The sequence below is a fragment of the Streptomyces sp. NPDC107546 genome, from assembly GCF_055639175.1.
Genome location: NZ_JBVKBA010000030.1, coordinates 1 through 56,269, shown reverse-complemented (window position 1 = coordinate 56,269; position 56,269 = coordinate 1). Strand labels below are relative to the sequence as shown.

Annotated in this window: 52 protein-coding genes and 3 pseudogenes (1 of these 55 cut by a window edge); 33 read left to right on the top strand and 22 right to left on the bottom strand. The window is 70.6% G+C overall.

Annotated elements, in window-relative coordinates; translation table 11 throughout:
• A protein-coding gene (locus ACZ7L1_RS31375; RefSeq protein WP_471441958.1) for a TetR/AcrR family transcriptional regulator crosses the window boundary here: on the bottom strand, positions 1-449 show its 5' portion. Its footprint begins 67 nt before the window's first position; the window shows 449 of its 516 coding nt (coding positions 1-449); the start codon lies at positions 447-449; its stop codon lies beyond the left edge, outside the window.
• A gap of 492 nt (positions 450-941) precedes the next feature.
• On the opposite strand from ACZ7L1_RS31375, the gene ACZ7L1_RS31370 reads away from it, so the two are divergent.
• Positions 942-1,403, top strand: coding sequence for a PPOX class F420-dependent oxidoreductase (locus ACZ7L1_RS31370; RefSeq protein WP_471441922.1), 462 nt, complete (start codon positions 942-944; stop codon positions 1,401-1,403).
• Between the two features lie 93 nt (positions 1,404-1,496).
• On the opposite strand, the gene ACZ7L1_RS31365 is transcribed toward ACZ7L1_RS31370, so the two are convergent.
• Positions 1,497-2,402: a LysR family transcriptional regulator gene (locus tag ACZ7L1_RS31365; protein WP_471441956.1), complete on the bottom strand. Its 906-nt coding sequence runs from the start codon at positions 2,400-2,402 to the stop codon at positions 1,497-1,499.
• A 146-nt stretch (positions 2,403-2,548) separates the two neighbouring features.
• Between ACZ7L1_RS31365 and ACZ7L1_RS31360 the strand changes: the two genes are divergently transcribed.
• Positions 2,549-3,667, top strand: a complete 1,119-nt coding sequence (locus ACZ7L1_RS31360; protein WP_471441920.1) for a PrpF domain-containing protein — start codon at positions 2,549-2,551, stop codon at positions 3,665-3,667.
• A pseudogene (gene dctA, locus ACZ7L1_RS31355) lies at positions 3,664-5,074 on the top strand (C4-dicarboxylate transporter DctA). Before ACZ7L1_RS31360 ends, dctA begins: the two are co-directional and overlap by 4 nt.
• 342 nt (positions 5,075-5,416) lie before the next feature.
• On the opposite strand, the gene ACZ7L1_RS31350 reads toward dctA, so the two are convergent.
• The gene (locus ACZ7L1_RS31350) at positions 5,417-5,587 is read right to left on the bottom strand and encodes a hypothetical protein (RefSeq protein ID WP_471441918.1); all 171 of its coding nucleotides are present in this window, start codon (positions 5,585-5,587) and stop codon (positions 5,417-5,419) included.
• A 223-nt stretch (positions 5,588-5,810) separates the two neighbouring features.
• A complete protein-coding gene (locus ACZ7L1_RS31345; protein WP_471441916.1) occupies positions 5,811-6,458 on the bottom strand; it encodes a class I SAM-dependent methyltransferase in 648 nt (215 codons plus the stop codon).
• Between the two features lie 372 nt (positions 6,459-6,830).
• Here ACZ7L1_RS31345 and ACZ7L1_RS31340 point away from each other — a divergent pair, with 372 nt between their 5' ends.
• Positions 6,831-7,613: a DUF899 family protein gene (locus tag ACZ7L1_RS31340; RefSeq protein WP_471441914.1), complete on the top strand. Its 783-nt coding sequence runs from the start codon at positions 6,831-6,833 to the stop codon at positions 7,611-7,613.
• Positions 7,614-7,742: 129 nt separating this feature from the next.
• On the opposite strand, the gene ACZ7L1_RS31335 is transcribed toward ACZ7L1_RS31340, so the two are convergent.
• From ACZ7L1_RS31335 to ACZ7L1_RS31320, 4 genes are all read right to left on the bottom strand, one after another.
• Positions 7,743-9,356 carry a DEAD/DEAH box helicase gene (locus ACZ7L1_RS31335; protein ID WP_471441912.1) on the bottom strand — a complete coding sequence of 538 codons (1,614 nt, stop codon included), beginning with the start codon at positions 9,354-9,356 and terminating at the stop codon, positions 7,743-7,745.
• Positions 9,357-9,444: 88 nt separating this feature from the next.
• On the bottom strand, positions 9,445-9,648 hold the full coding sequence (locus ACZ7L1_RS31330) for a cold-shock protein (protein WP_028423304.1): 204 nt from the start codon (positions 9,646-9,648) through the stop codon (positions 9,445-9,447).
• 253 nt (positions 9,649-9,901) lie between these two features.
• Positions 9,902-10,813, bottom strand: a complete 912-nt coding sequence (locus ACZ7L1_RS31325; protein WP_471441910.1) for an NAD-dependent protein deacetylase — start codon at positions 10,811-10,813, stop codon at positions 9,902-9,904.
• A gap of 147 nt (positions 10,814-10,960) precedes the next feature.
• Positions 10,961-13,039 carry a SpoIIE family protein phosphatase gene (locus ACZ7L1_RS31320; protein ID WP_471441908.1) on the bottom strand — a complete coding sequence of 693 codons (2,079 nt, stop codon included), beginning with the start codon at positions 13,037-13,039 and terminating at the stop codon, positions 10,961-10,963.
• A 407-nt stretch (positions 13,040-13,446) separates the two neighbouring features.
• On the opposite strand from ACZ7L1_RS31320, the gene ACZ7L1_RS31315 reads away from it, so the two are divergent.
• Positions 13,447-14,370, top strand: a complete 924-nt coding sequence (locus ACZ7L1_RS31315) for an aminoglycoside phosphotransferase family protein (RefSeq protein WP_471441906.1) — start codon at positions 13,447-13,449, stop codon at positions 14,368-14,370.
• 676 nt (positions 14,371-15,046) lie between these two features.
• Positions 15,047-15,964 (top strand): RNA polymerase sigma factor SigJ, encoded by a 918-nt coding sequence (gene sigJ, locus ACZ7L1_RS31310; protein WP_471441904.1) that lies wholly within the window; start codon positions 15,047-15,049, stop codon positions 15,962-15,964.
• 65 nt (positions 15,965-16,029) lie between these two features.
• On the opposite strand, the gene infA is transcribed toward sigJ, so the two are convergent.
• Together infA and ACZ7L1_RS31300 are read right to left on the bottom strand one after the other, a co-directional pair.
• Entirely contained in the window at positions 16,030-16,254 is a 225-nt protein-coding gene (gene infA, locus ACZ7L1_RS31305; protein ID WP_471441902.1) for a translation initiation factor IF-1, read from the bottom strand.
• 68 nt (positions 16,255-16,322) lie between these two features.
• The gene (locus tag ACZ7L1_RS31300; protein ID WP_471441900.1) at positions 16,323-17,087 is read right to left on the bottom strand and encodes a GNAT family N-acetyltransferase; all 765 of its coding nucleotides are present in this window, start codon (positions 17,085-17,087) and stop codon (positions 16,323-16,325) included.
• Between the two features lie 556 nt (positions 17,088-17,643).
• On the opposite strand from ACZ7L1_RS31300, the gene ACZ7L1_RS31295 reads away from it, so the two are divergent.
• From ACZ7L1_RS31295 to ACZ7L1_RS31280, 4 genes are all read left to right on the top strand, one after another.
• A complete protein-coding gene (locus ACZ7L1_RS31295) occupies positions 17,644-18,789 on the top strand; it encodes a molybdopterin-dependent oxidoreductase (protein WP_471441898.1) in 1,146 nt (381 codons plus the stop codon).
• Positions 18,786-19,190 (top strand): hypothetical protein, encoded by a 405-nt coding sequence (locus tag ACZ7L1_RS31290; RefSeq protein ID WP_471441896.1) that lies wholly within the window; start codon positions 18,786-18,788, stop codon positions 19,188-19,190. Before ACZ7L1_RS31295 ends, ACZ7L1_RS31290 begins: the two co-directional genes overlap by 4 nt.
• Before the next feature lie 97 nt (positions 19,191-19,287).
• Positions 19,288-19,908, top strand: a complete 621-nt coding sequence (locus ACZ7L1_RS31285; RefSeq protein WP_471441894.1) for a hypothetical protein — start codon at positions 19,288-19,290, stop codon at positions 19,906-19,908.
• Between the two features lie 53 nt (positions 19,909-19,961).
• Complete coding sequence (locus ACZ7L1_RS31280; protein WP_471441892.1) at positions 19,962-21,005, top strand: NAD-dependent epimerase/dehydratase family protein; 1,044 nt, start codon at positions 19,962-19,964, stop codon at positions 21,003-21,005.
• 78 nt (positions 21,006-21,083) lie between these two features.
• On the opposite strand, the gene ACZ7L1_RS31275 is transcribed toward ACZ7L1_RS31280, so the two are convergent.
• Positions 21,084-22,196 carry a sensor histidine kinase gene (locus ACZ7L1_RS31275; RefSeq protein ID WP_471441890.1) on the bottom strand — a complete coding sequence of 371 codons (1,113 nt, stop codon included), beginning with the start codon at positions 22,194-22,196 and terminating at the stop codon, positions 21,084-21,086.
• On the bottom strand, positions 22,186-22,911 hold the full coding sequence (locus ACZ7L1_RS31270) for a response regulator transcription factor (RefSeq protein WP_471441888.1): 726 nt from the start codon (positions 22,909-22,911) through the stop codon (positions 22,186-22,188). The genes ACZ7L1_RS31275 and ACZ7L1_RS31270 overlap by 11 nt, the downstream gene beginning before the upstream one ends.
• 113 nt (positions 22,912-23,024) lie before the next feature.
• Here ACZ7L1_RS31270 and ACZ7L1_RS31265 point away from each other — a divergent pair, with 113 nt between their 5' ends.
• The 4 genes from ACZ7L1_RS31265 to ACZ7L1_RS31250 all read left to right on the top strand — a co-directional run bounded on the left by ACZ7L1_RS31265 (position 23,025) and on the right by ACZ7L1_RS31250 (position 26,792).
• Positions 23,025-23,744 carry a glycosyltransferase family 2 protein gene (locus ACZ7L1_RS31265; RefSeq protein WP_471441886.1) on the top strand — a complete coding sequence of 240 codons (720 nt, stop codon included), beginning with the start codon at positions 23,025-23,027 and terminating at the stop codon, positions 23,742-23,744.
• 38 nt (positions 23,745-23,782) lie between these two features.
• Positions 23,783-24,448, top strand: a complete 666-nt coding sequence (locus ACZ7L1_RS31260; RefSeq protein ID WP_471441884.1) for a TIGR04282 family arsenosugar biosynthesis glycosyltransferase — start codon at positions 23,783-23,785, stop codon at positions 24,446-24,448.
• A gap of 116 nt (positions 24,449-24,564) precedes the next feature.
• Complete coding sequence (locus tag ACZ7L1_RS31255) at positions 24,565-25,308, top strand: methyltransferase domain-containing protein (RefSeq protein WP_471441954.1); 744 nt, start codon at positions 24,565-24,567, stop codon at positions 25,306-25,308.
• Positions 25,305-26,792: a glycosyltransferase 87 family protein gene (locus ACZ7L1_RS31250; RefSeq protein ID WP_471441882.1), complete on the top strand. Its 1,488-nt coding sequence runs from the start codon at positions 25,305-25,307 to the stop codon at positions 26,790-26,792. The genes ACZ7L1_RS31255 and ACZ7L1_RS31250 overlap by 4 nt, the downstream gene beginning before the upstream one ends.
• 203 nt (positions 26,793-26,995) lie before the next feature.
• Here the strand turns inward: ACZ7L1_RS31250 and ACZ7L1_RS31245 are convergent, their stop codons facing one another.
• The gene (locus ACZ7L1_RS31245) at positions 26,996-27,424 is read right to left on the bottom strand and encodes an ATP-binding protein (protein ID WP_471441880.1); all 429 of its coding nucleotides are present in this window, start codon (positions 27,422-27,424) and stop codon (positions 26,996-26,998) included.
• A 336-nt stretch (positions 27,425-27,760) separates the two neighbouring features.
• Here ACZ7L1_RS31245 and ACZ7L1_RS31240 point away from each other — a divergent pair, with 336 nt between their 5' ends.
• Positions 27,761-28,135, top strand: coding sequence for a VOC family protein (locus ACZ7L1_RS31240; protein WP_471441878.1), 375 nt, complete (start codon positions 27,761-27,763; stop codon positions 28,133-28,135).
• 163 nt (positions 28,136-28,298) lie between these two features.
• On the opposite strand, the pseudogene ACZ7L1_RS31235 reads toward ACZ7L1_RS31240, so the two are convergent.
• Positions 28,299-28,403, bottom strand: a pseudogene (locus ACZ7L1_RS31235) (IS481 family transposase); the annotation flags it as partial.
• A gap of 337 nt (positions 28,404-28,740) precedes the next feature.
• Between ACZ7L1_RS31235 and ACZ7L1_RS31230 the strand changes: the two are divergent.
• Complete coding sequence (locus ACZ7L1_RS31230) at positions 28,741-29,676, top strand: Gfo/Idh/MocA family protein (RefSeq protein ID WP_471441876.1); 936 nt, start codon at positions 28,741-28,743, stop codon at positions 29,674-29,676.
• 262 nt (positions 29,677-29,938) lie between these two features.
• On the opposite strand, the gene ACZ7L1_RS31225 is transcribed toward ACZ7L1_RS31230, so the two are convergent.
• From ACZ7L1_RS31225 to ACZ7L1_RS31215, 3 genes are all read right to left on the bottom strand, one after another.
• The gene (locus ACZ7L1_RS31225) at positions 29,939-30,589 is read right to left on the bottom strand and encodes a phosphotransferase family protein (RefSeq protein ID WP_471441874.1); all 651 of its coding nucleotides are present in this window, start codon (positions 30,587-30,589) and stop codon (positions 29,939-29,941) included.
• A 390-nt stretch (positions 30,590-30,979) separates the two neighbouring features.
• Positions 30,980-32,395, bottom strand: coding sequence for a GH1 family beta-glucosidase (locus ACZ7L1_RS31220; protein WP_471441872.1), 1,416 nt, complete (start codon positions 32,393-32,395; stop codon positions 30,980-30,982).
• Between the two features lie 226 nt (positions 32,396-32,621).
• Entirely contained in the window at positions 32,622-33,176 is a 555-nt protein-coding gene (locus ACZ7L1_RS31215) for an acetylxylan esterase (protein ID WP_471441952.1), read from the bottom strand.
• 673 nt (positions 33,177-33,849) lie between these two features.
• On the opposite strand from ACZ7L1_RS31215, the gene ACZ7L1_RS31210 reads away from it, so the two are divergent.
• Positions 33,850-34,692 carry a phosphotransferase gene (locus ACZ7L1_RS31210; RefSeq protein WP_471441870.1) on the top strand — a complete coding sequence of 281 codons (843 nt, stop codon included), beginning with the start codon at positions 33,850-33,852 and terminating at the stop codon, positions 34,690-34,692.
• A 578-nt stretch (positions 34,693-35,270) separates the two neighbouring features.
• Here ACZ7L1_RS31210 and ACZ7L1_RS31205 read toward each other — a convergent pair.
• Complete coding sequence (locus ACZ7L1_RS31205) at positions 35,271-36,416, bottom strand: RNA polymerase sigma factor (protein WP_471441950.1); 1,146 nt, start codon at positions 36,414-36,416, stop codon at positions 35,271-35,273.
• 8 nt (positions 36,417-36,424) lie between these two features.
• Positions 36,425-36,832: a YciI family protein gene (locus ACZ7L1_RS31200; protein WP_471441868.1), complete on the bottom strand. Its 408-nt coding sequence runs from the start codon at positions 36,830-36,832 to the stop codon at positions 36,425-36,427.
• A gap of 313 nt (positions 36,833-37,145) precedes the next feature.
• Here ACZ7L1_RS31200 and ACZ7L1_RS31195 point away from each other — a divergent pair, with 313 nt between their 5' ends.
• Positions 37,146-37,409, top strand: coding sequence for an SDR family oxidoreductase (locus tag ACZ7L1_RS31195; RefSeq protein WP_471441866.1), 264 nt, complete (start codon positions 37,146-37,148; stop codon positions 37,407-37,409).
• A gap of 219 nt (positions 37,410-37,628) precedes the next feature.
• Here ACZ7L1_RS31195 and ACZ7L1_RS31190 read toward each other — a convergent pair whose 3' ends face one another.
• The gene (locus tag ACZ7L1_RS31190; protein ID WP_471441864.1) at positions 37,629-38,510 is read right to left on the bottom strand and encodes a LysR family transcriptional regulator; all 882 of its coding nucleotides are present in this window, start codon (positions 38,508-38,510) and stop codon (positions 37,629-37,631) included.
• Positions 38,511-38,581: 71 nt separating this feature from the next.
• Between ACZ7L1_RS31190 and ACZ7L1_RS31185 the strand changes: the two genes are divergently transcribed.
• From ACZ7L1_RS31185 to ACZ7L1_RS31175, 3 genes are read left to right on the top strand one after another with little or no spacing between them, the layout of a single operon-like run.
• On the top strand, positions 38,582-39,787 hold the full coding sequence (locus ACZ7L1_RS31185; RefSeq protein ID WP_471441862.1) for a thiolase family protein: 1,206 nt from the start codon (positions 38,582-38,584) through the stop codon (positions 39,785-39,787).
• Positions 39,784-40,479: a 3-oxoacid CoA-transferase subunit A gene (locus ACZ7L1_RS31180; protein ID WP_471441860.1), complete on the top strand. Its 696-nt coding sequence runs from the start codon at positions 39,784-39,786 to the stop codon at positions 40,477-40,479. Before ACZ7L1_RS31185 ends, ACZ7L1_RS31180 begins: the two co-directional genes overlap by 4 nt.
• A complete protein-coding gene (locus ACZ7L1_RS31175) occupies positions 40,476-41,147 on the top strand; it encodes a 3-oxoacid CoA-transferase subunit B (protein ID WP_471441858.1) in 672 nt (223 codons plus the stop codon). The genes ACZ7L1_RS31180 and ACZ7L1_RS31175 overlap by 4 nt, the downstream gene beginning before the upstream one ends.
• Positions 41,148-41,354: 207 nt before the next feature.
• Here the strand turns inward: ACZ7L1_RS31175 and ACZ7L1_RS31170 are convergent, their stop codons facing one another.
• Positions 41,355-42,332, bottom strand: coding sequence for an L-threonylcarbamoyladenylate synthase (locus tag ACZ7L1_RS31170; RefSeq protein ID WP_471441856.1), 978 nt, complete (start codon positions 42,330-42,332; stop codon positions 41,355-41,357).
• Positions 42,333-42,761: 429 nt separating this feature from the next.
• On the opposite strand from ACZ7L1_RS31170, the gene ACZ7L1_RS31165 reads away from it, so the two are divergent.
• The 11 genes and pseudogenes from ACZ7L1_RS31165 (at position 42,762) to ACZ7L1_RS31115 (ending at position 53,361) form a co-directional block, all read left to right on the top strand.
• On the top strand, positions 42,762-46,178 hold the full coding sequence (locus tag ACZ7L1_RS31165) for an NACHT domain-containing protein (RefSeq protein ID WP_471441854.1): 3,417 nt from the start codon (positions 42,762-42,764) through the stop codon (positions 46,176-46,178).
• A gap of 60 nt (positions 46,179-46,238) precedes the next feature.
• Complete coding sequence (locus tag ACZ7L1_RS31160; protein WP_471441852.1) at positions 46,239-46,568, top strand: trypco2 family protein; 330 nt, start codon at positions 46,239-46,241, stop codon at positions 46,566-46,568.
• A 298-nt stretch (positions 46,569-46,866) separates the two neighbouring features.
• A complete protein-coding gene (locus ACZ7L1_RS31155) occupies positions 46,867-47,391 on the top strand; it encodes a PadR family transcriptional regulator (protein WP_471441850.1) in 525 nt (174 codons plus the stop codon).
• Positions 47,388-48,074, top strand: a complete 687-nt coding sequence (locus ACZ7L1_RS31150; RefSeq protein WP_471441848.1) for an ABC transporter ATP-binding protein — start codon at positions 47,388-47,390, stop codon at positions 48,072-48,074. Before ACZ7L1_RS31155 ends, ACZ7L1_RS31150 begins: the two co-directional genes overlap by 4 nt.
• A complete protein-coding gene (locus tag ACZ7L1_RS31145; protein WP_471441846.1) occupies positions 48,071-50,299 on the top strand; it encodes an FtsX-like permease family protein in 2,229 nt (742 codons plus the stop codon). Before ACZ7L1_RS31150 ends, ACZ7L1_RS31145 begins: the two co-directional genes overlap by 4 nt.
• A 376-nt stretch (positions 50,300-50,675) precedes the next feature.
• Positions 50,676-50,858 carry a hypothetical protein gene (locus ACZ7L1_RS31140; protein ID WP_471441948.1) on the top strand — a complete coding sequence of 61 codons (183 nt, stop codon included), beginning with the start codon at positions 50,676-50,678 and terminating at the stop codon, positions 50,856-50,858.
• The gene (locus ACZ7L1_RS31135; RefSeq protein WP_471441844.1) at positions 50,810-51,322 is read left to right on the top strand and encodes an IS5 family transposase; all 513 of its coding nucleotides are present in this window, start codon (positions 50,810-50,812) and stop codon (positions 51,320-51,322) included. The genes ACZ7L1_RS31140 and ACZ7L1_RS31135 overlap by 49 nt, the downstream gene beginning before the upstream one ends.
• 11 nt (positions 51,323-51,333) lie before the next feature.
• On the top strand, positions 51,334-51,885 hold the full coding sequence (locus ACZ7L1_RS31130; RefSeq protein WP_471441842.1) for a hypothetical protein: 552 nt from the start codon (positions 51,334-51,336) through the stop codon (positions 51,883-51,885).
• Positions 51,886-52,184: 299 nt separating this feature from the next.
• Positions 52,185-52,616, top strand: a complete 432-nt coding sequence (locus ACZ7L1_RS31125) for a hypothetical protein (protein ID WP_471441840.1) — start codon at positions 52,185-52,187, stop codon at positions 52,614-52,616.
• A 143-nt stretch (positions 52,617-52,759) separates the two neighbouring features.
• Positions 52,760-53,047: pseudogene (locus tag ACZ7L1_RS31120) on the top strand (transposase); the annotation flags it as partial.
• A gap of 62 nt (positions 53,048-53,109) precedes the next feature.
• Positions 53,110-53,361 (top strand): hypothetical protein, encoded by a 252-nt coding sequence (locus ACZ7L1_RS31115; protein ID WP_471441838.1) that lies wholly within the window; start codon positions 53,110-53,112, stop codon positions 53,359-53,361.
• A 258-nt stretch (positions 53,362-53,619) separates the two neighbouring features.
• On the opposite strand, the gene ACZ7L1_RS31110 is transcribed toward ACZ7L1_RS31115, so the two are convergent.
• Positions 53,620-55,797, bottom strand: a complete 2,178-nt coding sequence (locus tag ACZ7L1_RS31110; protein ID WP_471441836.1) for a SpoIIE family protein phosphatase — start codon at positions 55,795-55,797, stop codon at positions 53,620-53,622.
• Here ACZ7L1_RS31110 and ACZ7L1_RS31105 point away from each other — a divergent pair.
• A partial coding sequence (locus tag ACZ7L1_RS31105; RefSeq protein ID WP_471441834.1) for a hypothetical protein occupies positions 55,796-56,269 on the top strand: 474 nt, incomplete at its 3' end. The genes ACZ7L1_RS31110 and ACZ7L1_RS31105 overlap by 2 nt on opposite strands.

Here is a 56,269-nt window from a genome sequence, read left to right as displayed (position 1 = left end):
TCCGGCTCCGTCGTGAGGAGCGCATGCATGATCAGCCCTTCGAGCAAGGCGTCCAGACGGCCGGCGATCTCCGGCCCGGTGAAGCGGGCCAGCACGGCCCGGCTGTCGCTGGTCCACTCCTGTGTCAGCGCCCGCAAGGCGGGATCGCGCAGAGCCGCCAGGTGCAGCTCGAAGCCCAGGACGGCACTGCGGCGCCGGGACGGTCCCCCTTGCACGAGTTCCACCAGGACCTCGACCAGGTCCTCGCGTGTCTCCACCTCCGTGAAGAGGCCCTCGAACTCCGCGGTCCGTTGTTCCACATACCAGGCGAACGCCTGTGCCTGAAGCTCGGCCAGGCTCGAAAAGTGGTAGGTGACCGACCCCAGCGGCACGTCCGCACGCGCGGCGACCTTTCGGTGCGTCATGCCGGCCGCCCCGTCCGTGACGAGCACGTCGAGAGCGGCGTCCAGGATGCGTGTCCTGCGCTCCGGATCATGCCGGCGAACCCGTCGCCCCTCGCCCGTCCCAGTACCGACTGACCGGTGCTCGGGCTCGCCATCGTCCGCTCCACTTCCTGCGAAGCGGCCGGAGACTCCCCTCCCGGGAGGTTCCACCTTCTCCATAAGAACAAACGTACACTAATTAAGAACAGATGTACGCATCTGCTTGGCGACGTCGATCTCGCGGAGGGCCCGGCGCGGCGGGAACAGGGGCGCAGGGTTCGTCAATCAAGCCGTCGCCCGGCCGACTCGGGCGACGCGCTCGGGATGTGGGGGCGCCGGCAGGCGCGGGCCGGGCCGCTGGACCGTAGGAATCCATGGTCGTGATACGGAAGCACGCGTTCCGTGGGCGGTTCCCGCGGCCGGCTCGGCGCGGGGGATCGGCACGGCCCCTGGCGTCGGAGCGCCACACCGGTCCAGGATGAGGGCACACGTCAACTGGCAACGGGAAGGCGCTATTTGATGACTGAAAGCGGCCGTACGGGCAAGCTGGACGGGCACATTCGTGAGCGACTGCTCGCCCCCAACTTCTGGCACCTGGCGACCGTGGATGCCGACGGGGCGCCCCAGGTGTCGCCGATGTGGGCCGACATCGAAGGGGAGTACGTCATGGTGAACACGTCCGTGGGTCGCGTGAAGGAGGAGAACCTCCGGCGGAATCCGCATGTCTCGTTGTCCCACCATGACGCTGAAAACCCGTACGACCGGGCGGAGATACGGGGACGGGTCGTGCGATTCGTGGAGGGAGAGGCGGCGGAGCGCGCCATGGACCGGCTCGCCAGGAAGTACATCAACGAGGAGCGGTATCCGTGGCTTCTCCCCGGAGAACGGCGCCTGATGATTTTGATCGAACCGACACGGGTGCGCAGGGTGGTGGGGGTGGAGCCGTTCCGGGCGGGAGTGTTGCCGGAGGGGACGTCCTGACGCACGCCGGCTGAGAGGTCTGACACCGAAGTGCGGGCCTGGATCGGCGGCGGTGAGCGCGACGGCTCCCTGACCGGTGGGCGTGGTTCGGTGTCAGAGGGTTCGGGCCGCAGCGGCGTCGCGGAGGAGTCCGGCGAAGGCCAGGGCGGCGGGGGTGAGCGAGTGGTCGGCCATGCGAACCAGGAGGATGCGGCGGATGGGGGCCGGCGGCTGGAGGGGCAGGATGCTGACGCCGGGTCGGATGCCCTCCAGGGCCAGGGTGGGAGCAAGGGCGACGCCGATGCCGGCGGCGACCATGGCCTGGGCTTCCTGGTAGTCGTGGGCCTCGTAGACGATGCGGGGGTCGAAGTTGACGGCGCGGCAGCCGCGGACGAGGGCTTCGGCCACCGGGTGATGGTCGGCGCGGGTGATCCAGGGGTCGTCGGCGAAGTCGGCGAGTGAGGCGGCGTCACGGCCGGCGAGTGGATGGTGGTCGCTGACGAGAAGGGCCGGCGGGTCATCGAGGAGTGGGGTGACGACGATGTCCTCCCGGTCGATTCGGTTCCAGTCGTAGTCCCACATCAGCGACATCTCGATCTCCCGGTTCTCCAGCATGGCCCAGAGTCCGGCGATGCGGGCGCTGCGGACGGTCAGCCGTACGTCGGGGTGGGCGTCCCGGAAGGCGATCACGGCCTGCGGGAGGAGCGAGGCGCCGACGGTGGGGAAGGTGCCGATGCGCAGTGTGCCCGCGCGCAGACCGGCGTAGTCGGCGAGTTCGTTTTCCGCGGCCTGCAGTTCGCGTTCGATCCGGTGCCCTCGTTCGGCCAGCGCCCGTCCGGCGTCGGTGAGGGTGACACCCCGGGCGTGGCGTTCCAGCAGGGGCTGTCCTGCCTCCGTTTCCAGGCGGCTGATCTGCTGCGATACCGCTGACGGGGTGTAGTTGAGGGCGCGGGCGGTCGCTGTCACCGAGCCGCGCCGGGCGACCTCGGTGAACAGCAGGATGCGCCGGACGTCGAGCATGCCGCTACCTCCAGCGTTCACTTCACCTTAATAGCCATGCAGATTTCCGAGATTGTACTTCACGCTGCTGTAACCCACCGTGGAGGACACCACGCGCGGCGAGACCGTCGGTGGGCTTCCCCTTCCATGCCTGTGAGGAGTCAGTTGTGCTGCGTCTGCAGGGTGAGATGATCCGCGGAGGAACCAGCAAGTGCTGGATCTTCGACCACCGCGACGTGGCCGCCACGGGCGTGGACGTCGATGCCCTGCTGCTCGCCGCCTTCAACGCCGCCGACCCCCGGCAGATCGACGGCGTGGGCGGCGCTTCCTCCACCACTTCCAAGGCCGCCGTCGTACAGGCGTCGACCCAGGCCGGTGTGGATGTGGAGTACGCCTTCGCACAGGTCGGAATCGGCGACGAGCGCGTGGAGTGGGCCAGCAACTGCGGCAACTGCGCCACCGCCGTGGCCCTGTACGCCGTCCACCACGCTCTCGTGCCGATCGCGTCGGACACCACCACGGTCCGCATGCTCAACGTCAACACCGGGGCCCGCCTCACCGGCACGATCCCCACCCCCGCGGGCGTGGCCCCGGAGGAGGGCACGGCCGTGGTGCCGGGTACCTCGGCGCCGGGCGTGCCGGTCCTGCTCGGGTTTCAGGACCCGGCGGGCTCGACGACCGGCCGCGCTCTGCCGACCGGCCGGACGCTGGACGAGTTGACCGGCCCGGACGGTCCCGTCGAGGCATCCCTGGTGGACGCCGGCGCGCCGGCCGCGCTGTTCGAGGCCAAGGCGTTCGGCCTCGACGGCACGGAATCCCTCGCCGCGTTCGCCACCGCAGTGCCCGCGCTGACACTGCTGCGCCGCCCGGCAGCGCTGGCCATGGGCCTGGCCCGCGAGGGCGATCCGGTCAGCCACGCGGTCCCGAAGGTGGGCGTCGTCGCCCGACCTGCCCCCTATCGCACCACACAGGGCACGCTCGTCAACCAGGACGAATACGACCTGGCCGTGCGCATGGTCTCCATGCACGCCCCGCACCCGGCGATCGGCCTGACCTCCGCCGTGGCCCTGGCCGCGGCCGCCGCCACCCCCGGCACCCTCGCCCACCGCGCCGCCCGGCAGACCGCCGACGGCACGCTGCGCCTGGGCACCCCCGCCGGCGTGATCGCCACCCAAGCCGTCCCCGCACCGGACGGCGCGTCCCCCACGGTGCTCCTGCACCGCGCCGCCCGGCGTATCGCCCGAGCCGAACTCCTTGTTCCCGTCCTGGAAGGACGCCCCGCATGAGCCGCAACGACGCCGCCCCGGGTACCGTCACCGCACCACCGGGCCGCATCCGCCGGATGCTGTCCCCCCTCTACGTCCAGTGCCTGATCGCCGTCCTCCTCGGCGCCGCCGTGGGCGGGCTGTGGCCGTCCGTCGGCGCTGACCTCAAGCCGCTCGGCGACGGCTTCATCGCGCTGGTGAAGATGTTCATCGCGCCGATCATCTTCTGCACGGTCGTCCACGGCATCGCCTCCATGGGCAACGCCCGCGCGGTCGGCCGCGTGAGCCTGAAGGCTCTGGTCTACTTCGAGGTACACCGTGGCCATGGTGATCGGCCTGGTCGTCGTCAACGTCGTCAAGCCGGGCAGCGGACTGCACGTCGATGTCTCGATCCTGTCCGCCAAGGGCCTGCCACCGGAGGCGACCACGGCCCACGAGGGCTTCACCGAGTTCGCCCTCGCCATCATCCCGGCCACCCTGGTGAGCGCCCTGACCGGCAACGAGATCCTGCCGGTGCTGCTGGTGTCCGTGCTGTTCGGCTTCGGCCTGCACGCCGGCGGAGAGGCCGGCCTGAGCATCGCCCGGGGCGTCGAGAAGCTCTCCACGGTCCTGTTCACGCTCATCCGCTGGATCATGCGGCTCGCCCCCATCGGCGCGTTCGGCTCGATGGCCTTCACCATCGGCAACTACGGTCTGGGCACCCTGCGCCATCTGGCCCTGCTGGTCGGCTCGTTCTGGCTGACCGCCCTCTTCTTCGTCCTGGTCGTGCTCGGGACCGTGATGCGCCTGAACGGACTGCGGCTGCTGCCCTTCCTGCGCTACATCAAGGAAGAACTGCTGATCGTCCTGGGCACCTCCTCCACCGAGCCCGTCCTGCCGCGCATGATGGCCAAGCTTCAGCACGTTGGCGCCTCGCAACCGGTCGTCGGCATCACGCTGCCCGCCGGGTACTCCTTCAACCTCGACGGCACCGCCATCTACCTGACCATGGGCTCGGTCTTCCTCGCCCAGGCCCTGGGTATCGACCTCGGCTTCACCCAGCAGCTGGCCATGCTCGCCGTCATGCTGCTCACCTCCAAGGGCGCTGCAGGCGTCACCGGCTCCGGCTTCATCGCCCTGGCCGCCACCCTCAGCGCCGTCCCGCACGTTCCCGTCGCCGCCCTCGCGCTGATCTTCGGCATCGACCGCTTCATGTCCGAAGCCCGCGCCCTGACCAGCCTGGTCGGCAACGGCGTCGCCACCCTGGCCGTCGCCCGGTGGGAGGGCGAGCTGGACGAGGACCGCGCCAAGGCCGTCCTGCGCGGAGAGATCCCCTACGCCCCCACCCCCGCTCCCTCCGCGGTGACAGCCGAGCCCGATCCGAAGCAGAGGCCCGCACCCGAGGCGATGCCCGAACCAACCCGCGACCCGGCCCCCGCCGCAAGCTGATATCGCGTGGGTGGGCCGCCCCGGAGCAGATGTTCCGGGCCGGCCCGCCCACGTCTCAACAGGACGTCGTACTCGCCGTCCGGGCTCAGGTACGTCCCTTCGGTACGCCCAGTCTTCCAACCGCTGATCAAGTCCGGCGAACACCGCGCACAACTCCCGCCTCGTCTGCCGTTTCGGTGATCAGGGATCCGCGGATTTCCCGGCGTGAGCGAGGCACCCGTCCCTACGATCCGGGCGGGAGGCGCGTCAGGTGGCCGGGGATGCGGAACCGGACCTTCATGGACTGATCATGGCCCGCAGGGCCGAAGCGGAGCTGTAGGCAGGGAAGTTGAGCCAGCAGCTTCAAGAGGTGCGCGGCGAACTCGAGGAACTCACCGTCGTCGAGCGGGTCACGCGTCGGCCGGCCGAGCAGCGGCACGCCGAGACGAGGACGACGCCCGGGGTGCCGGCCAGGTCGCGGGCCGCGCGGTGCAGGGTGTGGCTGTCCGCGGCCCGCCCAGGACGCAGCAGCACAAGGTCTGAAACTTCGTCCTGACCCACGCTCTCTGGTCAGGTCCAACGGCTCTGTGGCGATGGTTAGTTCCTGATGACGATGTGACGTTCCGCCCAGCCCGTCGACCTGTCGCGGCACACCGTGACGGCCCCATACTCCAGGACCCGACGAACCCACGGGCGAAGGAGCACGGTGAGCGCAGCGGCCGCAGCAGGGACCTGGAAGCCCTTTCCGGCCACAGCACTAGGCTTTGCTGGCGAGTAGTTGAACCTCCTGGAACTGTCGTCGGTCGGTGGGCTGAGGCTCGCGAACCATCCGGGCCACCTCGACCAACCCGGCCTTGCGCAGCAGCGCGGCGAGGTGATCAGGCGACCACCGATAGGCCGGCGCGACTGTGTGATCGAAGACCTGTGTCGGGTGAGACGGATCTTCGCTCGCGGAGAATCCGACCAGAAGGTGGCCGCCAGGTGCCAGCACACGATGGAACTCCGCCAAGATGACGGGGAGTTCTTGCGGCGGAGTATGGATGATGGACCAACGTGAGAGTACGCCGCCCAGCACGCCGTCAGCGATGTTCAACGCGGCCATCGAGCCCACGTCGAACCGCAGGCTCGGATAGGCCTGTCGAGCCAACTCGATCATCGCAGCAGAGACGTCAACGCCGAACGCCGCCAGCCCCAACTCGTCCAGATACGCAGTGATATGGCCAGGCCCGCACCCCAGGTCCGCGACCTGACCGCCACCACTTGCACCGACGACCTCGGCGAAGGCACTCAAGATCGCGCGGTCCAGGGGCCTGTCACGCAGCGTGTCGCGGAACAGCTGCGCATACGTGGGGGCGGCGGCGTCATAGGCCTCGCGGGTGGCACTGAGGGCATCAAGTTCGACCATGCTCGCGACAGTAGTTCCTGGCGCTGAGGCGAGCCGAGAGAACCACGATCTCCCCTCCTGACTGTTCGCCCGGCGCTGTCGCCAGTGGGCCTGTCACTTGCCCTCGCTCGCCTGTACGGGACCCGGCCGTCGCCGCCGCTCTCAGCAGCCGACCCGACCTCCTCGCCGGCGTCGTCGCCCCCTCCCGGACCCGCACCGCCTCACCTTGCCTCCGTGCCGCGCTCGCCGACGTGACGGGCGGTGGGTGAGCTGCACGGCTCGGCCGAGGGCGCCCCCGCTGCGATGAGTTCCGGCCGGGTCGGGAGTCTGTTCTGGTGACCGTCGTAGAAGGTCGTACGACGCTGCCCGGCACGAGACACCACGGAGGACACCATGACGACCACGCCGGACGAACCGACCACCGCGCTGCCCGGCCGCCCGCACGTCGTCGACCTCGCCACCTGGCAGACCGCCCGTGACGAGCTCCTGGTCCGCGAGAAGGCCCACACCCGCGAGGGCGACGCCCTCGCCGCGGCCCGCCGTCGGCTGCCGATGGTGGAGCTCGACGGGACGGTCGAGGTCGTGGGGCCCGACGGCCCGGTCCCGTTCCTGGACCTGTTCCAGGGCCGCGACGAGCTCGTGGTGTACAAGCACATGTGGTACGACGGCGCGCCGCACCAGGGACAGTGCGAGGGCTGCACCACCACGGCCTGGCACCTGAAGGACGCCGTCTACCTGGGCGCCCGCGGCGTCTCGTTCGCCATCCTGACCACGGGCCGTTGGGACGAGGTGGCCTCCTACCTCGAGTTCATGGGCTACACCCAGCCCTGGTACTCGGTGCGCGACGTGGAAGCGCCGGTCGGCGGCAGCATGGGTTACCTCACCTGCTTCCTGCGCGACGGCGACCGCGTGTTCCTCAGCTACTCCACGACGGGCCGTGGCAACGAGCGGGTCAACAGCTCCCTCGGCCTGCTCGACATGACGCCCTACGGCCGCGGCGAGGCGTGGGAGGACAACCCCGAGGATTGGCCCGAGGGACGCAGCCCGTGCTGGTCCTGGCGCTCGGACGCGGACGGGAACGCCACCTGGGGCCCGACCAGCCGCCCCGTGCCGCAGTGGACCCGCCCCGGCGCGACCCCCGTTCGGAGCCTCGGCCGGCACGGCCACCACCACTGACGCGCCTTCGTGGACGGCGTCCGCAAGAGGTGCCAGGTGCCGGGCAGCACCTCCGAACGATGCCAACGGCCCCCAGTGCCGACCGCGGCCCCTGCATCGCCCAGGCCCGACATCGGGCTGCCGCCTTCCTCACCGAGGACGCAGGCGGCCTTTGCGTGAGGCGGGCTGGCGGTCGGAGTTGCGGCCGCCCGCTCCGGCGGTACCGCCCGTGGCCGCGCCGGGTTGCGCCCGGCGGGCGGAACCGCGCCCGCCCGTTGCGGAGGTGCCACCGGACGCTCTCCTCTCGGGCGTAGCCCGGCGGTCGGAGTCCCGGCTCCCCGTCCTGGTTGCAGCACCTGTCGCCGCTTGGGCCCCGCCGCCATTGCGGGGCTGGCGGCGGCCGGATGGCCTGCCGGGCTTGGTCCCGGTCTTGCGGGCCGGACGGGACGCCGTCGGCGCCGCCGGCTGGGGGACCTCGATGGTGACGGGCACGCCGGAAGGCTCCCGGGCGCCGGTGATGGTGGCCAGTTCCGCGTCGCTCGATGTGATGCGGGCCGTCCGGGGGCGGATGCCCGCGTCCGACATGAGCCGGGTGACGTCCCGTTTCTGGTCGGGCAGGACCAGCGTGACCACGCTGCCGGAGCCGCCGGCGCGGGCCGTGCGGCCGCCCCGGTGGAGGTAGTCCTTGTGGTCGGTCGGGGGATCGACGTTCACGACGAGGTCCAGGTCGTCGATGTGTATGCCCCGGGCCGCGACGTTCGTCGCCACCAGCGCGGTGACCTGGCCGCTCTTGAACTGTTCCAGGGTGCGGTTGCGCTGCGGCTGGGAGCGGCCTCCGTGCAGTGCCGCCGCGCGGACACCGACGGCCAGGAGTCGCTTGGCGAGCCGGTCGGCGGACCTCTTGGTGTCGAGGAAGAGGATGACCCGGCCGTCACGGGCCGCGATGCGCGTGGTGACGGCCTTCTTGTCGGTCTCGTCCAGGACATGGAGCACGTGGTGCTCCATGGTGGTGACCGCCCCTGCGGACGGGTCCACGGAGTGCACCACGGGGTCGGTCAGGAACCGCTGCACCAGGCGGTCGATGTTGCGGTCCAGGGTGGCCGAGAAAAGCATGCGCTGTCCGTCGGGCCGTACTTGCTGGATCAGCTTCGTGATCTGCGGCAGAAAGCCCATGTCGGTCATCTGGTCGGCTTCGTCCAGCACCGTGATGCGTACGTGGTCGAGCACGCAGTCCCCGCGTTCCACGAGGTCGTTGAGCCTGCCGGGGGTCGCCACGAGTACCTCGGCGCCGCGCCGGAGCGCACCGGCCTGCTTGGTGATGGACAGCCCGCCGACCACGGTGGCCAGCCGGAGGTTCACCGCCGTCGCGTAGGGGGTCAGCGCGTCCGTCACCTGCTGGGCGAGTTCACGGGTGGGCACCAGGACGAGGGCGAGGGGTGCCTTGGGCTCCGCGCGCAGTCCGGCCGTGCGGGCCAGGAGCGCCAGCCCGAACGCGAGGGTCTTGCCGGAGCCGGTGCGTCCCCGTCCCAGCAGGTCACGGCCGGCCAGTGAGTTGGGCAGCGTGGCGGCCTGGATGGGGAAGGGGGTGGTCACGCCTTGTGCGGTGAGGGTCTTCAGCAGCCCCGCGGGCATGTCCAGACCGGCGAAGTCCTCGACGGCGGGAAGTGCGGGTGTCGTGCTTTCCGGTAGCCGGAATTCGCTCGGCGACGACGCGGACGGGGTTGAGGAGGTACGCCGGTTCGGCTTCTGGGGCCTGCGGGACATGCAGTTATCTGCCTTCCTGGAAAACAGCACAAACCGGGGTCCGCACCATGACGGTGCGGACCCCGGTGAGCGGATACGCGTCCGGCGATCAGGCGGGGACGATGTTCTCCGCCTGCGGGCCCTTCTGGCCCTGCGTGACGTCGAAGGAGACCCGCTGACCCTCCTGGAGCTCACGGAAGCCCTGGGTCTGGATGTTCGAGTAGTGCGCGAAGACGTCGGGGCCGCCGCCGTCCTGCTGGATGAAGCCGAAACCCTTTTCGGCGTTGAACCACTTAACGGTTCCCTGTGCCATGACCTTTTCCTTCTGTAGGCAGAGGCCCCATCCGGCGATCCCGGAAAACAAATAATGCGCCTGAAGGAGGAACATTCCGTCAGGCGCACATGGGTTCATGGGTACCACAACTGCAACAGCGAGACTGTAGCACGGCTCGGCGGCCCGTGGTGGTTGACCGGGGCGCGCCGGGGTCCCTCGAAGCCCTCGATGATCGTGACGTTCGCCTGGCCGCCGCCTGCTCTTCCCCTCGGGGGGTGACGCCCCACCACCGTCACGACTTCTCCGAGGCCGCCGCCTGGTCGTCGACGGGGATGCGCAGCCGGCCGGCCACGGTGGTGAGGGCCGCTCCCAGCGGGAGCGCGACGCGGGTCAGGGCGTGCCGGTCGCCCCGGGTCGGATCCTGGTTGACGATCAGCACCGGCTTCCCGGCCTCGGCCGCCTGGCGGACGAACCGGAGGCCGGACATCACTGTGAGTGAGGAGCCCAGGACCAGCAGGGACGACGCTTCACGGACCAGCTTGCGGCAGTGCTCGACCCGCTGCGTCGGAACCGCCTCGCCGAAGAACACCACGTCCGGTTTGAGGATGCCGCTGCAGATCGTGCAGGGCAGCATGCGGAAGTCCCCGACCTGTTCGTCGGTGAGGTCGGCGTCACCGTCCGGGTTGATTCCCGCGGCCACCGGCTCGAAGTCCGGATTTGCCTCCTCAAGCCTCCGGGCGAGTTCGCGGCGCGGGCTGAGGGCGCCGCAGGAAAGGCAGACGACCTGGTCCAGGCTTCCGTGGAGTTCCACGACGCCCTCACTGCCGGCGGCCTGGTGCAGGCCGTCGACGTTCTGGGTGATCACACCCGAGAGCAGGCCGTGCCGCCCGAACGCGGCCACGGCCCGGTGCCCGGCGTTGGGGCGGGCGCGGCCGAAGGTGCGCCAGCCGAGGTGGCTGCGCGCCCAGTACCTGCGCCGGGCCTGGGCGCCGGCGGTGAAGTCCTGGTAGGTCATCGGGGTGTGTCGGCTCAGGCTCCCACCCTTGCCCCGGTAGTCCGGGATGCCCGACTCCGTGGAGATGCCCGCCCCGCTGAGCACCAGCACACCGCCGGTGCTCAGTGCATCGGCGACCGGCTCGAGATCCGTGGTGCCCGGCGGCAAATCCTCGGCCGGGGTCCAGCTCAGGGTGGGGCGCATGCGCATGTCACCAGGGTACGGAACAGGCCGCATTCAGTCGTTCGCACGATCAGCAGGACGGCGCACCGTGCAGGTGTGGTTCCCGGCCCTCCAGGCCCGCCCGTTCCGGATCTCCCGTACGCGGGCAGCCAGACAGTCGGCATGCTGTGATGCTCAGCTTTGAGCTCGGGCGACGAGCAGGGCGACGTCGTCCTCGCCGCCGGGTGGCCGGAGGATGCCCAGGAGGCGGTCGCAGACTTCTCCCAGATCCGAGCCGCGCACCTCCGTGAGAGCGTCCAGAAGGGCGTCCAGACGGGCGTCGATGGCTTCGCTTCGGGTTTCCACCAGGCCGTCGGTGTAGAGGACGAGCTGATCACCGGGGCGGAAGGCGATGGTGGTGGTCTCGAAGGGAACGCCTCCGACGCCCAGCGGCACACCGGTGGGCAGTTCGATGAGCTCCGCCGGTCGGCCGGGACGGAGCAGGGCCGGCGGCAGGTGGCCGGCGAGGCTGATGTGGCACTGGCCCTGGTCAGGGTCGTAGACGCAGTAGACGCAGGTGGCAATGGTCTGCTGGACGCTCTCGGTCAGGTGATCGAGGTGGCGGAGGGCTTCGGCGGGGGCGAGGTCGAGTTCGGCGAAGACGCGGGTGGCGCTGCGGAGCTGGCCCATGGTGGCGGCGGCGTTGATGCCGCTGCCCATGACATCGCCGACGACCAGGGCGGTCTTGCCCGCGTGCAGGGGAATTGCGTCGTACCAGTCGCCGCCGACCTCACTCGTGGCGCCGGCGGGCTGGTAGCGGCAGGCGATCCGAAGGCCCGGCAGGTATGACGGGGGCTCGGGGAGCAGGCTGCGCTGAAGGGTGAGGCCCGCGTGACGCTGGGCCTGGTATCCGCGGGCGTTGTCGATGCACACCGCAGCGCGGGAGGCCACCTCGCAGGCGAGGAAGACGTCGTCGTCATCGAAGGGCGCGGGGTTGTGCGTGCGATTGAGGGCGATGGCGCCGAGGAGCTCGCCGCGGGCCACGAGCGGTACGGCGAGGTAGGAGTGCACACCGGCCGCCGCCAGGAGGGAGGCGGCCTCACTGTCGCGGGCGATGCGCCGCAGGTCGCCAAGGGTCGTGTGGGGCACCAGAACGGGCTTGCGGGTGCGTACGCACTGGGTGATGAGGCGGTCGCTGCCGTAGGTGGCGAGTCCCCCGGGTGGGCCGACCGCGCGGACCGCATCCGTCGGGTGGGCCGCACCGATGGCGAGGACGCGGAAACGCGTCGGACCCGCGTCCGGCACGCTCCCTCCGTGGAGCAGGCTCTGGAGGACGTCGACGGTGGCCATGTCGGCCAGATCCGGTACGACGGCCTCCGCCAGCTCATGCGCTGTCGTTTCCAGATCGAGGGTGGTGCCCACGGAGGCGGAGACCTTGGCGATCAGTGCGAGGCGCTGCCGTGCCTGCGCCGCATCGATGGCGGCTCGGTGGCGCTCGGTGATGTCGATGACGAAATAGGCCATGCCCAGCACCCGCCCGGCGGAATCCTCCAGCCGGTAGTAGGAGACGGACCAGGCATGATCATGCTCGGGATCGCCGGGGGGACGACAGACGATGTGCCGGTCCACGACCGGTACCCCCGTATCGAGGACGCGACGGAAACGTGCCTCGACATCCCCCGTGTCCAGGAAGGTCAGCACCTCGCCGGCCGACCGCCCCACCCGCTCGGCGGCGGGCAGGCCGGTGATGCGTTCCAGAGCCGGATTCACGGTCACGTAACGCAGCTCCGTATCGAGGATGGCCAGTCCGATCGGGGACTGGGACACCAGACGTGCGGTCAGGGCGACGTCCCGCTCGACCCGCCGCACCGTCGCCTGGTCCGCGGCCAGGCCGAGGGCGTACGTCTCACCGCGGTCGTCCAGCAGCCGCATGTTGCGGAACTCCACCAGGCGGGTGCTGCCGTCCTTGTGCCGGATCGGGAACGCCCCGGCCCAGTCGGTGCCCGATTCCATGACCTCGGCGAAAAGCTTGATCACCTCGTCCCAGTGCTCCTCATGGACCATCAGCCGCGCGGCGAACCGGCCCAGCGCCTCCGCCGCGGTGTAGCCGAACAGTTCCTCGGCCTGAGGGCTCCAGAACACCACCTGCCCGTTCGCATCCAGCACCACAGCAGCGACGTTCAGGAGGTCGAGCAGGCCACTCGGTGGAGCGGCAGCACCGGCCACCGGCTGATCTCGGCCTCGGCCTGCTCTGGAGGAGTCCGCTGTGGCCATGCGCCGACCTCCTGCCCCACTCGGTACCCCGGATCGCGCCGAAGCGCGGCCGCTGCCTCCCTTCATAGTCGCCCCAGGCCGAGGCGGCACGTCCTGGCTGGGCAGGCGGGCCGGGACCGGACGGGATGCGGCGACGGGGGAGAGCTGTGGCTCACGATGCGCGTGTGCCTCGTCGACCCTGCAGCAACGGCTGCCCATCCCACTCGGTGAGGCCTTGAAGCCGCCGGCAGCGGACCGCTCGTCGGCCGGCTGGGCGTACCGTACGGTCTCCCCGCGGGTGGCCGACGCCGACGACGGCTTGATCGTCTGGATGCCGGGTCGGTGAGTTCGTGCCATCGAAGTTTGAGGTGGCACCGAGTGCTGGGCGTCACGAACGGCGGGTCACCGTCCGGCTATCGTGGCTCCGCGTGACCCATACCGAGATCGAGATCACCGCGGAGCTGGTCCGGGATCTGCTGCACGACCAGCACCCGGACCTGGCCGGTCTTCCTTTGAAGCTCGGCGCGCGTGGCTGGGACAACCAGCTGTGGCGGCTCGGCGACGACCTCGCCGTCCGGCTGCCCTGGGCGACGCTGTCCGCGGACGCGCTGCTGCGCAAAGAGCACGCCTGGCTTCCCGCTCTCGCCCCGCATCTTCCCTTGCCGGTCCCCGTCCCGCAGCGTCTCGGCGAGCCCTCCAAGCGGTTTCCGCGGCCGTGGATCGTCACCACCTGGGTGCCGGGAACACCCGCCGACCGTGCCCCCGCCACGCGCGCAGCGGAGGCGGCCGACACCTTGGCCACCTTCCTCACGGCTCTTCACCGACCTGCCCCTGAAGGGGCGCCGATCGGCCGCGACCGTGGGGGCCCGCTGGCCGAACGTGCCGAGGGGTTCGCCCAGCAGCTGGCCTCCGCCACCGAACTGGGGCTGATCCCCGACCCGGACGCCGTCCGCGCGGTCTGGGAAGACGCCGTCACCGCGCCCGACTGGACGGGGCCGGCACTGTGGCTTCACGGCGATCTGCATCCCGCCAACGTCCTCACCGCGGATGGCACCTTCTGCGGCGTCATCGACTTCGGCGACCTCTTTGCGGGCGATCCGGCCTGCGATCTCGCCGCCGCGTGGATACTGCTGCCGGACGGCGCCGTCGACCGCTTCTACGATGCCTATCGGCCGACCCCGGACCCGGCGACCCGACGCCGCGCCCGTGGCTGGGCGGTGTTGAAAGCCCTCGCCTGCATCTGCATCGGAGAGGCAGGCGTCCACGGCCGCCCAGGTGGCAAGCGCACCTGGGGCCCGCCCGCACAGGCCGCGCTGCGACGCCTCACCGCGACTATTGTCCCGTCTCATTAGATCTTGCCGGGACTGGGCAGTTGACCTGCTGTGTGACAGGTTGAGCGACCGGCTCATGGAATGACAAGGCGTCGCGGAACCCCGTGGGCGGTGTCGATGGCGCGTGTCACGGATCACGGCGAGGGGGATGCCGTCTGAGCAGGGCCTTGCCAGGGCGGCGAGACGCTTGAAGGCCTGTTTCGCAATGGAGTCGGCAGTCCTCCTCGTCAGTAGAGGCTCAGGAAGGATGCTGCCCCTGACGATCCTGAGGCTCCCGACGGGCGGTCGACCACACGATCTCGAACTCATCGGCCGACAACCACTGCGGGTCGTGCCCCTCCCACTCAGAGATAGGTGGTTCCGCGGTCAGACCGTAGACATTCTCATATTCAGCCAGCCGACCGTCTCCTTGGGCTTCTTGCCACTCCGCCGGTGAGGCAGCGGCCAGAGCCTTGCTTCCGGGCTCCTGCAACTCGACTTGCCGGATCACGTACCCATCGGTGTCCAGCTCGAAGTAGAACCAGACGGCTTCCTCGTCCCAGAAGCAGCGAAGCCAGCGCGTGGAAGCTGGTGGGGTGCGATGTCGACCTGAGTCACTCAACTTCGATGACACCGAGACGCCGGCCTCACATTCCGGTGCGCTGTCTCGTCGATGAGATGAGTGCAGATCCGACCGACGCAGGGCAAGGGGAGGACCGTGACCACCGGAGACGATCAGAGCCTGAGCGCGATCACGAGCGAGCGGCGTCAGCTGATCAATCTCGCCTACCGACTGCTGGGTTCCCTGGCCGAGGCCGAGGACGCCGTCCAGGAGACCTACGCCCGCTGGTACGCCATGTCCCGCCGGCAGCAGGACGCCATCGAGTCCCCCGGCGCCTGGCTGACGAAGGTCGCGGGCCGCATCTGCCTGGACCTGCTCGGCTCGGCACGGGCCCGGCGCGAGCGATACGTGGGTGAATGGATCCCCGAGCCGCTGCCCGAACCCACCCAATGGACCACCGGGCCGGCAGGCGGTGCCACGGCCGACCCGGCCGACCGGGTGACCCTCGACGAGTCGGTCAACATGGCCTTTCTCGTCGTACTCGAATCGATGACCCCGGCCGAACGCGTCGCGTTCATCCTGCACGACGTCTTCCGCTACCCCTTCGCCGAAGTCGCCGAGATCGTCGGCCGCACACCCGCGGCCTGCCGTCAGCTGGCCTCCTCGGCCCGCCGCCGCATCCGCGCCTCCCGGACGCCTGCGACCCCGGCGGCCCGCCAGGCCGACATCGTCAGGGGCTTCAAAGAGGCATGGCAGGCCAAGGACATCAGTGCCCTCATCGGCCTCCTCGACCCCGACGCCACAGTGATCGCCGACGGCGGCGGCCTCACCAGGGCCTCACTCCACCCCATCGAAGGCGGCGAGCGGATCGCGCACTACCTGACCGACCTCTTCGCGAGGGCGTCCGACACCCTGACCGTCGTGGAGCGCACGGTCAACGGCCAGCCCGGCTTGGTCGCTCAGCAGGACGGCCGCACCGTGGCGGTGTACGCGTTCGACATCGCAGGCGATCAGATCACCCACATCTGGGCAGTGCTCAACCCGGAAAAGCTCCGCCCCTGGACGTCGGGCTGAGACTCGTCTCGCGGCGACGGCGTCCGAAGCGCGCCCGGGGTCTCCCGGGCGCGCTTCCTCGGTGCTCAGGTCCGGTACCGGTAAAGGATCCGGCCGCGGGTCAGGTCGTACGGGCTGAGCTCCACGATCACGCGGTCGAACGGGAGGATCTTGATGTAGTTCTTCCGGATCTTCCCGCTGATGTGCGCGAGCACGTGGTGCCCGTTCTGCAGCTCGACCTTGAAGGTGGCGTTGCGCAGGCATTCGAGGACGGTGCCCTCGACTTCCAAGCCCTTTGCTGTTCTTGCCAAGGTGTCTCGCTTCTCGATTCGGTGAGTTGGATGGGGTCGGTCGGGTCGTTTCGGTGCGTGAGCAGGCGTCAGCGGCGCACCAGTTCCAGGTAGCTGCTCGATCGGCGGGCACCGACGCCCTCGACCAGTGCAATCGCCGCGGCGTTGGATTCGTCCACCTCGGCCCAGGCGGAGTCGATCCCGTCCCGGTGCAGCGTGCCCAACGCGTGGGCCAGCAGCGCCCGTCCGATGCCGTGCCGGCGCTGATCGGCCCGTGTCGCGAGCAGCCCGATTCGTGCCCGGCGGCGCACCGGCACCACCCGGACCAGACCGACGTACTCACCGTTGCGGACCGCGGCCGCGTACTTCGACGGGTCCACCAGCGTGGACCCGGCCGGGCGGGGCAGCACCTCGGCCGGCATGGTGCGCCAGCCGACGGTGGCTTCGACTTCCGCGCGAATCGTGCGGTCCAACGTGCGCAGCAGGCTCTCGTCCGCCTCGCCGGCGGGCAGGATCGTCACACCTGTCGGGAGTTCCAGCGCGCCGAGCCCGGTTTCGCGCGGGTCGGTGGGCAGGACGTACTCCCACTCACGGCGTCCGACGGTGAAGCCGAGCCGCTCCCAGCTCGACTTCAGGTCGTGGTCGGCCTCGCCGACCAAGGTGTAGAGCGGCTCAGGCAGGTCCGCCAGCATCGCGGCGGCGAGCTGGTCGAAGACCGCGTCCTGCCACACGTCGATGCTGATGAAGAGCCGCCCGTCGGGCCGGTGGGAGACATCGCCCTGACCGACGATCCGATCGTCGGTCACGGCCTCCCACTGCGCCTCCGCCACCCGAGTGATCACCACAGTGTTCATAGGTGTTCGCCTTTCAGGAGTGCCTTGTCGGACAGGCGCTCCCGACGACACCTAGATCAGTCGCATACCGTGACGGAAGGAGGGAGCACCCACTTCGATACAGCGTTCACGGGTCTCACCTCCTCTGGCGAAGTCACGCTCGAGTGCAAGTTACCAGCTGGATCATCATCCCGCCCAACCCTTTTCCCGGCCACGTGGTCGGAGCTGCGGACAGGCCCCAGCTCCGAGCAAGTAATGGCCGACCAGCGTTGCACACCGGCCGCTTACCAGCGAACCTCTCACCGTCTCCGGCCAACTGTCGCTGGTGGACACCGGCGCGGGCACCGTGTCCGCCAGGAGGGGCGTCTTCCTCGCAGAGGGGCCGGGTATCACGAATCGGATGCAGAGCGCCGCCGCGCCGCGATTCGCCGGCTGTGGTCCGCCGATGCGGGCCATGTGCTGCAGCCGTTCATGGCAATACTGCCGACGAACGCGAAACGCTGCCGGCGTCGCGCCGATGGGACGTCCGTGTTCCGTAAGAGTTCGATGGTTCCGTGACGGCCAGGCGCCGAGTGGGATGGAGGGCATGAAACTGTGTCTCTTTCCGCCGGTGTTCAGGGGCAGACTGCACGATGCCCGCACGGCGACCTCCGTCGGCCGGTGGCTGGGGGTGGCGTTCGCCGTCTGCTTCGTCACCGGACTGGTCAGTCACTTCATGCAACACCCGCCGGGCTGGCTGGCCGACAGACTCCCGAGCCGCCCGGTGTGGGGCTATCGGCTCACTCAGGGACTTCATGTCGCCTCTGGCATCGCGGCGATCCCGTTGCTGCTGGCGAAGCTGTGGACGGTATATCCGCGGTTGTATGCATGGCCGCTGGTGCGGTCGGTCAAGCACGCCCTGGAGCGGCTGTCCGTCGGGGTGCTGGTGGCCGGCGCCGTCTTCGAGCTGGCGACCGGGCTGTTGAACACGGCGCAGTGGTACCCGTGGCCGTTCTCGTTCGTGCCCGTGCACTACGCGGTGGCGTGGCTGGTCATCGGGGCGCTGCTGCTGCACATCGCGGTCAAGGCGCCCGAGATCAAGGCGTACTGGGGTCGTCGGTCGCCCGGGACGCTCGCGCTGCCCGCGCAGGACGGCCCCGACCGGCGCTCGCTGCTGGCAGCGGTGGGCGCTGCTGTCGGTGCCGTCACACTGACCACCGTGGGCCAGTCCTTCACCCCGCTGAAGGGCTTCCTTCTGTTCGCGCCCCGCCACCCGGACAAAGGCCCGCAGGCGCTGCCGGTCAACAGGACTGCCGACGCTGCGGGGGTCGGCCGGATCACTGCCCTGGAGTACCGCCTGGTGGTGGCCGGCCCGCGGTCGTACACCCTGACCCTGGACGAGCTGCGCGCCCTGCCGCAGCACGAGGTCGAGCTGCCGATCGCCTGTGTGGAGGGCTGGAGCAAGTCGGCGCGCTGGACCGGCGTACGGGTCAGGGATCTGCTGGAGCGTGCGGGGGCGCCGGAGCATGCGCGGGTGCGGGTGGTGTCGCTGCAGTCGAGGGGCAGTTACCGGGTGTCGGAGATGGGGCACGAGCACGCCCGCGACCCGCTGACCCTGTTGGCCCTGCGCCTGAACGGCGAGGAACTCGACCCGGACCACGGTTACCCGGCGCGGCTCATCGCTCCCGATCGGCCGGGCGTTCTGCAGACCAAGTGGGTCGGCCGACTGGAGGTGCCGGCATGAAGGCGCTGCGCGCGCTGGCGGGTACGGCGGGTATCGCACTCATGGGAGTCGGGGCGTTCTCGCTGAGGGACGTCCGCGACCTGGCGGATGTGCTGGTGTGGCTGGGTGGGGCGGTGGTCCTGCACGATGTGGTGATCGCCCCGGCCGTGCTGCTGGTCGGGCTGCTGCTGGTGCGCGGTGCTGCGCGCGGACCGGTCCGCGGGGCCCTACTGGTCGCGGGTGCGCTGACGGCGGTGGCGTTGCCGGTGCTGCTACGGCCGGGCAGGACGGCCAACTCGTCGGTGCTGCCGTTGGACTATCCGCGCAACTGGCTGATCGCACTGGGGGCCGTGGTCACAGTGACGGCGCTCCGGCTGGCCGTGCGCGGGTTGAGGCGCGGTCGCCGGCGGCCTGGTGGGTGACTTCCCTGGTCCGGCCGACGGACGAGCGGTGTTACGGGTGTCTTACGCGTTGCGGGCGGGCGGGGCGGAGCGCCGGGCGGCCGCCTAGCGTGACCGGATGCGCTTCCTCCGTACATGTCGTGTGACGGCCCTGGTGACCGCGGCTCCGCTGTCGTTGGCCGTCGCCGGACTGATGCATCCCCGGCATCTGACGGCGGCGACGGCAGGTCACTGGGCCGCGATGCACATCGCCCTGCTGCCGGTCTTCCCCTTCCTCGTGCTCGGACTGGTGGTCCCCTTGGGGGGCAGGCCGCGCCGTGACGCAGAGGGGGCCTTGACGGTGGTCTCCTGGGCCGGATGCCTCTGTTTCGCCGCGTACTACTCGGGACTGGACGCGGTGGCCGGCATTGCCGCCGGCACTGTGGTGGACCACGGCGTCCGCGGCGCCACCGGACGACTGTTCGCCACCGGGGACGATTTGGGCCGGACCGGGGTGTACGGGCTGGCCGTCGCCTCGCTCGCTACCTGCGTGGTGCTCTGGAGGCGCCATGGTGTGCGGGCACTGCCGGGTGCCGTGGTCCTCTTCGCCGCCTGCTGGTCGTTCGTCGACAGCCACATCTTCTGGCCCAAGGGCGTGCTGACCATGCTCGGCTTCGCTGTGGCCTTCGCCCTCCTGACGGTGGCGGCGTCCCGGCCCGCCGAGAACGCGCGGGAGCCGGGAAGGCTTACGAACCCCTGACATCCTCGCACCGAGCGACCCGCCGCCAGGTGCACCGCACTACGGTCGGTGGCATGTTGATCCTGGTCACCGGCGGTGCGGGTTTCATCGGCTCGCACATCGTCACCGCCCTCATCGATGGGGGGCATGAGGTGCGTGTCCTCGACGCGCTGCTGCCCGCCGCCCACCGCACGGTCCCGCCGATCCCCGACGGGGTGGACTGGCGGCATGCCGACGTCCGTGACGGGGAGGCGGTGGCCGACGCCCTGAGGGGCGTCGACGCGGTCTGTCACCAGGCCGCGATGGTCGGTCTCGGCAAGGACTTCACCGACGCCCCGGACTACGTGGGCTGCAACGACCTCGGCACCGCCGTGCTCCTTGCCGGTATGGCCGAAGCCGGCGTGCGGCGCCTCGTCCTGGCGAGTTCGATGGTGGTCTACGGCGAGGGGCGGTACGAGTGCTCGCGGCACGGCGCCGTGCGGCCCGGGCCGCGCCTCGTGGCGGATCTGGAAGCAGGCGGCTTCGAGCCTCCGTGCCCGTACTGCGGTGAGCCACTGGCCGCGGGCCTGGTGGGCGAGGAGGCCCCGGCCGACCCACGCAACGTGTACGCGGCCACCAAGCTGGCGCAGGAGCACCTGGCCGCCGCGTGGGCGCGGGCGACCGGCGGCCGCGTCGCCGCCCTTCGCTACCACAACGTGTACGGCCCGGGCATGCCGCGGGACACCCCCTACGCGGGTGTCGCCTCCCTGTTCCGGTCAGCGCTCGCGCGCGGCGAGGCACCGCGCGTCTTCGAGGACGGCGGGCAACGGCGGGACTTCGTCCATGTTCGGGACGTCGCCGGCGCCAACCTCGCGGCGCTGGACGGTCTGCCGGCGGGCGGTTTGCAGGCGTACAACGTCGGCAGCGGAGAGCCGCACACCGTGGGCGAGATGGCCGCAGCGCTGGCCGAGGCGCACGGCGGACCGGCACCGGTCGTCACGGGGGAGTACCGGCTCGGCGACGTCCGCCACATCACCGCCTCCTCTCAGCGGCTGCGCGAGGAGCTGGGCTGGAAGCCGCAGGTCGTCTTCGCGGAAGGCATGGCGGAGTTCGCGGCGGCGCCCCTGCGGGCCGGGTGAGCTCGTCCGGCCCTCGGGCGACCGTGCCAGGACCGGCCCGGCTCCTCCCGCCGGGCCGGTCCTGCTTCCTCGTCGTTCTCAGACCGCTGCGGGCAGGTGCACCTCGAACCGGCAGCCGCCCGGTACGTTGCACACCGCCGCGCGCCCCTGGTGGGCCTCCACGATGCCGCGCACGATGGCCAGGCCGAGCCCCGCGCCGGCCGGCGGGGTGCGGGCGTCGGTGCCGCGCCAGCCGGTGTCGAAGACGCGGGGCAGGTCCTCCGGCGGAATGCCGCCGCAGCCGTCCGTCACCGCCAGTACGACCCTGTCGGCCTCACGGCGGGCCGAGACGGCGACCGTACCGTCGGCGGGCGTCCGGCGGATCGCGTTGACCAGCAGGTTGGCAAGGACGCGGGACATCTCGCGGCCGTCGACTTCCACCGGCACGGGCTCGACTCCGTCGCCCACGAGCCGTACTCCGTGTTCCTTGGCCAGCGCGTCGACGCCGGCGATGGCGTCGCCGACGAGGTCGTAGACCGACATCCGGGCGGGGGACAGAGCCAGCACACCCGCCTGGATACGGGAGAGCTCGAACAGGTCGCTGACCATGGCGCTCATACGGCCGACCTCCGCGCGGATGCGGGTGTGGTAGTCGCGGGGATCGTCGACCATGCCGTCTTCGAGGGCCTCGGTCATCGCCTGCAGGCCGGCCAGCGGGGTGCGCAGGTCGTGGGAGATCCAGGCGACGAGTTCGCGTCGGGAGGCTTCCAGGGTCCGTTCCCGTTCCCGGGAGGCGGCGAGCTTGGCGCTGGTGGCAGCCAACTGTCGACTGAGGTGGGCGAGTTCGGCGGTGGGCGCGAGAGCGGGTGGGGTGAAACTGCCGTCGTCTCCGAGGGCGCGGGTGGCCTCGGCCAGCTCCCGACTGCCCTTCACGACGCTGCGGCCCAGGATGAGCGTCACGACGAGCGAGACGACCGCTGCCATGGCGCACACCATCGTCACCACCCACAGGTCGTGGTCGGACAGGAACATCGCCCAGGACACCAGCATGGTTCCGGCGAGCATCGCCGCCACGGTGACGGCGGCGACCACGGCCAGGGAGACGGCGACGGACCGGTTGCGCAGCGCCCGCAGGGCCGCCGCTCCCAGCAGTCCGGAGCCCCCCGCGCCGATCGCCGCGTACAGCGCGATGAGGAGCGTGTCACCGACCATGGCCGGCCTCGGCTTCCTGTGACCGGGGAGGGTCGAAGCGGTAGCCGACACCCCACACCGTGCTGATGAGGCGAGGGTGGGCCGGGTCGTCCTCGATCTTCTCGCGCAGTCGCCGCACGTGCACGGTGACGGTCGACAGGTCCCCGAACTCCCAGCCCCAGACCCGCTGCATCAGCTGCTCCCGGCTCGTGGCCTGCCCGGGGTGCCGGATGAAGAACTCCAGCAGGTCGAACTCGCGGATGGTCAGGGCAAGTTCGGAGCCGTTACGGGTGGCGCGCCGGGCCGCCGGGTCCAGGGCGAGCGGGCCGGCCCGCAGCCAGGGCTCTGCCGTCTCGGACCGGACGGCCGTCGACGCGCCGGCCCGGCGGAGCACGGACTCCACCCGCAACACCAGTTCCCGGGGACTGAACGGTTTGGTCACGTAGTCGTCCGCGCCGACCTCCAGGCCCAGGATGCGGTCCTCCTCGTCGCCGCGCGCGGTCAGCATGATCACAGGGAGAGGGCCGGCCGCACGGATGCGGCGGCAGACCTCCAGCCCGTCCATGCCGGGCAGCATCAGGTCCAGCACCACCAGGTCGGGCTCCTGGGAGGCGGCCTGGGCCACGGCGGTGGGTCCGTCGGCGGCGACGTCGACGGCGAAGCCCGCCCGGGCCAGATATCCGGCGACGACCTCGGAGACGGTCGGGTCGTCGTCCACGACAAGTACGCGTTTCACCCCACCGAGTCTCGCACCAGGGTTCCGCCGCGAACCGACGCACCGAACGACGTCAGCGATCCGTAAGGAGGCGACATCCCTTATGTCTGTTTTGCATCCGTACTGTGAGTGAGGTGATCGATACATCCCCCTCCTCTGTGGACGTCGTGCTGCCCTGCCTCGATGAAGCCGAGGCCCTGCCGTGGGTGCTGGAGCGGATTCCGCCCGGCTGGCGCGCGATCGTCGTCGACAACGGCTCCACCGACGGTTCCCCGGACATCGCCCACGACCTGGGTGCGTACGTGGTCAGCGAGCCCCGGCGCGGCTTCGGCGCCGCCTGCCACGCGGGCCTCACCGCCGCCACGGCCGACGTGGTCTGCTTCTGCGACTGCGACGCCTCCCTCGACCCCGGCCTGCTGCCGACCGTCGCCGGCCCCGTTCTCGACGGCGCAGCGGAACTGGTCCTGGGCCGTCGCCGCCCCACCGCCCGCGGTGCCTGGCCCGTACACGCCCGCCTGGCCAACCTGGAGCTGGCCCGTCTCGTCCGCCGCCGCACCGGCGTACGCCTGCACGACCTCGGCCCGATGCGCGCCGCCCGCCGGGAGGCGCTGCTGACCCTCGGTCTGACCGACCGGCGCTCCGGCTATCCGTTGCAGATGGTCGTCCGCGCCGCCGACGCCGGCTGGCGGGTGGCGGAGACCGACGTGCCCTACCGACCTCGTACCGGCCGTTCGAAGGTCACCGGCACCTGGCGCGGCACCTGGCAGGCCGTGCGCGACATGCGTGCCGTCCTGGCCGAGCGGCCATCTGCGGCCCCGGCCGCCGGCGCCGGCATTGCGGGAGGCGTCCGGTGAACGCTCGCACCACGACCTCCACGACCTCAACGTCGACCATGACCACCAGGACCACCGCGACCACCACGACCGCGGGTTCGCAGACCCTGCTGGTCATTGCGAAGGAGCCGGTGCCCGGGCGCGTCAAGACCCGCCTCACCCCGCCCTACACCCCGCAGGAGGCGGCTGCCCTGGCCGAGGCCGCTCTGACCGACACGCTCAACACGATGCTCCAGGTCCCCGCCCGCCGCCGGGTGCTGGTTCTCGAGGGAGCCCCTGGTCCGTGGCTGCCACCCGGCTTCGAGGTTCTGCCCCAGGCGCCCGGCGGCCTCGACCAGCGGATCGCCGCCGCCTTCGCCCTCTGCGACGGTCCCTCGCTGCTGGTCGGCATGGACACTCCCCAACTCACCCCGCACCTGCTGACTCACGTCGGCCGCGACGGGCACGACGCCTGGTTCGGCCCGGCCGCCGACGGCGGATTCTGGGCTCTGGGCTTCGCCGATCCCGTCCGCGACTCAGTCCTCGTGCGGGGCGTCCCGATGTCCACCGACCGCACCGGGGCCATCCAGCGTCGCAGGCTCACCGAGGCGGGACTGACGGTCGGTGAACTCCCGCTGCTGCGGGACGTGGACACCGCCGCCGACGCCGCTTCGGTGGCCACCTGCTGCCCGCCCGGATCCCGGTTCGCCGCCACCCTGGCCTCGCTCGCGGAGACCGTCCGGTGACCGGCACCTCCCACGGGACGCGCACCGCTGGCACCGGAGGAACGGAACTGGTGGAGCGAATCGCGTCAGAAGAGGACCTCCTGCACGTCACGCTGCCTTCCCAGCCCAAAGCCCCCCTGCAGCGCGCTGATCGGCCGGCGTCCGTCGAGCCGGGGGAGCCCTGGACGGACGACCCCTACGGCCGTGCCGTGCGCGTCGGCCGCGGCCCCCTGTATCTGCGCCGCATAACACCGCTCACCGAGGGGGTGGCCGAGCTGCTGCCTCTGGACGTGGAGCGCTTCTGCGCCGCTCCCGACGCCGCTGACACGGGCGTACTGCACCGTTGCACCGGACCCGTCCTGGACGTCGGCTGCGGGCCGGGACGTCTGGTGGCCGCCCTGACCGCCCGGCGCATACCGGTGCTCGGAGTGGACGTCAGTCCGGCCGCCGTCGCCCGGACCCGCCACCTGGGCGGAACCGCCCTGCAGCGGTCCGTCTTCGACCCGCTACCGAGAGAGGGCCGCTGGGGGACCGCCTTGTTGATGGACGGCAACGTCGGCATCGGCGGCGACCCGGCGGCGCTGCTCGCCCGCCTGCGCCGACTGCTTCGCCCCGGCGGGCGTCTGCTGGCCGAAGTCGCCCCGCAGGACGTGGACGAACGTCTCACCGTCCGCATCGAGGACGCCCACGGCCGACACGGCCGCCCCTTTCCCTGGGCCCGCCTCGGCGCCACCGCCCTGCTGCACGCCGCCGACACCACCGCGTGGATCCTCACCAGCCGGTGGACAACCGGCAACCGCACCTTCCTGGAACTCCATCGCCCGAATCCGGGGCCCGACGCGCCACGCGCCCTTCCCCATGGAGGGTCGGCCCGCCCATGACCGACACGGCCGCTCAACACCGGCACGACCCCCGGCGTTCCGTTGCGCCTCCGCTCTCCCGTCCTCGCGCACGGGCGACCCCACCAAGGACCCGGGTCCGAATCGCTGCGAACGCGATCCTGCTTGCCGCCCTCACCGCCATCGTCGTCAACACCCTCCGTGCAGGCGACAGTCAAAGCGTCCCTGGCCGCCTGCTCGGCGGATACGCCGTCGCCTGGATGCTGTTCGCCGCGGCCGTATGGACCGTGCGCAAGGTCCCGGCCCGCGCCGCGACCGTCCTCGTCCTGACAGGTTCGGCCGCACTCGCCCTGGCCGGGCTCACCGCCCAGCCGCGCACCAGCGACGACATGTACCGCTACGCCTGGGACGGTCGCGTCCAGGCAGCCGGAATCTCCCCGTACACCTACCCGCCCGCCGCACCTGAACTCGCCCGCCTCCGCGACCACTGGCTGTTCCCCACACAAGAATCCTGCAAGGGATGGGGGCTCACCCACACCAGCAGTGGCCTCTGTGTCCGCATCAACCGGCCCACAGTGCCCACCATCTACCCGCCCGTCGCCGAGGGCTGGTACCTCGCCGTGCACACGCTGTCCCCGCCGGACAGCCGCCACAAGCCGCTGCAGGCGTCGGGCGCCGTCCTGGCCTTCGGCACGACCCTCGCCCTGCTCCGAGTTCTACGCCGCCGCGCCGACCCGCAGCGGGCTCCGGCCCGGGCCGCGCTGTGGGCCTGGTGTCCGGCTGTCGCCCTGGAAGCGGTCAACAACGCCCACATCGACACCCTGGGTGTTCTCTTCGTCGTGCTCGCGCTCGGCACCGCCACGACCGGAATCCGCCGTGGCGCGCTGCTCGGCGCGGCGATCGCCGTCAAACTCCTTCCCGTCCTGGCCCTGCCCGGCGCCTTGTCCGGGCAACGCAGCCCCGCCCGGGTCCTGCGCGTCGTCACGGCCACCGTCGCAGCCGTCGGCCTCGCCTACCTGCCCTACGCCATGGCCTCCGGCGCGGACGTCCTGGGCTACCTGCCCGGCTACCTCCACGAGGAGGGCTACGAGCCTGGTGACGTACGCCGTTTCGCCCTGCTGCGACTGCTGCTGCCGGGCGCTGCCGCCGGCGTGACCGCCGTCGCGCTGCTCACACTGATCGGGCTGCACGTGTGGTGGCGCGGGGACCCTGGCCGCCCCTGGCGCGGCGCGCTGCTGCTCACCGGCACCGCCCTGCTCCTCTTCTCCCCGAGCTATCCCTGGTACTCCCTGCTCGTGATCGCTCTCGTGGCCATGGACGGCCGCTGGGAGTGGCTGACGGTGACCCTCGCCGGCACCGCCCTCTACCTCGCAGGCCGACTGCTACCCGGATTCCCCCTCCAGGGGTGGGCGTACGGCACCGCAGCAGTCGTGATCGCCGCCGGCGCGTGCCTGCGCTCCGGCCGGGCAAGCCGAATCCTGCAGCACCGTGCCCGCAACCGGCGGTTCGGCGGCGAGCGGATCTGACGGTGCCACGACGGCCGACGCGCTCATCCGGGCGCTCCCGACCGGCTACCGGTGCCGAGCAGGACGTATGGCGCTGATCCTCATGGCGCGCCAGCGCCTCGGAGCCAGTGTGAACGCGCTGCGCCGCGTCGAGCGGGGCGCCCTCCGCCTGAGCGGCGGGTGAGGCGGCCGGAGAAGGCATCCGAGCAGGACGACCTCGCCGTTCAGGAGTCGTCCGACTCCCGGGCGGAAACCGGCGGGCGGAAGCAGGCATGGACGATCTTGCCATCGGGGCAGGGCCGAGCCTGCCACTCGTCGGCGAGGGCGTCCACCAGCAGCATGCCCCGCCCGCCGAGCTGCTGGGTGCTCGGTGGACGAGGGGTGGGCAGGTCGGTGGAGTTGTCGTGCACGGCGACGTGGAGACAGCGCGTGTCCCAGGTCAGCATCAGCTGTGCTGAGCTGTGTGCGTGCAGGTGCGCGTTGGTCACCAGCTCCGAGACGGTCAGGAGTACGGCGTCCACCGTCTGCGGTGCGCTGTCCGTCCACCCCAGCGACTCCAGATGCGTGCGCGCCCAGTCCCGGGCCGTCTTCACCTCGCTGTTCAACGGCAGGGAGCGTGCCCACCCCACCGCCTTCACCGACGAACCGCTCACGGTGTTCCTCCCTGTGGTCTTCCTCCCTGTGGTCAATGTGCCGACCCGAGTACCCGTTCGGCACGCCTTGACGCAGGCCGGCCGTGCCTCGGCGCCACGTCACCTCGGCTCGCTGCGGGATCGTCGGCCCCAGCCGCCTCTAGGGTGTTCATCGCTAATTCCACCGATCGGCCCGGCGATGCCATGCCAGCTCGCGCTGTGGGCGGCGGAGGTTCCGGCGCCGCCGGAGCGGGTGCGGGAGCGTGCCGCCGCGGGCATGCCCCGCGGCGGAGGCGGGTACGACCCCTCCCGTACGGGGGCGTCGTGGACGCGTCCGAAGAGCGAGGGGTGTGGGAAGTGATTCGAAAGCTGCAGGCGGTCGCGCTGGACTGCGCTGATCCGGTACGGCTCGCGGAGTTCTACGCGGAGCTCCTCGGCGGCCGGGTGGTCGCGGACGGTGAGGATGCCGACTGGGTCGAGGTGCACGGGTTCGAGGGGATACCCCTGGCCTGCCAGCGGGTGGACGGCTACCAACCGCCCGAATGGCCGAGCCAGGAGCGCCCGCAGCAGCTCCACCTGGACTTCGACGTGGACGACCTCGACGGAGAGGAGAAGCGGGCGCTCGCCCTCGGTGCGACCGTGCTGGAGCGGACGGACCAGCTCCGCCCGGGGGCCAACTGGCGCATCTACGCGGACCCGGCCGGCCATCCGTTCTGCCTCTGCTTCCACTGAGTCCGTCAGGCCCACTGTCCTGGCTCGATGGCTGCCGCCCGCCTGCACAGGCGCTACGAGGGCAAAGACGAGCACCTTCCTGGCCTTCATGGGCATCGCCGGCGTCCTCGTCTGCTACCGCCGCTGCACCGACTGAGCCGGCCTCCTATTCGTTTGCCGCAGGCCGGCCCGAGTTGTACCAGTCCAGCCAGTCGGGGAACGCCGCCTGGCGTTCCGCTTCTGAGGTGCGGGGCCGGTGGTAGGCCCACTCGTCGAGCAGGGTGCGGTTGATCGATACACCTGGAGCTTGTCCGACGGGTCGTGGTGCCGGTGATGGGCCGCGGGTCAGTGCAGGTTCACCTGGAAGGCGTGACGGTGGTCGGCGCCCCCCCCGAGCACAGCTGGACGTCCGAAAGACTCAGCGGCCCCGGTCGGCTCACCAGACCCGAGCCGGCCGTGGTCCAGGAGTCGTTGGGGAGGGCTTCCGCGCCTGCGCCGTAGGTACTTCGCGACCTCTACAGCAGGGGTGAGCTGCCGTCGTGTCGGTACATGTGACACGCTCGGCCAGGGCCGGTCGCTCCAGGCGCCGGTCGACACCTTGATCGTCGGCGTGGAGAGGCAACGGCATGCGCATTGGGCTGCTCGGCACCGGCCCGTGGGCTCAGACAGCCTACGCACCCGCTCTGAGCGGGCACGAACGACTGGACTTCGTGGGCGTGTGGGGACGCCGGGAGAGCGCGGCCAGGAAGCTGGCCGACCGCCATGGCACGCGGGCGTACGACGACGTGGACGCGTTGCTCGCCGACGTGGACGCCGTTGCCGTTGCCCTGCCGCCCGACGTGCAGGCCGAGCTCGCGCCGCGAGCCGCGCGGGCGGGCCGTCACCTGCTGCTCGACAAGCCCCTGGCCGCGACGGTGGCGCAGGGACAGGCAGTGGTCGACGCCGTGCGGGAGGCGGGCGTGGCCTCGGTGGTCTTCTTCACGACCCGCTTCCAGACCGAGCCGGATGCCTGGATCGCAGAACAGGCGAACGTCGGGGGCTGGTTCACCGCACAGGCGCAGTGGCTGGGTGCGGTGTTCACCGGTGACAGTGCCTTCGCGGCATCGCCTTGGCGGCGGGAGAAGGGCGCCCTGTGGGACGTCGGGCCGCACGCGCTGTCCGTGCTGCTGCCGGTGCTGGGCGACGTAAGGCGGGTGGCAGCCGCTGCGCACGGTCCCGCGGACACCGTCCATGTGGTCCTCGACCATGTCGGCGGCGCATCCAGCACCATGACGCTGAGCCTCACGGCGCCGCCCGCGGCGGCGGGAGCGGTCGTCGAGCTGCGCGGAGAGGCCGGGGTGGCGTTGCTTCCGGAGAGTTCGTGCGGCGCGGTTCCGGCCCTCGACCGGGCGGTGGACGCCCTGTGCGCCGCCGCCGGCTCCGGCCGGCCACATCCCTGCGACGCCGCGTTCGGTCTGCGGGTGACCGAGGTACTCGCGGCGGCCGAGCACCTTCTGCGCCCGTCCGCACAAGGCGCTCCCAGGGACGGGCGGCTGGTGCACGAACGGGCGGCGCAGCGCTGAACTTCGTTGTGTCCCTTCGCGCCGGCCCGCGAGCGGTGAGCAGTTGCGGGGCCGGCGAGGTGGCCTTCGAGAGAAGGCGCACCAACCGTCAGGGCCGAGCCACTTCACCCCGGTTGTGGTCGACGACCAGCCCCGCTTGCTCACTCAGCGTCCGGACGGATCCAGCCCCGTACGGGAACCGGACCCACAGAGTGATCGTGACATCACCCAGAGCGTAGTAGCCCGTCAGTAGCCCGTCACCCGGCTCACGCCCTGCAGGCGGCTACCCCAGGCTCTGCAGCCGTGTCATGGCCTCGGTGAGAGTGCCGCGGCAGAATGCGAGGTGATCGGGACCGTAACCGCGCGGCCCGCATTCGACGACGAGCAGCAGGCCCAGGTAGAGGTGGTAGAGGGCCAGTCGGTGCCGGAAGGCGGGACTGAATTCGAGGCTGCCTCCGGCCGCGATGTAGCCGGCGACAAGGTCGCTGTCGGGGTCGGTGTCGCCACCGAAGGCCAGGGAGACCAGCTCAGCGGCGGGGTCGCCCCAGAACGCCCGTTCGTGGTCGATGAGTCCGGTGATCCGGGCGTGCTTTCCGTCGGCGCCGAGGTCGACGAAGATGTTGCCCGGCCACAGGTCGAAGTGGACGAGCCGGGGCTCGACGACTTCGTCGAGGGCGTACCGGCCCTCGGCCACCAGCGTGCGAATGTCGGCCGGTGGCACGTCCAGCGGGGACTGCCATCGATCGGCGTCGTCGAGGAGCGCGTCCACCATCGCGGTGAACGCCGTCCGCCAGTCGGGGGCGGAGAGCCCGGATTCACCGGCTGGATAGCCGAACCGCCCGTCCGATGGGGCCAGGGTGTGCAGACGCGCGGTGATCGCACCCAGCTCGCGGCGAAGCACCGCCCCGGTGGAGGGGTGGATGCGGTCGGCCACCTTGTCCCACGGGATGCCCTCCAGGACCGAAGGGCGAGGAACTCCTCCCCGGCATAGAGCAGTTCCGGCGTCGGCACGCCCCCGGCGGGGAGGGCCGCGAGCCGCCGGTAGACCATGGCCTCCGTGGCGAGGATGCCGCGCTCGTACCGGAGGATCGCCGCGCCGGCCGGAGGGGCGAGCTTGACGACGGCTGGTCGGCCGTCGTCGAGCAGGACGCGGTACGCGCTGTTGAACCAGCCGTCGGTCAGCTCGCTCTCAAGGCGGCATCCGATGCCCACAGTGCTGCGCAGCAGAGCATCGAGCTGGGTGGGGCACATGTGGCGCTTGGTCTGGCTCTGCACGGAGGCACCCTTTCGGTTGCGGTCGGGGCATGGACTGGGGCGGTGAACTTCATCGGGCAGGTCCCTCCGTGCGAGCACGGTGTGCGGCGATCAGGTCCCGGTACCACTGGTAGCTGTCCTTGGGAGTGCGGGTCAGGGTGTCGTAATCGACGTGGACGAGGCCGAAACGCTGGTCGTAACCGCGTGCCCACTCGAAGTTGTCCAGCAGCGACCAGGCGTAGTAGCCGCGCACGTCCACACCGGCGGCGATGGCGTCGGCCACGGCGGTGAGGTGGTCGGCGAGGTAGGCGATACGGTCGGGGTCGTGAACGCGGCCGTCGGGTGCGACGGTGTCGGCCTCCGCCGAGCCGTTCTCGGTGATCCAGATCGGCGGCGCCTGCGGGTAGCGGGCGTGGAGGTCGCAGAGCAGCTCGGTGAACGCGGACGGGACGACCGGCCAGCCCATGGTGGTGTGCCGGGTGCCGTACGGGTCCAGCTCGGCCACGCCGATGTCCACGGCGGTGCGCTGCCCGGGGGCGGCCACGCGGTGCGGTGCGGCGGCCACGGTGAGGGGCCGGTAGAAGTTGACGCCGAGGAAGTCCAGCGGGGCACCGATCACGTCCAGGTCGCCCGGCAGCCGCCAGGGGCCGTCGGCGAGACCGGCCCAGGTCTCCGTCTCGTACCGGGGACAGCGTCCGGCGAGGAGCGGTTCCGTCCAGATGTCGTTGTGCAGGGTCTCGGCACGATGCAGGGCGGCGCGGTCCTCGGGCCGGTCGGAGGCGGCGTGAATGCGGTCGAGGTTGAGGGTGATCCCGACTTCCCGTGCGCCTGCGGCACGCAGCTCCCGCACCGCGAGGCCGTGACCGACCAACAGGTGGTGTGCGGCCGCCAGTGCGCCGCGGCCCTCCTCGACCCCAGGTGCGTGCCGCCCCTCGGCGTAGCCCACGAAGGCCGAGCAGTAGGGCTCGTTGAGCGTGATCCAGCGGTCCACCCGGTCGCCGTAGCGCTCGGCGGCGAGGGCCGCGTACCGCGCGAACGCCTCGGCGGTCTCTCGTGCGCGCCAGCCTCCTCGGTCCTCCAGGGCTTGAGGCAGGTCCCAGTGGTAGAGGGTGACCGCGGGTGAGACCCCGGCGGCCAGCAACTCGTCGATCAGGCGGTCGTAGAAGTCCAGGCCCTTGTGGTTGACCGGTCCGGTGCCTTGGGGCAGCAGGCGGGGCCAGGCGATGGAGAAGCGGTAGCCGTCCACGCCGAGCTCGCGCAGCAGGGCGACGTCCTCGCGGAAGCGGTGGTAGTGGTCGCAGGCGGTGTCGCCCGTGGCACCCCTGAGCGTACGCCCGGGGCTGTGGCTGAAGGTGTCCCAGATGGACGGGCCACGCCCGTCCTCGTCGTGGGCACCCTCGATCTGGTAGGCCGCGGTGGCGGCGCCGAAACGGAACCTGGCGGGCAGTACCGGGAAGGGCGGGGAGCTCACGTGGCGATACCTCATGTGTCTCTTCGAAGTCGTGGCGGGCTGGCAGCAGGTCGTGGGCGGCCGGCGAACATGCCACCGGCGCACGGCGCACGGCGGCGGAGGCGGCACGGGCGGAGTGCTGCTTCGTGTGTGCGCGGTGGGGCAGCTCGTGTCACGCCCTGGCGGCGGCCGCGTCAGCAGCCGCTCGTGACCGGGCGAGACGGTCGTTCCCCGAACGCAGACGGGGGCTGCGGTGCAAGGGTCACTGCTCGGGTGCGAGCCCGCGGTCGCGGAGCCAGGCCAGTTGGACGGGTGGGTTGGACCCGTAGCCGCCGCCGTGGTCGGCGAACGGCCAGACGGTCATGGAGCGGTCCTGGCCCGCGTAGTGGTTGAAGGCGGCGTAGACGGTGGAGGTCGGGCAGAGGGGGTCCATCAGGCCGACGCTGAACAGTGCGGGAGCAGTGGCCCTCTGGGCGAAGTGGATGCCGTCGAAGTAGGCGAGGGTGGCGAAGGCGTCCGCGACGCGGTGCCGGCTGTGCCAGCGCAGGTACGCGGCGATCTCCTGGTACGGCCCGTCCCCGGTGGCCTCGACGGCCCGGCGGTAGTGGCACAGGAAGGGGACGTCCGGCAGGACGGCCGCCACCCGGTCCGGCGCCAGCCCCGCGACGGCGAGGGAAAGGCCGCCGCCCTGGCTCGCGCCGGTGACGATCACGCGCTCGGGGCCGAGGCCGGGCAGCTCGGCCACCGCGTCCACCGCGCGGGACGCAATCTCGTGGTTTCCGGCCGGTGGTCGCCTCGGGCGCGGCCACCGTGGCATGGAGGGGCTGTTCACGTGGGACCCCTTGTGTGGGCGAGGAATCGAAAGAGTGTGGAGGCAGCACGATCGTCGAAGCGCTTCGAAAGTGCCATGGAGACAGCTGGCTGTCAATCGGCCGGTAATCGTTTCGACGTCTCGTCGGCCCGCCTCGACCGCCTGAACGGCGGATAAGTGTGATGACCCGGCAGATCGGGACCTTGTGCCGGGGGAGAAGGAAAAGAGTCGCGTCCGACCGCTTGTCGGGTGTAAAGCCCAGAGTTGACGTTAACGCCCGTCGAAGCGCATCGACTCGGCTGTCGACCTTCCGTCCGCCAGCCTGTCCTCTCGCCCGGAACCCAAGGGAGGCCGCTCGACGTCCGGCAATGTGCCGCATCCCCGCCGGCCAGTTCGACGGTGAGAGGGCCTCGGGCTACGGGGCGAGCGCCAGGCGGCAACTGTGTTGCGCGTGCGGTGGCGTGGTCGCCGCACGCTGTCCGCATGGTCATGCGGACATGTCCCCGGGCCGTACAGGCTCGCGAACCGGGTACAGCAAAGGCGGGCGCTCCAGGGCTCTACTAGGTGTCGGCGGTGTGGTCCTCCTCGCTCGCCCTTACGAATCCTGGTTCTGACCGATGACGTGCTCAACTACTCTCGACCTGGGCCCGTCACGAGCCCGGAAGTGGGGGAGGACGGTATGGAGCCATGGGAACTGCGTCGCGCAGTTGAGGCAGGACGGGCCACCGTTTCGGGGCTGGGCCTCCAGGTCGACGATGTGGTCGTCATCAACGACTCGGACCGCGTCGTACTGCGCCTGCTCCCGTGCGATGTTCTGGCTCGGGTCGCACCTGAGGGGCATCTGGCTGGTTCCGAGTTCGAAGTAGAGGCTGCCCGCCGTCTCGCCGACGTCGACGCTCCGGTGGCTGAGCTCGAGCCTCGGGTCGACCCCCGAGTCCATGTGCGTGATTCCTTCGCCGTCTCGCTCTGGGTCTACTACGAACCTGTGGGATCGGAGATCGCCCCGGCCGTCTACGCGGACGTGCTCATGCGGCACCATGCCGCCCTGCGCCGGATCGATCTGGACGCACCGCATTTCACCGATCGAGTAGCTGGGGCGCTGAGAAAGGTGAACGACCGGGAGCAGTCCCCCGAGCTGCTCGATTCCGACCGGGAACTCATCCGCAACGCACTCAGTGGACTGAGCGCCGCGATCAGCATGGAGCAAGCCGGCGGCCAGATGTTGCACGGCGAGCCGCATCCGGGCAACCTCCTCAACACGAGGAGAGGGCCTCTCTTCGTGGATCTCGCCACGTGCTGCCGCGGGCCGATCGAGTTCGACCTCGCCCATGCGCCCGAAGAAGTGGGAAGGCACTATGCGGGAGCTGACCACGGCCTGATTCTCCGGTGCCGCGCCCTGGGCTGGGCGATGTTCTCGGCCTGGCGCTGGCGCCGAGACGACCAGATGCCGGACCGGGACCACTGGAGAGTGGAGGGGCTCAACCAGGTTCGTGCTGCACTCGATCGCTGCGGACCGGGCTGAACTCTGTAGCAGCGGCGCTACGCAACCACAGCCGCGCGATGGCTTCCGAACTCCTCGCCCATGACTCCCCTCTGGCCGCGCTGACCCCTGAGCAGCAACGCGCCCTTCAGGACCTGCTGGAGAAAACCGTCGCCCATCCATAGGGCGACACCACTGCGACCGCGCCACAGCCCTCGCCGCCGCCGTCGTCGTCCCCGTCCGGTTCCGGCGCGTCCGGGTCGCGCAGGGGGCCGCAGGGCGCCGGCGGCCGGGGTGGAGGGAAGACCGCCAGGCCCGCCACAGGCGGGCTTCGCTCGGCGGCTCGATGGCGACACGAAGTTCCGCCGGCTCAACCGTGAGCGAGGTGGACGGACTTGTCCTCTGGTGCGAGGGGTGCCCCACGACGGTCGCGGTGTGCCTGCCGCCGACCGGGGCGACGGCATTGAGTCACCACGCCTCCAGTGCGCATCCCGTCACCGCTGAGTTTCCCCGCCGGCAACGCCTTGTGCAGCTGGTCTTGATCCGCCCACTCACTGTGAGGCGACCGCTCCGCCCACGGGGGCGTGCCCAGTGCCGGGGGACAGTCCGTGTGCGACCGGTCAGCGACATCGGCGGGCGTTGAGCCGGGCCGCCTGGCGCGTCAGGTGGTCGCGCTCGGCGAGGTTGGGTGCCTTGTGGGCCGCCTCGGCGTACAGCCGTGCCGCCGTCGCCAGGTCGCCGTCGCGCTCGTGGAGGTACGCCGCCACCGCGGCGTGGCGGGGCAGGGAGGCGTCCAGCTTCGCGAGCGCGGCCAGCCCGGCGCGCGGTCCGTCGGCCTCCCCGACGGCGACCGCGCGGTTGAGCCGAACGACCGGGCTGTCGGTCAGGCGGGTGAGCTCGTCGTACCACTCGACGATCTGCACCCAGTCGGTCTCCTCGGCGGTGGGCGCGTCAGCGTGGAGTGCCGCGATGGCCGCCTGGGCCTGGAACTCGCCCAGCCGGTCGCGGGCGAGGGCCGCCTGCAGGATCCCGACGCCCTCGGCGATCAACGCAGTGTCCCACCGGCCGCGGTCCTGCTCGGCGAGCGGCACCAGGCTGCCGTCGGACGCGGTCCTGGCGGCGCGCCGGGCGTGGTGGAGCAGCATGAGGGCGAGCAGCCCGGCCACCTCGGGGTGGTCGACGGCGGCCATGAGCTGCCGGGTGAGCCGGATGGCCTCGGCGGCGAGGTCGACGTCGCCGGAGTAGCCCTCGTTGAAGACGAGGTAGAGGACGCGCAGCACCGTGGCGACGTCGCCGGGCCGGTCGAAGCGCACGCCGACGACGGTGCGCTTGGCCCGGCTGATGCGCTGCGCCATGGTCGCCTCGGGCACCAGGTAGGCCTCGGCGATCTGGCGGGTGGTCAGCCCCCCGACGGCGCGCAGCGTGAGCGCGACCGCCGATGCCGGGGTCAGCGACGGGTGGGCGCACAGGAAATAGAGCTGGAGCGTGTCGTCCACCGCGGGCGTCGGCCCGGGCGCCGGCTCCTCCTCGACGCGGTCCTCACGCCGGCGGCGGGCGGCGTCCGAGCGGGCCGCGTCGAGAAACCTGCGCCAGGCCACGGTGACCAGCCAGCCCTTGGCATCCCGCGGCCGGTCTGCGGGCCAGACGCGGACCGCCTCGAGAAGCGCCTCCTGCACGGCGTCCTCGGCCGCCGCGAAGTCGGCTCCGCGGCGGACGAGGACGGTGAGCACGCTTGGCGTGAGGCTCCTGAGCAGGACCTCGTCCATCGGTGACGTCACTCCGTGATGGTGGGCGGCGCGGCCAGGAACGGGCGCACCTCCAGCCACTCGTGGATCGGCTTGCCGCCCGCCCCAGGGGCGGCGGACAGCTCCCCGGCCAGCTCGACGGCGCGCTCGTGGCTGTCGACGTCGATGATCATCCAGCCGGCGATGAGGTCCTTGGTCTCCGCGAACGGTCCGTCGGTGACCGGCGGGCGTCCCTCACCGTCGTAGCGGACCCACGCTCCCTCGGGGGCGAGCGCCTGACCGTCGACGAACTCGCCGGTCTTCTCCAGCCGGGCCGCGAAGTCGTGCATGTACTGCATGTGTGCCGAGATCTCCTCCGGGGTCCACTGGTCCATGGGCACGTTGTTGACCGGGGCCGGAGCGCCGCGGTAGTGCTTCAGCAGCAGGTACTTGGCCATCGTGGTTCTCCTCGGTGCTCGTGCGACCCATTGTGGTCGCGTTCACCCCGGGGACGGAGCCGGACCCGGGTTCTCGACATCGCCGTCCGATTTTTTTTTGGGCTCTCGTGGATGAGCCTCGGTGAGCCGTTTCGTGGTGTCCGGGTCCACAGCGTGGCGCGAGGGCGAGAGATTCGAAGATCGGCACCGACCAGACAACTGAATCAAGTGGCGGGGTGTGTGTCGGTCGGTGGACACGGCTCGGCGTCGCGCGAGGGGTTTTCCGTGTCCAACGGACGGCGCCAGGAGCGCACGAGGCGTCCTGCATGCCGAGGTGCCCGGCCAGGCGCTCGGGAACAGTGAACCCGGCCCGTCCGGAGTGACGGTCAACTCCGTCGCCCCGGGACTGATCGACACCGACATCACGCAGGGCAACCTGGACGAGGAGCGCAAAGCGGCCGTGATCGCTGACGTTCCGGTACGCCGCATCGGCGGTGCCGAGGACGTGGCCGACGTCATCGCCTTCCTCGCACGGCCCGAGTCGGGCTACCTCACCGGCGCCACGTACGACGTCAACGGTGGTTCCCACCTCCACTGACCCGAACTGGGTCAGCGAGGGGAACGCGCCCTTCCGGGCGAAGGGCGCGAAGGCCAGTGCGCGGGGCGGGACGGACGCCGACGCGAAGACCGTCAGCTCCAATGGCGCCGTAGCCAGGGGGTGCGCGCAGTGGCCGACGAGCGCGGCTACTCCGCCCGACGCAGCCGGGCAGGGTGTCGCGCCATGCGGCGGCGGTCTTGCCGGGCGTGGGCGGCTGTCTCAGATCGTCGCCCGGATGATCTCCACGGTGCGCGCCAGATGCGGTTCGGAGCGGTCGGCGCGGTGTGCGACGGCCAGCTCCACGCGTGCGTCGGCCCCGGCCAGCGGCAGGTAGGCGACGCCGTCGAGCGTCAACGCGGTCACGGGCTCGGGCACGACCGCGACACCGAGGCCGCCGGCCACGAGCGTGACCAGCGTGGAGGTCTCGCCGACCTCGTGGCGGATGTGCGGCTCCACGCCGGCCTCGCGCAGGAGGCCCAGCACGACGTCGTACATCACCGAGCGGCGGTCGGCGGAGTGCACGATGAGGTCGGCGCCGGCGAGGTCTGCGGCACGCAGCCGTGACCGGCGGGCGAGGGGGTGGTCGACCGGTACGGCGACCACGAGCCGGTCCCGGCGCAGGGTGTGCACGGTGAGGGAGAGGTCGGCCGCCGGAGGACGCAGCAGCGCGACGTCGATCGCGCCGGTGCGCAGCGCCTCGACCTGGTCGGGCGCCAGCATCTCGCCGCGGAAGGAGAAGTCGACGCCGGGGAGTTCCTCCGTGAGCCGCCGCGAGAGCGCGGGCAGGAGGCTGTACGTCGCCGAGCCCACGCACCCGATGGCGAGGTGGCCCACCGAGCCGGCGGCGACGCGCCGTGCATGGTGGGCTGCCTCGTCGACGTCGGCGAGGATCGCACGCGCCCGCTCGAGGTAGGCCCGGCCGGCCTCGGTGAGGTCGACCCGGCGCGTGGTGCGGTGGAGCAGCTCGACGCCGAGCTCGGCCTCGAGCTGCCGGATCTGCTGGGAGAGCGGCGGCTGCGCCATGTGGAGCCGCTCGGCGGCGCGGCCGAAGTGGCGTTCCTCGGCCACCGCCACGAAGTACCGAAGATGACGCAGATCCATATGTCGTCCATATCAATTGGCTGCGATATTTGTACTTCAGTATATCGCGGCCTGGGATTAGCGTGGCTGCCATGAGTGCTTTCCTGTACGCCGCGACGCGGACACCGTTCGGCCGCTTCAACGGCGCGCTGGCCGGCGTCCGCCCCGACGACCTTGCCGCTGCCGCGATCACCTCGACGCTCGCGAAGGTGCCGGGCCTCGAACCCGCCGCGATCGACGACGTGGTGTGGGGCAACGCCAACGGCGCCGGCGAGGAGAACCGCAACGTCGGCCGCATGGCGGCGCTGCTCGCCGGCCTCCCGGTGAGCGTGCCCGGCACCACGGTCAACCGGCTGTGCGGATCGAGCCTCGATGCGGCGATGACGGCCAGCCGGGCGATCGAGACCGGCGACGCCGCGGTGGTGCTGACCGGCGGCGTCGAGTCGATGACACGCGCGCCGTGGGTGCTGCCCAAGTCGGCGAAACCGTTTCCGGCCGGCGACGTCACCGCGGTCTCGACCACGCTCGGCTGGCGGCTGGTCAACCCGCGGATGCCGAAGGAGTGGACGGTCAGCCTCGGCGAGGCCAACGAGCAGCTCCGGGAGCGCTTCGGGATCTCCCGCGAGCGGCAGGACGAGTTCGCCGCCCGCTCCCACCAGCTCGCCCACGCAGCGTGGGAGTCGGGCTTCTACGACGACCTCGTGGTGCCGGTCGAAGGCGTCGACCTGACCCGCGACGAGGGCATCCGAGCCGGATCCACACCGGAGGTCCTGGCGGGGCTCAAGCCCGTCTTCCGCACACCGGAGCAGGGCGGCACCATCACCGCGGGCAACGCCAGCCCGCTCAACGACGGTGCCTCCGCGGTGCTGCTGGGCAGCGAGAAGGCCGCGGCCACGATCGGGGCCGACCCGATCGCCCGCATCGCCGGCCGCGGCGTGATGGCGCTGGAGCCACAGGCCTTCGGCTACGCCCCGGTCGAGGCCGCGAACCGTGCGCTGTCCCGGGCCGGGATCGGCTGGGACCAGGTGGGCGCGGTCGAGCTCAACGAGGCCTTCGCGGTGCAGTCGCTCGCCTGCATGGACGCCTGGAAGGTCGACCCCGCCATCGTCAACCAGAAGGGGGGCGCCATCGCGATCGGGCACCCGCTGGGCGCCTCGGGCGGTCGTGTCCTCGCCACGCTGGCCAAGGTGCTGCGCGAGACGAGGCAGCGCTACGGCGTCGCCGCGATCTGCATCGGCGTCGGCCAGGGCCTGGCCGTCGTACTCGAGAACTGCGACGTCACGGAGGCGGCCCAGTGAGCCGGGCGCAGATCGTCGAGAGCGCCGACGCGGCGGTCGCCGGGATCGAGGACGGATCCACCATCCTGGTCGGCGGCTTCGGCCTGGCCGGCATGCCGTTCGATCTGATCGACGCGCTCATCCGGCAGGGTGCGAAGGACCTCACGATCGTGTCCAACAACGCCGGCAACGGCGACGTCGGACTGGCCGCACTGCTGGCCGCCGGCCGGGTGCGCAAGGTGCTCTGCTCCTTTCCGCGCCAGGCCGACTCCTGGGTCTTCGACGGGCTCTACCGCGCGGGGAAGATCGAGCTCGAGGTCGTGCCGCAGGGCAACCTCGCCGAGCGGATGCGTGCGGCGGGCGCCGGCATCGGCGCCTTCTACTGCCCGACCGCGGTCGGCACACCACTGGCCGAGGGCAAGGAGGAACGCGAGATCGACGGCCGGAAGTACCTGCTGGAATACCCCATCAAGGGCGACTACGCACTGATCGGCGCGCATGTCGCGGACACGCTGGGCAACCTTGTCTACCGCAAGACCGCCCGCAACTTCGGGCCGGTCATGGCCACGGCCGCGACGACGACCATCGTCCAGGTCGATCACGTCGTCGAGCCCGGCAAGCTCGACCCCGAGGCCATCGTCACCCCGTCCATCTACGTCGACCGGGTCGTCCAGGTGGAGGCCCGTCACTACACCGTGCAGGGGGCACGATGACCACCACGTCACATGACCAGGTGAGCGCTGACCAGCGGCTCTCGATGGACGAGCTGGCCGCCGTCATCGCACGCGACATCCCGGCCGGCGCCTTCGTCAACCTGGGCATCGGACAGCCCACCAAGATCGCCGACCACCTGCCGGCCGACTCCGGGGTGGTGCTGCACACCGAGAACGGCATGCTCAACATGGGGCCGAAGGCCGTGGGCGACGCGGTCGACCCCGACCTGACCAACGCCGGCAAGGTCCCGGTGACCGAACTGCCGGGGGCGGCGTACTTCCACCACGCCGACTCCTTCGCCATGATGCGCGGCGGGCACCTCGATGTCTGCGTCCTCGGTGCCTACCAGGTCGCCTTCAACGGCGACCTCGCCAACTGGCACACCGGCAGGCCCGACGACATCCCCGCCGTCGGCGGCGCCATGGACCTCGCCATCGGCGCCAAGGACGTCTACGTGATGATGACGCTCTTCACCCGCTCCGGTGAGCCGAAGCTCGTACCGCAGTGCACCTACCCGCTCACCGGCATCGGCTGCGTCAGCCGCGTCTACACGGACCACGGCGTCTTCGACGTCGGCCCCGACGGCGTACGGATCCGGGAGACGTACGGCGTCAGCGCCCACGAGCTGGCGGAGCGACTCGGCATCACGCTGCGGTTCACCGCCTGATCACATGTCCGAGCGACCGCGTGAACGCACCACCGCGCCGCCCCGAGTCGTGATGCCGTTGGCACGGCTCGGGGAGGTGAGGCGAGTGGCCGGGGGACTGCCAGGTCGGCGCCGCGGGCCAACCACGGCCCCGTCAGCAAGGGACTGGCCACCTTCGCCCCAGCCGCGGGTGAGAACCCGCCCTTGACGTCACGGCGTCGTCGCTGGTCACGCGCTGGGCCGGGGTCCAGCGGCGCGGCGGAGCCGGTTGGCGATCGCCAGTCCCAGCCCCTCCTCCACGGGCAAGGAGGCGACGATGAGGTCACACCCTCGCTGGTCGAACTCGCGCAGGAACCCGTACAGCCCGCGCGCGTAGGCGGCCATCGAACCGGGGACCGTCACCACGGCGTGCGCCTGCACCGGAACATCGGCGAAGGAGGGCGGAAGGAGGACGCCCACCTGGTGCCCCACCTCCTGCGCAGTCTCCGCTTCGGCGATGACCTTCTCCGGCTCGACGAGGACGACCCGTGCACGCGGTGCGTAGTGAGATGGATGCCGGCCCGGCACCCGAATGTGGCTGGTCGCGGGGACCGCAAGCGGGCGCCCCAGCACCGCTTCGAGGTCCTCGCGCGTCACCCCGCCGGGCCGAAGGATGCTCGGGGCATCGCCCGTGGCGTCGACGATGGTCGACTCGACGCCGACCTCGCAAGGGCCGCCGTCCAGCACGAAGTCGACAGCATCGCCGAGCTCGGCACGGACATGGTCCGCCGTGGTGGGGCTGACCGAGCCGAAGCGGTTGGCGGACGGGGCCGTGACACCGCCGCCGAAGGCTGACAGCAGCGCGAGTGCGACGGGGTGGTCGGGCACGCGCACGGCCACCGTCTCAAGGCCACCGGTCGCTGCGAGGGGCACGCGGGGACCGCGCCTCAGGACCAGCGTGAGCGGCCCCGGCCAGAAGTGTTCGGCCAGCAGGCGCGCCGCTCGGGGCACCTCCTGGACCCAGTCGTCCAGATGCTTCGCGCCGCCGATGTGGACGATCAGTGGGTGGGAGGTCGGACGCCCCTTGACCTGGAAGATGCGCGCGACGGCGGCGGGGTCCTCGGCGTTGGCGCCCAGTCCGTAGACAGTTTCGGTCGGAAGGGCCACCAGACCGCCGGCGTGCAGCACACCGGCCGCCATCTCGATGTCATTGGTTCTTGCCGTCACCCTTGCAATCCTAGGTGCCTCGACGACCGGCGACGGTCATGATCAATCTCAGCCCCCACTGCGGTTCCATTGATCTCCAGGGCCATCCAAGATCAACTCAATGCGTGATGTCGTCATGGTGGAGCGGGCACGAGTCCGGTGCCGGTGAGGCAGCCGTCGAGGACGTCGTGGCGGTACTGGACCGGCGTAAGCCCCGCCGGACGGCGGTGATCAGGTGCTGCGGGTCGGTGACGCGGTACTTTCCCAAGCGCTCCAACTGCCCCTGTGAGCCGCGGAATTGCCGACGTCACGGTGGTTGATGTCCTAGAGTGGGAGCGGGCGGACCAATGCGAAAGCGGTGGCGGGGATCAGGGCCGGCCCAGCCGACTGCTCGGGCGCTCCACCACAGCAGGCAGCCACCGAACACTACTTCTGCGGAGAATGTGACCCGTGGGACCGGAACGCTTCCGCATCGCCGCCGTGCTCGGCACCCGCCAGGGCAGCGGGTATCTCTTGACACCCCGTCTCGTCCTCACCGCCGGACACGTGGTGCAGAACCGCTACCTGGCGAACGTCGCGGCGCTCGGCGGTGTCGGAGAGGTCGAATGCCGCGTGGTGTGGTCGCGGCACGACCGCGAGTGCGATGCCGCGCTGCTGCTGGCCAAGCGAGACCTGATCCCTGCCGAACTCGCCGAGCAGCTGAAGCCGGTGCGCTGGGGCGTGCCCTCCGGACTCGCGCCGATGGAATCCTGCCAGGCCATCGGCTTCCCGCGGATGCAGCGCGACGGCGAGGACGGACTCGACACGGAGCAGATCGTCGGCACGTTCAAGCCTGGTTCGCGCATGGTCCGCTCGCGATACGTACTCGACAGTCCGTACACGCCGCCTCTCGCGCGGACGGAAGGGCCCTCGCCGTGGGCGGGCATGTCCGGTGCGGCCCTGTTCGCGCAGGGAACGATCATCGGTGTGGTGGTGACCGACCCCGTCAACTGGCAGCACGGTCGCCTTGAAGCCGTACGCAGCCGCGTCCTCTTCGGTGACCCGGAGTTCGTGGAGCGGCTGGTGAAACACACCGGTCATCAGCCGACCGTGGACGAACTCACGGATCCGGAGCACAACCCGCACGCCGAGTTCGAGCGCCGGTATGCGGCGTACGTAGCCGAGTTCTACAACGAACTCAGGATTTTCGGACTCGACTTCAGCCGCCAGGAACACGCGCAGTGGCCCCTGGACACGGCGTATCTGAGCCTGGAGCTGGCGCCCCATCACAGGCGAAGGCCGGGATCGGAGGACACGGTCGGCGAGCCGGGTGACCGGTTCCACGATCCGGTCGGCGGCGGCCGACAGCGCGTCGAGACGGCGTTCGCACGCCGGACCCGCATCCTCCTGCGCGGCCACGCCGGTTCCGGCAAGACGACCTTGGTGCAGTGGTTGGCTGTGACCGCAGCCCGGCGGGAGTTTCCCCTGGCGCTCGGGCACCTTCAGGGCTGCCTGCCGTTCGTCCTGCCCCTGCGCACCCTCACCCGTCGCGACGCGTTGCCGGAACCACAGGACTTCCTCTCCGCCGTCGGCAATCCGCTGCACTCCCTTCAGCCCGAAGGCTGGGCCGACCAGGTCCTTCAGTCCGGGCGCGCCCTCCTGCTCATCGACGGCGTGGACGAGATCCAGGAGGGTGACCGACAGCGGACCCGGGACTGGCTCAAACAACTGATCACTCTTTACCCCGACTGCGTCTTCCTGGTGACGACCCGGCCCTCGGCCGTGGACGACGGCTGGCTGAGCAGCCAGCAGTTCACCGAGCTGAACCTGCTGCCGATGAACCGTCAGGACGTCACCGCGTTCATGCATCGCTGGCACCAGGCGGCCGCCCGGACCGTCGAGCGCTCAGATGATCGGGCCCAGCTGGCGGAGTACGAGCAGGTACTGGCCGATGCCCTGCCCCGTAAGAACGACTTGGGTCGCCTTGCGACCAACCCCCTGATGTGCGCGATGATCTGCGCGCTGAACCGTGACCGCAACTCCTACCTGCCGCAGAACCGACTGGAGCTCTACGAGGCCGCGCTGAGCATGTTGCTGGTCCGTCGCGACGTGCAGCGGAGAGTCGCCACGCATCTGCAGATCAACGAGAGCGCACAACTGTGGCTGCTGCAGCAGCTCGCCTACTGGATGATCCGCAACGGCCATGCCGAGGCCGACCGCTCCAACGTGCTGCGGGTCGTCGCCGATGCCCTGCGCTCGATGCCTCAGGTCGCCGCGCCCGAGCAGGCCGCAGACGTTCTGGACCACCTGCTGCTGCGCAGTGGAATCCTGCGCGCGCCGTCCCCCGACACCGTCGAGTTCATCCACCGCACTTTCCAGGACTACCTCGGGTCCAAGGCCGCCGTGGAGGGCCAGGACCTCAACCTGGTGGCCGCCCACGCCCACGAGCCGCAGTGGGAAGACGTGGTGCGGATGGCGGTCGGGCACGCCCGCGCGGACGAACGCGCAACACTACTGCGCCGCCTGCTGGAACTCGGCGACATGGCCGCCTCCCCGCAGCGCGAGCGGCTGCACCTGCTTGCCGCAGCGTGCCTGGAGCACGCGACGGCTCTCGCCCCTGACGTTCGCGCCGAGGTCGAGAGGCGTGCGGCAGCCCTGGTTCCGCCCGAGAGCCCGGCGGACGCCGAGCTGCTCGCTCAGGCCGGAACGGTGGCACTGGACCTGCTCCCCTCGCCCGAGGGGCTCACGGCGGGGCAGGCCGGCGCGGTCGTCCGTACCGCCCGGCTGCTGGGCGGGGAGCACGCCTATCAGGTGCTGCACTCCTTCAGGGTGCATCCGGACCAGAACGTCCGACAGGAACTCGCGGACGCCTGGGACGGCTTCGACGCCCGGGCATACGCAGAGGGCATCCTCGTCCACACACCGCTCGCAGGAGTACGCCTCACCGTAAGCAGTTCGGCGCAGCTCTCCGCACTCTCCACGATGGGTTCGGTCCCCGCGCTCGCTTGCGTGGGCGACTTCCCGGCAGAGGCACTCTCGCCCGTGCTCCGCCGCGCCCGCCCGGACGACTTCACCCTCGATGCCAACGACGTGCTGCGCGACCTGGAGTTCCTGGCGGTGGAACTGCCGGAACTATCCGCGTTGTGCCTCTCCGACTGCGGCGGCCTCACGGACTACTCGGCGCTGCGTCGCCTCCGTATGAACACCGTCATACTCCGGAACGTGCCCGGCGGCCCTGACCTGTCCCCGTTGCAGGAGGTGGAGACACTCCACGATGCAACTTTTCGATGGGATCGGGGCGGGGCGGCACGCCGCCTCGCACTGGCAGACGTCCCCTTTCCGACAGATCTCCGACGCCTCCGGCTCCTCGGCAACCTGGTCGTCGCCGACCTCCATGCCATCCGTCGCTGGCCGCACCTCACCTCGCTCGCCCTGCCCGGCGCACCGGTGCCGGCCGAAGAGCTGGCCGCCCTCAGCCGGCTCCCCTCGCTGAAAGACGTGGACCTCGCCATCGAAGACCTTTGCCCATCGGACCTCTCACGGGCGGTCCGTCTGCCCGGCGTCACCAGCGCGCAGGTCACCGCCTATGCGACCGGAGACCTCTGCACCGCAGATCTCCTTCCCCGGATGCTTCCTTCGCTTCAGGAACTGCGCCTGCACGTACAGTTCACGCACGCGGGCCGCAGGTCGGCGACCGTGGACCTCTCCGCGCTCGCCGGCGTTGCCGACGTCTCGGTCACCCTGAGCTGGGCATCCTCAGGCGATCTGCGGGTCACCGGAGCCGAGTGCCTGCCGCCTGGTTCGGTACGCCGAATGCTGAGGCACCACCCCACGGCCGATGCACCGAAGTCACCGTCTCCCTGGTGGCGCCGCCTCAGCGGCCGGTGACGAAGACGGGACGGGGCGGCATGCCCTACCGTCGATCATCAGTCGACGACAGGAGGGTCAGTGCCGGACTTCCAGGACATCGAACTCGCCACCGCGGTGAGGGCGATCAGGGACGGGCTGATGCAGGCGGCAGCGGCCGGGGCCGGGGAAGCGGTGCGCTTCGACGTCGGCCCGATTCAGATGGAGTTCACGGTCGAACTCCGTCGCGAGGCCGGGGTCAAGGGCGGCGTCAGGGCATGGGTGGTCAACGCCGACGCCGATGCGAAGGCCTCCCAGAGCCGTACCCATCGAATCGCCTTCACCCTCACCCCCAAGGACGCCGCCGGGGGCAGCCTGGAGGTCGGCAACGACACACACGGGGACACCAGCCGCTTCGACTCCGTGGAGTGATCGCCCTCTTGCGCGGTGGGACCGCCCTTACGCCCGCCAACCGGGAGCTGGGCCCAAAGCCCTGAACGAACGTCCCTGATGGGTGGCTCAGGCGACTCGCTGGTCGCAGTCCCGGGCGCGGGCCGCACGCTGCTGCCTGAGTGTCGCGCAGACCACGTGCGGGCCTCGACGTGTGCCCTGAGCGATGGGTTCCCGCATCAGGGGGCCCGCCCGGTTCGGGACGCCAGCCCCCGAAGTTCACGGACGTACTCTCCGCAGATATACACTCAGAGTATATCTGCGGTGTAGGGTCCCTCTCATGAGTGTTCCTCTCACCCTGTTGGGACTGCTGGAGCGGGAGCCGAGCCACGGCTACGACCTCAAGCGTGACTACGACGCGTTTTTCGGCCGAGGCAAGCCGCTGCCCTACGGGCAGGTCTATACGACACTTGGCCGGTTGGCGCGGGACGGAAAGGTCATTGCCGGCGAGGCGGAGCCCGGGGACGGCCCCGAGCGCAAGCGCTACGTGATCACCGAGGCCGGGGCGACGGAGTTCGAGGCCTGGCTCACCGAGCCGGTGGCCCCCGAGCCCAATCTGCAGACCGTGCTGTTCACCAAGGTGGTGCTGGCCCTGATGCTCGGCCGCGACGCCCAGCAGTACCTCGACACTCAGCGGGCCGCCCACCTGCAGCGGATGCACGAGCTGACCCAGCTGCGCCGCACCGGCACGCTCGTCGACGCCCTGCTCGCCGACCACGGCCTGTTCCATCTGGAGGCCGACCTGCACTGGATCGAGCTGACCGCGGCCCGGATGGATGCGCTCGCCGAGGCGGTGCGCGCATGACCGCCCTCATCGAGGCCCGCGACCTCACCCTCTCCTTCGGCGAGACCTCCGCCCTGCGCGGCGCCGGCCTGGCCATCGAGGCCGGCGAGGTGCTCGCCGTGATGGGTCCGAGCGGCTCGGGCAAGTCCACCCTGCTGCACTGTCTGGCCGGCATCCTCACCCCCGACTCGGGCGAGGTGCACTTCGACGGACGCCGCATCGACACCATGAACGAGGCGGACCGTAGCGCACTGCGCCGCGACACCTTCGGCTTCGTCTTCCAGTTCGGCCAGCTCGTCCCCGAGTTGAGCGCCGAGGAGAACGTCGCCCTGCCGCTGCTGTTCTCCGGCGTGCGCCGGGCGACCGCGCTCGCCGAGGCCCGGCCCTGGTTCGCCCGGCTTGGCCTGGACGGCCTGGAGCGGCGCCGCTCCGGGGAGTTGTCGGGTGGCCAGGCGCAGCGGGTGGCGCTGGCCCGCGGCCTGGTGACCCGGCCCAAGGTGCTGTTCGCAGACGAGCCGACCGGGGCGCTGGACTCGCTGACCGGCGAGCAGGTGATGGAGCTGATGGTGGACGCGGCCCACGAGGAGGGCACCACCGTCGTCCTGGTGACTCACGAGCCCCGGGTCGCCGCGTACGCCGACCGGAAGGCAATGGTCCGGGACGGTAAGGCCAGCCTGCTCACGACCGGACGGATCGCCTCATGATCGCCTTTGCCCTCCGCATGGCGGTCAGCGGCGGCCGGGCGGCGATCGCCCGCCTGGTCATGATCGCCGCCGCGGTGGCCATCGGGGTCGGGCTGCTGCTGTCGACTTTCGCCAGCATGAACGCCGTCGAACGGACGAACCAGCGCCAGGTCTGGCTCGACACCGGCGCCGAGAGCCGTACAGCGTCGGCGGACCCGCTGTGGTGGCGGCCGCACGGCGACTACTACGACGGCAAATCTCTCACCGAGGTCGATGTCGCCGCGACCGGCCCGACCTCTCCCGTCCCGCCCGGCCTGACGCACCTGCCGGCCCCCGGCGAGTACTACGCCTCTCCTGCACTGGCCGAACTGATCCGCGACACCCCGGCCGACCAACTGGGCGACCGCTTCCCGGGCCGGCTCGCCGGCACGACCGGCGACGCCGCTCTGGCTTCCCCGGACTCGCTGATCGCCGTCATCGGCCGTACCCCGGCGCAGATCAAGGGTGAACCAGGGGCGAGAGAGGTCACCACCATCGCCAGTACCCGGCCGCTCTCCTGCGACAACCAGTGCTGGGACAACGCCGTGCGCGGTGACGCCATGACGCTTATCTCCTCCGTGGTGGCCGGCGCGCTGATCTTCCCGGTGCTGATCTTCATCGGCACCGCGACGCGTCTGTCCGCCGCCACCCGCGAGCAGCGCTACGCGGCGATGCGGCTGGTCGGCGCCACTCCCCGGCAGGTGGCGGTGATCTCGGCGGTGGAGTCGACGCTGGCGGCGGCCGCCGGGACAGCGGTCGGTTTCGGGCTCTACGCCGCGCTGCGCCCGCTGGTCGCCACCATCCCGTTCACCGGGCAGCAGCGGTTCTTCCTCTCGGATCTGACACTCAGCGCACCCCAGGTCCTCGGCGTCGCCGTCGGCGTGCCGGTGGCGGCGGCGATCGCGGCGCGGCTGGCGCTGCGCCGGGTCACCATCTCCCCGCTCGGCGTGAGCCGCCGAGTGACCCCGCGCCCGCCGCGCGCCTGGCGGCTGATCCCACTCTCGGCGGGCCTGGCCGAGCTGGCGTACTTCATCAACCGCCGCCCTACGACCGGGAACGGCCAGGCGGCGGCCTACCTGCCCGGCTTCCTGGTGGCGATGCTGGGCCTGTTGATCGCCGGGCCGTGGCTGACCATGACCGCCGCCCGGGCGGTGGCCCGGCGCACCCGACGACCGGCCACGCTGATCGCGGTGCGCCGGCTCGCCGACGACCCGAAGGCCGGTTTCCGCGCGGTCAGCGGCCTCGTCCTGGCCCTGTTCGTGACCACCGCCACGATCAGCATCATCGGCACCATCAACCACCACCGCGGCACGCTCGGCGGCGACCAGCAGACCCGGACGGTGGTGGAGGACGGCGACCCCGGCGGGGCGCCGCTGGCCGGGACCACCCCGACACGGCTGCTCACCGAGATCCGGGCGATTCCGGGCGTCCGCGGCCTGGCCGCCGTGCACGCCAACCCCGGCGGCGTCGGCAAGGTCCCGGTCCCGGGCGATCACCCCCCGTTGGTACCCGCGCTGGTTTCCTGCTCCGATCTCGCGCAGATCCCGATGGTCGGCCGCTGCCCCGCCGGGGCGAGCGTCGCGGCTGTCGACTTCTTCACCTTCGGCAGCCTGGTCTCGCAGCCGGGCCGCCAGTGGCCTGCCGCCGAGATCAGCCCGGCCGCCGTCGCAAGGCTGCCCGTGCAACTGGTCTACGTGGCCACCGACGGGTCGACGGCGGCCAGGGAGCGTGTGCGGACCCTGCTCACCATTGCCTATCCGCAGGAGCAGGCCCGCACGGTCGGCGACTGGGACACCACCCTGCAGCAGGAGCTGGCCGGTTGGCGGCAGTTGGCCAACGTGGTGCTGTTGACCACGCTGCCGATCGCGGGCTGCAGTCTGGCGGTGAGCGTCGTCGCGGGCCTGTCGGACCGCAGGCGCCCGTTCGCGATCCTGCGGCTCACCGGCGCGCCGCTGCGGCTGCTGCAGCGCGTGGTCGGCCTGGAGAGCGCCCTGCCGCTGCTGGCGGTCTCCGCGATCGCGATCGGCACCGCCTTCGCCGCGTCGGCGATGTTCCTGACCTCGCAGATGCACTACGACCTGATCTCGCCGGACGCGGCGTACTACGCGCTGGTCGCGGTCGGACTGGCCACCGCGCTCGGGATCATCGCCTCCACCCTCCCCCTGCTCAGACGCATCACCGGCCCCGAAGCCGCCCGCAACGGCTGACGCGCCTCCCGCTACGGCCCCGGATGCTGCGGCGTCCAGGGCCGTAGCAGAACTCTCAGCGCACCGAAGCTCCCTCTTCTCCGGAGGCGGCTGTCGTCCCTGATCCACAGTCAGGAGCCCCTGATGATCGACAACCGTTCGAACCATCTGTCCGGCCGACGCCGGGAACCCCGGCCCGGTCAAGCCCGTTCGCTCCGGTGAACATCCTCGAAGAGATCTTCCGTCCCAGCGCCCGCCACCAGCACGAGGAGCGACGCCGTCTGGAGTGGATGCGCGACGACGAGGGCGAGGGCGATCCCTACCGCGGGCCGATCGACCTCGACAGCGGCATAGTCCACATGCGTTCTCGACCTCCGGCTGTACGTGGAGACAGACGCTGGAAGCATTCGGACCATCGTGGTCAACGGTTTACCGGCGCTTCGCCGAGTGGAGCCAGGCTCGGGTGTGGGCCAAGCTGCATCGCCTGATCCTGGACGAGCTCGGCTCGCAAGGGAAACTGGACTGGTCGCGGTGCGCGATCGACTCGGTGAACATGCGGGCTCTCAAAGGGGGGAACTGACGGGTCCGAATCCTGTGGATCGCGGTAAAAATGGCTCGAAGATCCACTTGCTGACTGATAGGTCCGATTTGCCTCTCTCGATCGGGATCTCCGCGGCAAACACTCACGACAGCCTGGGACTTGAACCGCTGGTGCGGGGCATACCGCCAATCCGCTCCCGTCGTGGCCCCCGACGGGGCCGTCCCGCCAAGCTCCATGCCGACAAGGGATACGACTACGACCACCTGCGTCAATGGCTCCGCAGCCGCCGTATCACGCCTCGGATAGCCCGCAAGGGCGTCGACTCCTCTGCCAGGCTCGGCCGACACCGCTGGACCGTCGAACGGACGGTGAGCTGGCTTGGCGGCGTCCGCAGACTCCACCGCCGCTACGAACGCAAGGCCGATCACTTCCTGGCCTTCGCGGGCATCGCAGCAATCCGTATCTGCTACGGCCGTCTGACCAGGGAGCGCACTGCTCGCTAGCATCGCCCCTCATGATCGCAGTGGTCGTCACCATCGGGCTGGCGTTCGTCGGCTATGTCGTCACCTACCTCAACGGCTTGCGTTTGTCGCAGCGTCAGGAACGTCTTGCTCGCGTGAATCGCCAGCTCAGCGACTTCTATGGGCCCCTGTTCGCCCTCACGGAAGCCAACAGCCGCACGTTCAGCGCGTTCGTGGAACGTCACGCTCGCCCTGGCGGAAAGTCGCCGTTCGCTCATGAGCCCCCGCCCACTCCTGAAGAGCTCACCGAGTGGCGGCTGTGGGTCACTACCGTCTTTCTTCCGAACATCCAGGCCATGCGCGACCTGGTCATCAAACACGCGGACCTGTTGAGCGAACCAGAGATGCCGCCGCTTCTGCTCCACCTGTGTGCGCATGTGTCTGGCTATGAGATCACAGCCGCCCGATGGGCGCAGGGACTCCACGACCAGCACCTCTCGGTGGTGTCGTTCCCCAGCGAGGAGCTCGCGGCCTACGCGCGCCAGGGCTTCTCCTCGCTGAAGTACGAGCAGGCCCGCCTGTTGGGGCAACGGCAGCGGACCTGACCAATTACAACGAAGTCTAAGGTCTCCGAGCGGGCACGGGCGAAGCTGAACCGGATAGCCGCCCGAAAGACCCGCCCCGCCAAACCGCAGCCCGCTCCCGGGTGGGGCCGCGCCAGGACGGGCCAGCGCACGGGCCTTCCTCGCCGACGGCGCCGACCTCATCGACTCCCGCCTCGAGTGACGTACGACAGGCGCCACCCGTGCAGACGGCTTAGCCTGGAAACCACCGTGGTGGAGCTGATCTGGAAAAGCACTCGACAGCGGCAGGGCCGCTGCCCGTACCTCAAGGGAGGCGAGGCATGCCAGGTCAGGTTAGGGTTCTGCGCTCTGTCATTGCTGTCGCCGTCACCGTCGTGCTCGCGTCGGCCGCGTCTTGGCAGCCGACGCCAACGACAATCCTGCTGGATGACCTGTCCCAGCACCCTTCGGCCCGACCGAGCGTCTTTGAGGTGACCTCGCACGTCGCGCTTACTGATCTGCGCTGGAACACCTGGGGCGGGCAGACAGTGACCGCTACCGGCACTGTGGACATCAACACCTGCCAGCCGACCTGCGCATCCGGCCGCCACCGCCTGCTCCACCACACCCACTTGCAGGTACGCGGCGTCCGGATCGACGTAGGGCAACGCTTCTACCAGCAGTACCGCATCACCGGCCCGGCCCTCACTGCCACCGACCGCGCTGCCTTCTCACACTGGACCAACGCCTACGTTCCCAGCGACTTCCGCTGACCGACAGCCGACGGGCAAATGCAGTTATCCCGCCAGAGCCATTCCGCCCACGTCGGCCCGGTCATGTTCCGGGCCACTACCGAGCGATCTACATCATCGGAAGGTCCGCGCCACCGCACCAGTTATAGGGGCGGGAAGCCAGCGGTCCCAGCCCGGTCGACCGCGCACGGCCGGGCAGCAAGCACCACGTCCTCACCGATGGCCAGGGCATCCCGCTCGCGGTGTCGCCGACCGGCGGCAACCGCAACGACGTCACCCAGCTGATACCGCTGCTGGACAAGGTCCCAGCGGTGGCCGGTGTCGTCGGCCGGCCCAGGCACCGGCCCGACATGCTGTTCGCGGACCGCGGCTACGACCACGACAAGTACCGGAGACTGCTCAGGCAGCGGGGCATCCGCCCCGTGATCGTTCGAACGAGGCCAGCCACGGGTGGGACGCGGCGACGAACGCTCCAGGACCTGGCCGAGGACGTCGAGAAGGCGGGGAGTGATCCGTGCACGGTGAGCTCAGGGACGTGATCCTGGCAGGGGTCGCGCACAACAACTCGAACCATGAGCCGGGCTGGGGTCCCCTCTTTGTGGCGCTCGTCGTGATCGCCGGATGCGCGATCGTCATTGCCGGTGGGGTCGTGTCCGTCGGCATGCGGCGCCTCGAAGGCCGTAGGAAGTGGGGTGATCGCGTGGTCGGGCCGCTGGTCCTCACGATCGGCCTTGCCATCGCCGCCCTTGGGGTCTGGCTGCTGTGACCGTGTGACGTCGGGCGACCTGGGCCCCCGGACCGTTCCCCTGCTGCGGTTGCACCCGAGGTGGCGCTACGGTCAGCACATCGATGCGGCCATTGGCGCTCGTTCGGGCGCGGCATGGCTGCGTGCCGTTCTTGGGCCGGGTGTCCGTGGCCTGCGACGCGGGTGCTGGAGCATATGGAGCAGACGATGCCCGACGAGCGGCGGCCGGGGCTTCTGGCTGGCTGTAGCCGAAGCTCGCCACTCAGTGCGGCAGGGATGCTATGCCTTCAGTTCGGCCCAGACGGCTTTGCCGGTGTTGGTCCACCGCACCCCCCAGCGTGTGGTGAGCTTGTGGACCACGTGCAGGCCGCGCCCGCCGTCGCCAAGTAGCTCACCGCGGCGCAGTCGGGGCCGGCCATTGCCGGCGTCGCCAACCTCGCACGACAGACGGCCCCTGGCCCTCACCAGCCGCACCGTGACAGGCCCGGTCCCGAACCGGACGGCGTTGGTCACCAGTTCACTGATCACCAACAGCGCACTGTCCCGGGCCTGGTCGCTCATGTCCCATCGCCGCAGGAGTGAGTGGGCCAGGGCGCGGGTTCGGGCAGCTGTGTCATCGCGGGCGGGCAGCTGCCAGGTCGCGGTGTCCCGGCCGCGGCGGCCGGCCATACGCGCCAGAAGCAGGGTGACGTCGTCCCGCAGGTGCCCCTGCGGGGCCAGCGCGGCGACCACGCGACGCGCGGCCAGCTGCAGATCGTCCCAGGGATGCACCTCGCGCACCACGTCCGTCAGCCGACGGATGCCGTCGTCGATCGAGGCCGCTGGATCCTCCACCAGGCCGTCGGTGTAGAGGGTGAGGAGCGAGCCGGGCGGCGCGGCGAACTCCTGCACGTCGAACGGCTCCCGCACAGCGAACTCGGCTCCCAGGCCCGGGTGAGGTTGCGCCGTGATGGTCTTGGCGGATCCGTCGGGCTGGACGAGGACCGGGGGCAGGTGGCCGGCATTGGACATCACCATCCGGTTGTCGACCGGATCATAGACGGCGATGCAGCACGTTGAGCCCAGCGCGCTGTAGCCGGCCGCCAGGCCCGCGTCCGTGTCGTCCAGGAGCGTGACCGTCTCGTCCAGACGCTCCAGCACCTCCCCGGGCCCCAGCCCCGCCGACAGCAGCGCGCGGGCCTCCATGCTCAGCTGGCCCATGGCCGCCGCGGCCCCCAGCCCATGCCCGACGACGTCACCGACGACCAGCGCGGTACGGTCACACGGTAGGGGAAAGCTGTTCACCCAGTCACCGCCGACGCCCGCACTGTCGGGGTTGGTGGGCTGGTAGACGCTTGCGACCTCGATGGTGTCGCTGCCGGCCCGCGGCAGCAGCCGGCGCTGCAGCGCCAGGACCTGGGCGTGCTCACGCTGATGCTGGCGGGCCAGATCCACATGACGGGCGGTTTTGGCCACGAGTTCTTGCAAGTCGAGCAGCTCACTGTCGCGGAAGAGGCGATCCGGCCGCCGCCAGACCTCCGTCACGCCCAGCACGATGGGCCCTGGTGTGCCTTCTGGTCCTTCCACAACCAGCGGTATGCAGGCGACACTCACCGGCCGGTCGCCGGGCACCAAGGCGCGCACCAGCTTCGGATCGTTGAGTACCCGCTCGATCGCTTCGCGGTCGGGAATGACGATGGCCTGCGGCACATCGTCGCGCCTGACCGCACCGGCCAGGAGACGACTTGCTTCGCGGGGAAGGTTGTCCCCGGGAGTCAGGTACCCCTCAGGCCAGGCGCGGTCCGGCACCACGGCCGCGCGCCGCAGCCGGATGCGCTCCTGCGCCTGCTCGGTGACGGCCTCTCCCGTCCACACGGCGTAGTCGAGGTCGACGGCGGCCACGTCCCCCCACGCCAGCAGGGACTGGGCCAGGGACTGCGCGGTCTCGCCGATGTCCAATGAGGTCCCGATCGCGGCCGCGGAAGCGTACAGGTGCAGCCGCTTGGCCATGGCGATCAGGGAGACTGTCAGACCTTCCTGCGGTGATGCGGCCGGCAGGATGCTCATCGAGACCACCAGCTCTGTCCCGTCCTCCCGTCGCAGGCGCTGGACCCGGGCGACGTGCGCCTCCCGCGTCTCGAGAACCTTCTGCAACCGCTGCGTGACCGTCGGTACGTCCCCGGGCGGCAGCAGATCGGAGAAAGGGGCCCCCGGCGCGACACTCACCCCCTCGAAGGGAACAGCGTCCAGATTGCAACTGGTGATTCTCAAATCCCGGTCGAGATTGACGGCCCCGAGGATCTGTTCCTGACCTCCGCTCTCCTTGCTGGCACCTGCGGGCCGACGGGCACCGTGGTCGTCCGGTGAAGCGGCAGGACCTGTGGCCGCCGTTGTACCGGCCCTGGGGATGTAATTCGCCAGGGCGCCGCTGACCATGTCGAACGGCGAACCACAGGAAGAGGGGGGTGTGGGGTCCATGCAGCTCACCCAGCTCGCTGACTCCGGCACATGCCGGAAAGCATTCCCGAGTCCATGCGATCAAGCCCCGAGACCCTTCACCGCACACCTCCTGAATAACACAAATACCCAGCTCACCGAAGAGGTAAAAGCGGGTAAACCCCCGCCTCCTTCGCGTGCGTGTTTCGCTGGCCAGCGCCGGGTCGACATCGGGCGCGGCGAACCCTGGGTTGTGGGCGGATACGACAACCCTCATGACGAATCCCGCGATCTCTTCCAACTGCCGGGCGCTGTCGAGTCCACCGATCACGGCCGTCCGCCCGCCAAGGTCCCCGATCAGTGCCGTGGCAAGATTCAGGGCGCCTCGCCCGCCACCGCAGATCGCCACGACAGGCGCTGCCTAGTGCTGTGGCCGGAAAGGTTTGCCGGAAAGCTCGCGGCGTCCGGTGCTGGGGGCACCTCCCACGCCCTTCAGGCAGTGGGGGAGCATCGC

What these genes read in the sequence shown, in the direction of transcription:
- ACZ7L1_RS31330 (WP_028423304.1), bottom strand. Translation starts at nt 9,648, where the DNA reads ATGGCACAGGGAACCGTTAAGTGGTTCAACGCCGAAAAGGGTTTCGGC.
- ACZ7L1_RS31210 (WP_471441870.1), top strand. Translation starts at nt 33,850, where the DNA reads ATGGAGCCATGGGAACTGCGTCGCGCAGTTGAGGCAGGACGGGCCACC.
- ACZ7L1_RS31370 (WP_471441922.1), top strand. Translation starts at nt 942, where the DNA reads ATGACTGAAAGCGGCCGTACGGGCAAGCTGGACGGGCACATTCGTGAG.
- ACZ7L1_RS31340 (WP_471441914.1), top strand. Translation starts at nt 6,831, where the DNA reads ATGACGACCACGCCGGACGAACCGACCACCGCGCTGCCCGGCCGCCCG.
- ACZ7L1_RS31200 (WP_471441868.1), bottom strand. Translation starts at nt 36,832, where the DNA reads ATGGCCAAGTACCTGCTGCTGAAGCACTACCGCGGCGCTCCGGCCCCG.
- ACZ7L1_RS31185 (WP_471441862.1), top strand. Translation starts at nt 38,582, where the DNA reads ATGAGTGCTTTCCTGTACGCCGCGACGCGGACACCGTTCGGCCGCTTC.
- ACZ7L1_RS31335 (WP_471441912.1), bottom strand. Translation starts at nt 9,356, where the DNA reads ATGTCCCGCAGGCCCCAGAAGCCGAACCGGCGTACCTCCTCAACCCCG.
- ACZ7L1_RS31300 (WP_471441900.1), bottom strand. Translation starts at nt 17,087, where the DNA reads ATGAACACTGTGGTGATCACTCGGGTGGCGGAGGCGCAGTGGGAGGCC.
- ACZ7L1_RS31145 (WP_471441846.1), top strand. Translation starts at nt 48,071, where the DNA reads ATGATCGCCTTTGCCCTCCGCATGGCGGTCAGCGGCGGCCGGGCGGCG.
- ACZ7L1_RS31205 (WP_471441950.1), bottom strand. Translation starts at nt 36,416, where the DNA reads ATGGACGAGGTCCTGCTCAGGAGCCTCACGCCAAGCGTGCTCACCGTC.
- ACZ7L1_RS31365 (WP_471441956.1), bottom strand. Translation starts at nt 2,402, where the DNA reads ATGCTCGACGTCCGGCGCATCCTGCTGTTCACCGAGGTCGCCCGGCGC.
- ACZ7L1_RS31215 (WP_471441952.1), bottom strand. Translation starts at nt 33,176, where the DNA reads ATGCCACGGTGGCCGCGCCCGAGGCGACCACCGGCCGGAAACCACGAG.
- ACZ7L1_RS31230 (WP_471441876.1), top strand. Translation starts at nt 28,741, where the DNA reads ATGCGCATTGGGCTGCTCGGCACCGGCCCGTGGGCTCAGACAGCCTAC.
- ACZ7L1_RS31175 (WP_471441858.1), top strand. Translation starts at nt 40,476, where the DNA reads ATGACCACCACGTCACATGACCAGGTGAGCGCTGACCAGCGGCTCTCG.
- ACZ7L1_RS31250 (WP_471441882.1), top strand. Translation starts at nt 25,305, where the DNA reads ATGACCGACACGGCCGCTCAACACCGGCACGACCCCCGGCGTTCCGTT.
- ACZ7L1_RS31125 (WP_471441840.1), top strand. Translation starts at nt 52,185, where the DNA reads ATGCCAGGTCAGGTTAGGGTTCTGCGCTCTGTCATTGCTGTCGCCGTC.
- ACZ7L1_RS31295 (WP_471441898.1), top strand. Translation starts at nt 17,644, where the DNA reads ATGGAGGGCATGAAACTGTGTCTCTTTCCGCCGGTGTTCAGGGGCAGA.
- ACZ7L1_RS31325 (WP_471441910.1), bottom strand. Translation starts at nt 10,813, where the DNA reads ATGCGCATGCGCCCCACCCTGAGCTGGACCCCGGCCGAGGATTTGCCG.
- ACZ7L1_RS31190 (WP_471441864.1), bottom strand. Translation starts at nt 38,510, where the DNA reads ATGGATCTGCGTCATCTTCGGTACTTCGTGGCGGTGGCCGAGGAACGC.
- ACZ7L1_RS31285 (WP_471441894.1), top strand. Translation starts at nt 19,288, where the DNA reads ATGCGCTTCCTCCGTACATGTCGTGTGACGGCCCTGGTGACCGCGGCT.
- ACZ7L1_RS31290 (WP_471441896.1), top strand. Translation starts at nt 18,786, where the DNA reads ATGAAGGCGCTGCGCGCGCTGGCGGGTACGGCGGGTATCGCACTCATG.
- ACZ7L1_RS31130 (WP_471441842.1), top strand. Translation starts at nt 51,334, where the DNA reads ATGATCGCAGTGGTCGTCACCATCGGGCTGGCGTTCGTCGGCTATGTC.
- ACZ7L1_RS31320 (WP_471441908.1), bottom strand. Translation starts at nt 13,039, where the DNA reads ATGGCCACAGCGGACTCCTCCAGAGCAGGCCGAGGCCGAGATCAGCCG.
- ACZ7L1_RS31220 (WP_471441872.1), bottom strand. Translation starts at nt 32,395, where the DNA reads ATGAGGTATCGCCACGTGAGCTCCCCGCCCTTCCCGGTACTGCCCGCC.
- ACZ7L1_RS31150 (WP_471441848.1), top strand. Translation starts at nt 47,388, where the DNA reads ATGACCGCCCTCATCGAGGCCCGCGACCTCACCCTCTCCTTCGGCGAG.
- ACZ7L1_RS31155 (WP_471441850.1), top strand. Translation starts at nt 46,867, where the DNA reads ATGAGTGTTCCTCTCACCCTGTTGGGACTGCTGGAGCGGGAGCCGAGC.
- ACZ7L1_RS31280 (WP_471441892.1), top strand. Translation starts at nt 19,962, where the DNA reads ATGTTGATCCTGGTCACCGGCGGTGCGGGTTTCATCGGCTCGCACATC.
- ACZ7L1_RS31110 (WP_471441836.1), bottom strand. Translation starts at nt 55,797, where the DNA reads ATGGACCCCACACCCCCCTCTTCCTGTGGTTCGCCGTTCGACATGGTC.
- ACZ7L1_RS31345 (WP_471441916.1), bottom strand. Translation starts at nt 6,458, where the DNA reads ATGGTCGAACTTGATGCCCTCAGTGCCACCCGCGAGGCCTATGACGCC.
- ACZ7L1_RS31260 (WP_471441884.1), top strand. Translation starts at nt 23,783, where the DNA reads ATGACCACCAGGACCACCGCGACCACCACGACCGCGGGTTCGCAGACC.
- ACZ7L1_RS31275 (WP_471441890.1), bottom strand. Translation starts at nt 22,196, where the DNA reads ATGGTCGGTGACACGCTCCTCATCGCGCTGTACGCGGCGATCGGCGCG.